Source organism: Moorena sp. SIO4A1, assembly GCF_010672065.1.
Classification (GTDB): Bacteria; Cyanobacteriota; Cyanobacteriia; order Cyanobacteriales; family Coleofasciculaceae; genus Moorena.
In genome coordinates this window covers 1-42,767 of sequence record NZ_JAAHHX010000056.1, presented here as the reverse complement: position 1 = coordinate 42,767, position 42,767 = coordinate 1, and the positions used below count along the sequence as shown (strand labels likewise).

At 43.6% G+C, this 42,767-nt stretch carries 30 protein-coding genes and 3 pseudogenes; 21 read left to right on the top strand and 12 right to left on the bottom strand.

Going from position 1 to position 42,767, the window contains the following annotated elements:
- Positions 1-945: 945 nt before the first annotated feature.
- Positions 946-1,089 (bottom strand): annotated as a pseudogene (locus F6K53_RS27380) (IS982 family transposase); the annotation flags it as partial.
- Between the two features lie 19 nt (positions 1,090-1,108).
- Positions 1,109-1,389, bottom strand: a pseudogene (locus F6K53_RS27375) (hypothetical protein); the annotation flags it as partial.
- Positions 1,390-2,188: 799 nt separating this feature from the next.
- On the opposite strand from F6K53_RS27375, the pseudogene F6K53_RS27370 reads away from it, so the two are divergent.
- Positions 2,189-2,949 (top strand): annotated as a pseudogene (locus F6K53_RS27370) (IS1 family transposase).
- A gap of 187 nt (positions 2,950-3,136) precedes the next feature.
- Here F6K53_RS27370 and F6K53_RS27365 read toward each other — a convergent pair.
- A complete protein-coding gene (locus tag F6K53_RS27365; RefSeq protein ID WP_293082827.1) occupies positions 3,137-3,337 on the bottom strand; it encodes a hypothetical protein in 201 nt (66 codons plus the stop codon).
- Between the two features lie 516 nt (positions 3,338-3,853).
- On the bottom strand, positions 3,854-5,173 hold the full coding sequence (locus F6K53_RS27360; protein WP_293082824.1) for a P-loop NTPase fold protein: 1,320 nt from the start codon (positions 5,171-5,173) through the stop codon (positions 3,854-3,856).
- A 253-nt stretch (positions 5,174-5,426) separates the two neighbouring features.
- On the opposite strand from F6K53_RS27360, the gene F6K53_RS27355 reads away from it, so the two are divergent.
- The 6 genes from F6K53_RS27355 (at position 5,427) to F6K53_RS27330 (ending at position 11,157) form a co-directional block, all read left to right on the top strand.
- Entirely contained in the window at positions 5,427-5,579 is a 153-nt protein-coding gene (locus F6K53_RS27355; protein WP_293082821.1) for a hypothetical protein, read from the top strand.
- Positions 5,580-5,607: 28 nt separating this feature from the next.
- Positions 5,608-6,450 (top strand): FtsQ-type POTRA domain-containing protein, encoded by an 843-nt coding sequence (locus F6K53_RS27350; RefSeq protein ID WP_293082816.1) that lies wholly within the window; start codon positions 5,608-5,610, stop codon positions 6,448-6,450.
- Positions 6,451-6,670: 220 nt separating this feature from the next.
- Positions 6,671-7,942: a cell division protein FtsZ gene (gene ftsZ, locus F6K53_RS27345; RefSeq protein ID WP_075900138.1), complete on the top strand. Its 1,272-nt coding sequence runs from the start codon at positions 6,671-6,673 to the stop codon at positions 7,940-7,942.
- A 183-nt stretch (positions 7,943-8,125) separates the two neighbouring features.
- Complete coding sequence (locus F6K53_RS27340; protein WP_293082813.1) at positions 8,126-8,260, top strand: hypothetical protein; 135 nt, start codon at positions 8,126-8,128, stop codon at positions 8,258-8,260.
- Between the two features lie 19 nt (positions 8,261-8,279).
- Entirely contained in the window at positions 8,280-8,858 is a 579-nt protein-coding gene (locus F6K53_RS27335) for a hypothetical protein (RefSeq protein WP_293082810.1), read from the top strand.
- Positions 8,859-9,807: 949 nt separating this feature from the next.
- Positions 9,808-11,157, top strand: coding sequence for an NB-ARC domain-containing protein (locus F6K53_RS27330; protein ID WP_293025334.1), 1,350 nt, complete (start codon positions 9,808-9,810; stop codon positions 11,155-11,157).
- Positions 11,158-11,382: 225 nt separating this feature from the next.
- Here the strand turns inward: F6K53_RS27330 and F6K53_RS27325 are convergent, their stop codons facing one another.
- Both F6K53_RS27325 and F6K53_RS27320 read right to left on the bottom strand, forming a co-directional pair.
- Complete coding sequence (locus F6K53_RS27325) at positions 11,383-12,636, bottom strand: FtsX-like permease family protein (protein ID WP_293025333.1); 1,254 nt, start codon at positions 12,634-12,636, stop codon at positions 11,383-11,385.
- A 504-nt stretch (positions 12,637-13,140) separates the two neighbouring features.
- Positions 13,141-13,308: a hypothetical protein gene (locus F6K53_RS27320; protein WP_293025332.1), complete on the bottom strand. Its 168-nt coding sequence runs from the start codon at positions 13,306-13,308 to the stop codon at positions 13,141-13,143.
- Between F6K53_RS27320 and F6K53_RS27315 the strand changes: the two genes are divergently transcribed.
- From F6K53_RS27315 to F6K53_RS27270, 10 genes are all read left to right on the top strand, one after another.
- Complete coding sequence (locus F6K53_RS27315; protein WP_293025331.1) at positions 13,308-14,516, top strand: response regulator; 1,209 nt, start codon at positions 13,308-13,310, stop codon at positions 14,514-14,516. The two genes, F6K53_RS27320 and F6K53_RS27315, sit on opposite strands and share 1 nt — an antisense overlap.
- Positions 14,517-14,614: 98 nt before the next feature.
- Positions 14,615-14,980: a response regulator gene (locus F6K53_RS27310; RefSeq protein WP_293025330.1), complete on the top strand. Its 366-nt coding sequence runs from the start codon at positions 14,615-14,617 to the stop codon at positions 14,978-14,980.
- A 29-nt stretch (positions 14,981-15,009) separates the two neighbouring features.
- Complete coding sequence (locus tag F6K53_RS27305) at positions 15,010-15,555, top strand: chemotaxis protein CheW (RefSeq protein WP_293025328.1); 546 nt, start codon at positions 15,010-15,012, stop codon at positions 15,553-15,555.
- A 133-nt stretch (positions 15,556-15,688) separates the two neighbouring features.
- Positions 15,689-15,964, top strand: coding sequence for a hypothetical protein (locus F6K53_RS27300; protein WP_293025326.1), 276 nt, complete (start codon positions 15,689-15,691; stop codon positions 15,962-15,964).
- 8 nt (positions 15,965-15,972) lie between these two features.
- The gene (locus F6K53_RS27295) at positions 15,973-18,744 is read left to right on the top strand and encodes a methyl-accepting chemotaxis protein (RefSeq protein ID WP_293070635.1); all 2,772 of its coding nucleotides are present in this window, start codon (positions 15,973-15,975) and stop codon (positions 18,742-18,744) included.
- Positions 18,745-18,977: 233 nt separating this feature from the next.
- Positions 18,978-22,019, top strand: coding sequence for a methyl-accepting chemotaxis protein (locus tag F6K53_RS27290; protein WP_293070637.1), 3,042 nt, complete (start codon positions 18,978-18,980; stop codon positions 22,017-22,019).
- Positions 22,020-22,107: 88 nt separating this feature from the next.
- Entirely contained in the window at positions 22,108-25,899 is a 3,792-nt protein-coding gene (locus F6K53_RS27285; RefSeq protein ID WP_293070639.1) for a response regulator, read from the top strand.
- A gap of 303 nt (positions 25,900-26,202) precedes the next feature.
- Complete coding sequence (locus F6K53_RS27280) at positions 26,203-26,727, top strand: chemotaxis protein CheW (RefSeq protein WP_293026312.1); 525 nt, start codon at positions 26,203-26,205, stop codon at positions 26,725-26,727.
- A 723-nt stretch (positions 26,728-27,450) separates the two neighbouring features.
- Positions 27,451-28,200 (top strand): ABC transporter ATP-binding protein, encoded by a 750-nt coding sequence (locus F6K53_RS27275; RefSeq protein ID WP_364303754.1) that lies wholly within the window; start codon positions 27,451-27,453, stop codon positions 28,198-28,200.
- 213 nt (positions 28,201-28,413) lie between these two features.
- A complete protein-coding gene (locus tag F6K53_RS27270) occupies positions 28,414-29,628 on the top strand; it encodes a bifunctional sterol desaturase/short chain dehydrogenase (RefSeq protein ID WP_293026342.1) in 1,215 nt (404 codons plus the stop codon).
- A 39-nt stretch (positions 29,629-29,667) separates the two neighbouring features.
- Here the strand turns inward: F6K53_RS27270 and F6K53_RS27265 are convergent, their stop codons facing one another.
- A complete protein-coding gene (locus tag F6K53_RS27265) occupies positions 29,668-30,066 on the bottom strand; it encodes a DM13 domain-containing protein (protein ID WP_293026314.1) in 399 nt (132 codons plus the stop codon).
- 613 nt (positions 30,067-30,679) lie between these two features.
- On the opposite strand from F6K53_RS27265, the gene F6K53_RS27260 reads away from it, so the two are divergent.
- On the top strand, positions 30,680-32,860 hold the full coding sequence (locus F6K53_RS27260) for a glycosyltransferase (RefSeq protein WP_293082805.1): 2,181 nt from the start codon (positions 30,680-30,682) through the stop codon (positions 32,858-32,860).
- Between the two features lie 14 nt (positions 32,861-32,874).
- Here the strand turns inward: F6K53_RS27260 and F6K53_RS27255 are convergent, their stop codons facing one another.
- The 4 genes from F6K53_RS27255 to F6K53_RS27240 form a co-directional block, all read right to left on the bottom strand.
- Positions 32,875-34,524 carry an urea transporter gene (locus F6K53_RS27255; RefSeq protein ID WP_293026316.1) on the bottom strand — a complete coding sequence of 550 codons (1,650 nt, stop codon included), beginning with the start codon at positions 34,522-34,524 and terminating at the stop codon, positions 32,875-32,877.
- A 103-nt stretch (positions 34,525-34,627) separates the two neighbouring features.
- Positions 34,628-35,275, bottom strand: a complete 648-nt coding sequence (locus F6K53_RS27250; protein ID WP_293082802.1) for a nucleoside hydrolase — start codon at positions 35,273-35,275, stop codon at positions 34,628-34,630.
- Entirely contained in the window at positions 35,206-35,442 is a 237-nt protein-coding gene (locus F6K53_RS27245) for a hypothetical protein (protein WP_293082800.1), read from the bottom strand. The genes F6K53_RS27250 and F6K53_RS27245 overlap by 70 nt, the downstream gene beginning before the upstream one ends.
- Positions 35,443-35,626: 184 nt before the next feature.
- Positions 35,627-37,312 (bottom strand): EF-hand domain-containing protein, encoded by a 1,686-nt coding sequence (locus F6K53_RS27240; protein ID WP_293070644.1) that lies wholly within the window; start codon positions 37,310-37,312, stop codon positions 35,627-35,629.
- Positions 37,313-37,936: 624 nt separating this feature from the next.
- On the opposite strand from F6K53_RS27240, the gene F6K53_RS27235 reads away from it, so the two are divergent.
- From F6K53_RS27235 to F6K53_RS27225, 3 genes are all read left to right on the top strand, one after another.
- Complete coding sequence (locus tag F6K53_RS27235; protein WP_293026338.1) at positions 37,937-38,977, top strand: amino acid ABC transporter substrate-binding protein; 1,041 nt, start codon at positions 37,937-37,939, stop codon at positions 38,975-38,977.
- Positions 38,978-39,951: 974 nt separating this feature from the next.
- Positions 39,952-41,121: an ABC transporter permease subunit gene (locus tag F6K53_RS27230; protein ID WP_293082796.1), complete on the top strand. Its 1,170-nt coding sequence runs from the start codon at positions 39,952-39,954 to the stop codon at positions 41,119-41,121.
- A gap of 55 nt (positions 41,122-41,176) precedes the next feature.
- Entirely contained in the window at positions 41,177-42,394 is a 1,218-nt protein-coding gene (locus F6K53_RS27225; RefSeq protein WP_293070648.1) for an amino acid ABC transporter permease, read from the top strand.
- Between the two features lie 50 nt (positions 42,395-42,444).
- On the opposite strand, the gene F6K53_RS27220 is transcribed toward F6K53_RS27225, so the two are convergent.
- Entirely contained in the window at positions 42,445-42,618 is a 174-nt protein-coding gene (locus F6K53_RS27220) for a hypothetical protein (RefSeq protein ID WP_293070650.1), read from the bottom strand.
- Between the last annotated feature and the right edge of the window lie 149 nt (positions 42,619-42,767).

The following is a 42,767-nucleotide window of genomic DNA, read 5'->3' as shown; positions in this document are numbered from 1 at the left end:
CTCCTTGGGAGAACATTATTGCCCGGGATAGGGTTAATAGAGAGCGAGCACTGTATGGGGCTAGTGTTTCTGGGGGATTTTGCTGCTTCATGTCACTAACCTTTTGACCCCTACTGGTAGAAATTACCTATTACTAGGGTGATTTTCCCTCTAGATAGTAAGATTACTATCAGAACTTATCGGTAAGTATGGGTTTTTACTGATAAAAAACAACAAGCATAATCAGGCATTACTCAAGAAAAACGTCTATCATAAGTACCTTGATAAAGAATTCAGTAATTACTACTACTTATTTAATAAATATATTTAATGAAAATCCTGAATAACAATGATAAATTCACTTATTGAGCCTGAAGTCCATAGCGTGGATATCAGTGATTTCCCGGAATTTTTGATTTTTTATAGTGGGGTGGAACTATAAGTTCCTAGACGAAAACATGTAAAACAGTTGAACTATCAGGACTTCCGCAAAACTGGGCACCAAACTCTACCTGTAGGCGCACAGGGCTTACTCCCCTACAGGTAGAGTTACTGGGGAAGTCCTGACTAGATCGGTTTGGGTGCATCTCAGTTTTGCAATTAGGCAAAAATTCCCGCGAAAATTCCCACACTTCCCACACTTCCCGCGCCCCCGCCCCACACTCCCCGCGCCCCCGCCCCACACTTCCCACACTTCCCACACTTCACATCTTTTTTACAAATATGAGATGCACCCATCGGTTTTCAAATCAATTAGGGACAAAATTTGTCCCTTGAAAGCAATTAGTAGGTGGTAGGTGGTAGGTTATACATGAGGGGATGTACCTTACCTCAGGGGGTGAACCTGAAGGCTAAACTAATTTCATACCAAGCTTTGAGAGAAAGTTCTCCCTCAAAAAGAAAAGGGTGATTAACAGCTAAGGTAACCTCAGTTCGGACCCGGGCAGATTGAGGTAAAAGCCAGTCCAGATTAAGGCTCGGTTTCTTGGGTTGATGACAATATGCAATCAATCCGCACAGAACATTGACGCAAAAATTAACCGGTGAGCGATGACGATAATGTTCGATTTGATAAATATTTTTGAGTTGGTAATTAATGGTTTCAATCAGAAATGTTGAATCTACCTAATTATTTACATAAAATTAGACACACTATACCTATAACACACCAGATAACTTCACGAAAAAACCATCTGATCAAACCAATATTATTTTCACACATAAAAGCTGGTAAATATCGGAGTTTATCTAAAATTTTATTGCCGAAATCGGGATAACCACTAATTGTAATAAGACATAAGCTATGAGACAGGTATAAATTTGGTACTCAATTCCCTTGACATTCTTTGTTATTAATCTGTCCAGTTTTAGATGCATCTTCAAAAACTTCCAGAACAACTCTATTTACCAGCCAAGGAGACGAAACCTTAGAGAGGGTCGCCTTATTCATATAACTTAAACCTTTTACCCATAACCTGCCGACATTAAAGGCGACCCTCTCTTACGGTTCAAATAAACGATAAAAATTCCCAACTTCTTCATTACTTATACCTTATTCTTATGCTTCTGGTAGGTTAGTCACTAGTCTAAATTCCGTCTGAGTTTCGAGGTCACAAAAGTTGACAACTCTCCCTTGTACTTACTCTTTTTCTGTTCCGATTAGATTCTGCCTGAAGGGGCGACCCGTGGCGAATTTAATAATTAGATGGGTCAAGGGCACCTAAAACATTTCTAGCTTGACATTGTTTTTAATTCTTAAGACAAAATAACGATTATGTTTGGTCTTTAGGGTTTCGATTATCAGCAAACTCGCCAATCCTCTATCCATTACACTGACTCCATTTTTTGGAGACGAAACCTTAGAGAGGGTCGCCTTATTTCATATAACTTAAAAGTATGGTAGTGATAAATAAGTAGTGATACCAAATCCGGTTATTATAGGCTGATTACAAAAAATACCCAAATCTGCTCTGGGCAAGGACTTTGTGTTTTTTTGAATATAGCCTTGGTAAAGCGGATTTGGTATGATACAACATTGTATTCCCCTTAAATAAGATATTTATTAAGTAAAAATCTACCAATTTAACTATAATTAATTATAAAACATTATCTAAATTATAATAAATACTGATTAAATAAAACTTACAAAACTGCTAAAGTTTTATTAGTCAAAAAAAACTTCTCAAGGGAAAAATACACTATCTTAACCATGAATACAGTATCAAATTTAATCACCCGACCCAATTGCCCTTACTGCAATTGTGAGCAAACAGTAAAAAATGGAAGCACTCATCATAAAAAACAAAAATATCTCTGTAAAAACTGTAAAAGACAGTTTTTTTAAAATCCCACAAAAAAGCCAATACCATTGTCGAAAAAAAACTAATATATCACTTATTACTTGAGAAAATATCTTTGGCGGGTATTGCTCGATCAGTTGGAGTTTCAAAAACATTGCAACAGAGAAGTATGTTAATAAAAAATATGCCGAAACTCCCCAAAAAATAAAGGGTTCAGAAAAACCAAAAGGTAAAATTTCCATAGAATGTGATGAAATGTGGTCTTTTGTTAATAAAAAAGATAATCAGCAATGGATTTGGTTGGCCATTGATGGCCGTTGGCCACGCTACGCGAACAAGAAACTAGAGAAATAGTTGGAGTTTATATTGGAGATCGCACTCGCGAATCGGCAAATAAATTATGGAAGTCTTTTCCTCCAGTGGTTCGACAATGTGCTGTGTGTTATACAGATTTTTGGGAAGCTTATCAAAAAGTTATACCTAAAAAACGTCACAAACCTGTAGAAAAAAAACCTGGAAAACTCATCATATTGAAAGACAAAATAATACCTTAAGACAAAGGATTAGTCGTCTGGTTAGGAAAACTTTGTCATTTTCAAAAAAATTAGAAAATCATCTAGGAGCTATTTGGAATTTTGTTCATCACTATAATAAATGTTTATCCGGTTGATTAGGCCATCACTACTTGTGTACCACTACCGGTTTATATGGCCAAAATTGGGTAAATTTTAAGGATGTTTGTCTAGAATTAGTAACCGAGTTAATGAAACGCGCATCCTAATAAGCGATGCAGCGCGGTCTTGGGGGTTTCCCCCATGAGCGACTGCATCAAGACACGAAAGTATTATCAACGAGGTCTAAGGGCTAGGTCGCTTATAGAGTCTGCGTTTTAACTTATTTCGTCGCCCCCCCAGCACAATATCTACAAGTTTATGCTTCGGTTCCCGTTTGAATCTTGGGTCATCCAATGGCTCAAACTGATTAATCACGCTATGTTTGAGCTGTTTCATTGTCTTTGAAAGGGGGGATGGGGTTGGAGCACCAAAACCAAATGACATCACGGCCGTTGAGAATGTGAACAGACTGATTTAATATCTATGCAGTTTCCTTGATTCTGGAGAAATTGTCTAGTCCGAATTATTACTGGGCAAATGTCGGTTTTGTCAAGTACAATTTATACCAAATATCTGCGATTACCCTGCTTTTACCCTAAGCCGACTAACCATAAAGGCTACCCTTCTCTTGGTCAACTTCTAACCAAGGTTTCATCTGAGGCCTTATTACAAAAGAAAAAACCCTTTTATTCATAACCGAGCACCCATTTTGGCCTCCGCCGAATCCAAGAGAAGGGTAGCCTTCTTACAAGAGAAAAAACCCTTTTACCCTAAGCCGACTAACCATAAAGGCTACCCTTCTCTTGGTCAACTTCTAACCCCTGTTATATGGGAACTTCAAACTCCCCTTTGGCCGACTGCATCGCTACCAAGGTTTAAAGCTCCTGATGTTTCCCGACACCCCACACCCGGTCACCCCATACCCAGTAAGGCACCGAATGCTGCTTGTCACCCCGTCAGTCACAGAACTAGAGTCCGAAACTTTTCTGTTTCTGCTAAGGCTGGGTTGATCCCAAACCAGCGCCCTTGTTCATCTTGGTATTCATAGACAAACATACTGCGCAACAGGGTTTGATATTCTTGTTCCCCCTTGACGGACTGCTGTTGCACGACTTGAGATAGCAACTTCCACTCTTCCTCTTCAACAGCCAGAGTCAAGTCATCTCGGTATCCCTTAATCACACTCTCTAAACAACTCCTGGAAAAGGGTGGGTCTTCATGTTGCAAACAGTTATAGAGCAACCCTAACAAGTTACGGACATGACCCCCACTAATGCGACACATCCGGTCGAGGGTTTCTGGGCTATCAAATACTAGTGGAATCAGGTTTAGCCGCTGTTGAGGATCAACCATTGGAAAAGCTCGGGCTAGCAATAGCTGTCGCAGCAGTGCCATACCTTCTGGATAGTCACTACCATCCCGTAACTGTATGGGCACCATGGGCAAAATTTTGGGAGCCACACCACCACCGACTCGATTTTTGAGAGTTTCGTACTCGTTGGAGAACATTAAGGACAAGGGTAGAGTGTAAACCACATGGCAGTTCAAACGCCTTAACTGAGTACCACGGTCGATAAACAGATACTCTGGCTGGGAGCGACCTGAAGCCATGGAGCGATTATCAACTCGGTCAAGATTATCAATAATCACCACCAAACCCTTTTTGCCAAGCAATTTCAGCTGCTGAATCGCTGATTGTAAAATTTCTTCGTTGATGGCATTCAAAATGCTTTGGGTGCGGGGTTCTAGATGCTGTCGTAGCAGTTGGCGTTGCTGAGGACTGTCTTTACTTCTGGCTGTAATCTTGGCAATGCCTACCGAAAATTCGGCTTCTGTTGAAAACTCAATAGGAGTTTGCAAAAAGTCTTTGATTTCATTAAATAATTTACTAAAGTAACTGGGTTTGAGCTGTATGCTGATCGCTTCTAGGCTTTCACAGACTGACCTAGCGATGCTGAGTAAAATGTCACTGACATCAACATCCACCATGTCTAGGTCTTGAGAGGACTCAAAATAAACAACATGAAATTGCTGCTTTTCCAACTCGGCTTTAAGTCTTAACAACTCAGTAGACTTACCACAGCCAATGTGACCAGTAAACAATTGACAGGTAGGTTCATCTGGTGACAGACGGGTAATGGTTCGTCCTAAAGCTTCGATAATCTTTCCTCCCCTGACAGCGGAAAAATCGATATAGTATGGATGGTCTTCTGGATTCCCCATATCTAAGGTTTTAGCTGGGTTACACGCTTTGAAAAATCTTGGTAGATGCAGTTCCATAAATGAACCTCCCACTCCCTGTGGTGATGGTTATGGTTTACAGAAGGCGGTTATAAAGCCCACTCCTTTAACAGGGTGATATAGAAAGCGTCGCCAGTGATTAGTCTTTTGTAAAAGACTAATCATTAATCACTGACCCATCCCACGTACCTTAGTCGTGGGATGAGTTAACTATAGAGGACTGATTAGGCACCAATGCCTTTTCCCATCAGACTGATGCAACCTGTTAAGTATAAAACGTGGGAACCTAGTAGTGGTTAAATTAAAACAAGTATTTGGTGCTCAGTCAGGAATTGCAAAGTTTAAACCTTGTCGTTACCCAGATTTTTGGGTAGATTGGCGTGAAGCGATCGCGCCGCAGCGCAAATGCCCACGCGCCAATTGTCAGGCTTACTTCAAGTCATAAATGTACTCTGTCGATTGATCGGTAGTAGATGACCAACATCGCATCAGTCTCTCAATCACAATTGTCTAATCGACGCAAACAACTGCGACGGACACGCCGGATTAAATTTTATCAAAAGATTTGGCGTACACTTTTGGTGGGCGGTATTGCTGGAAGTTTACTCTGGGCAATAACTTTACCAGATTGGATGATTCGTCACCCAGAACAAATCGAGATTCAAGGGAATTATTGGCTTTCTGCTGAAGCGATTCGCTCCCTGCTGCCTGTATCCTATCCCCAGTCTTTACTGCAAGTACAACCCCAAGTCCTTGCCGAGTTTCTGGAGTCTGAAGCTCCTATTGCTTCGGCTAATGTTAGCCGTCAACTTATACCACCAGGATTGACAATACAAATTAGAGAGCGTCAACCAGTGGCTATTGCTGAGCAGAGTAAGCCCGAAACCAGAAAAACTAAAAACTCTACCCCAACGTTGGGTTTAGTCGATGAGCAAGGGATCTGGAGCCCCAAGAGCAGTTACGAACCACTCTCGGCCAACCTGAAGTTACCGAAGTTGAAAGTGATTGGTCAAAATTCCGTTTATCGTCCTTACTGGTTCGATTTTTATCAAGCTGTGAGTCATTCGGCTGTCAAAGTTTTGGAGATCGATTGGCGAAATCCAGGCAACTTAATTCTGAAAACCGAGTTAGGAAATGTACATTTAGGTCCTTACAGTGAAAGCTTCCCCACGCAACTGAGAGTTCTAGACCAGATGCGAGAATTGCCGAAGCGCACACAAAAAAGCCAAATAGCTTACATTGACCTGCAAAACCCAGACTTACCATCGATTCAAATGATCACAGACCATGACAGTGTGGAATCCAGAGTTAAATAACGATAAGCGTTGAAGGTCAGACAGCTCTACATCCCTACTCTGACAGCTAAACCGAGGTGATATTTCCAGCAACCTATGTTTTGTTTCAGGTCAGTTATCGGGTATAGAGCCAGCCGTTGCCAGGGTCTTTGGTTTTTCAATCAACTTACTCTATAGTTAACTCAGACTGCTACATATAACTTATAAAGATAAAGATAAACACTTACCCTCACCTCTTGCAATGACGCTTAATAGTCAACTAGGGCTTGCTGCTCAAAGTTCTAAAATCATCGCAGAAGCAGATCTTTCATTAGGATCCGACAATACACATCCTTTTAGTAACTCTGTATTACAATTCGGTCAAACTTATGATTCTAATCGCATACCCAGGGAAGAAACTAGGAGTGACAATATCGTGCCAGGTAGCGTTGCAAAAATCAAGGTCATTGGTGTTGGCGGGGGTGGTGGTAACGCAGTTAACCGCATGATTGCCAGTGATGTCAGTGGAGTAGAGTTCTGGTCAATTAACACAGATGCTCAAGCACTAGCCCAATCAGCAGCACCCCAGCGCTTACAAATGGGGCAGAAGTTGACTCGAGGCTTGGGAGCAGGAGGGAACCCAGCCATTGGTCAAAAAGCCGCTGAAGAATCCCGGGAGGAAATTGCCCAGGCTCTAGAAGACACTGACCTAGTTTTCATTACTGCTGGGATGGGGGGTGGCACTGGCACAGGAGCTGCCCCGATTGTAGCAGAAGTTGCTAAAGAGATGGGTGCTTTAACCGTGGGAGTGGTCACTCGTCCATTTACCTTTGAAGGACGCCGTCGTACTTCCCAAGCCGAGGAAGGAATTGCCGCTCTGGGGAGTCGAGTCGATACCCTAATTGTTATTCCCAATAATAAACTTTTGTCAGTGATTTCAGAACAGACTCCTGTTCAAGAAGCATTTAAAGTAGCTGATGATATCCTGCGTCAGGGGGTGCAAGGGATCTCTGATATTATTACTATTCCTGGCTTGGTGAATGTGGATTTTGCCGATGTGCGAGCGGTGATGGCAGATGCTGGTTCGGCTCTGATGGGCATCGGGATGGGTTCTGGAAAATCCCGAGCTAGAGAGGCAGCAGTAGCCGCCATTTCTTCTCCTCTGCTGGAGTCTTCTATTGAAGGGGCTAGAGGGGTAGTTTTAAATATTACTGGTGGCAGTGATCTGACCCTCCATGAAGTGAATTCAGCAGCAGAAACTGTTTATGAAGTGGTTGACCCCAATGCCAATATCATCTTTGGAGCAGTAATTGATGATAAGCTCCAGGGTGAAATTAGAATTACTGTGATTGCTACGGGATTTACCGGAGAAGCCCAGTCTGCACCTAAATCCGTGGAAACTCCCTTGAATCGGCGACCGATTGCTCCTACACCGATGCCCCCTACTCCCAAGGTTGAGCCTAAGAGTAGACCAGGATTAGATATTCCAGAATTCCTGCAACGGCGTCGTTTTCCCAGAGGACCAAAGGAGTAGAAAAAAACTGGCACTAATCCAGATGGCATGGAAGTAAAGCTTTCGCAACCTATAGCCAAGGCAAGACTGTTGTCGGTACCCTTGGTAATTGCTGGTTTTACTACTAGGCGTGAAAAATTTCCTAGACATTGCTCCATTGTCTGAACCCATGGGAAACTTTTTTCGGTTATCACTATCAATAGGGTGAATCAACCAGACTATGCAGCGGGAGTTTTTGTTGACTATCTCCCTAGCTTTGAGCCAACAAGGGCTGCCCACCGATTAAAATTTCAACTATTCTTGCCTTGGATGAAGTTTAGCTATACTTATGACTTCTAATCACCGAACCAACCCCCCTATGCCCAAATCCAGTAGCGATCGTTACCCTAGTTCAACATCGGCAAACAAATCGAATACATACTGTCCGTCAGTACCAATTTCTGTATACCGGGAACTAGCAGCTGAGTTGCAAGCAACACAGGCGATGTTGGACTCTCTCCATTCTCAAAACCAGCATTTAGTTAAACAACACCAGCAGTTGCGACAGGAAGTTAAAAAAGTTATTAATTCAGCTCTGCATCTACAGCAGGTGATCAATTCCTTAGAACCAGTGAGTCCAGCTGAAGTCAATCGACCTCAGGCAGTAAAGCCACCGGAACCCCGTCAAGCTCCACCAATTCCATCCCAGCGCACCGCTACAACTATCCCAGGGGGTGAATTTTCCCCACCTCAGAGGAAACCTCAAACCCCTCCCTCTTCCTATCGAGAAACTTTAGTGATTGAACAACAAGACAATCGATCCCTGCGAAGTTCCCAACCAGAGGGAGTGTCATATGTCAATGGCTGGGTGTTGGTTATAGCCATCTTGGGAATTGTCTTGAGCGCATTTGGTGCTGGCTTTTTAGTGGTGAAACCGATACTAGATAGTAATCGTTGAACCATTGTGCTGCTTGATTAATCGATTAATGGCGGGTTCTTCGAGATTCATCCGCCTAATCTAAGCTTTTACTAAACCTCGGCTGTATTTACCGCTATTTTCGCTTCCGCATTGCACCATTAACTATAAAATTACCATAATTACTACCAAGGGAAATCGGTTTTTAGCAGTTAATGGCCAGGTCTATAAGGTTTGCCAGAATCAATTGTGCCCAGAACATTGGCTGCTCACAGGTCTGTTTACTTAGATCAAATTCACAGTCATTAGTCAGTGGTGAAGGGCAACAACAAACCTGCTCAACCTGAGTTCTATATAAGCGATCGCTCCACGAACGAGTAAGGGATAGAAGATTTGGGCAACTAGGGTATATTAAGGCTTTCAGCGTTACGTTGAACTCAGGTTAAAATTCATAACAATGAATTTTAGCAGAGTGAGTATTTAACGGGAAGTAGAACTGGTAGTACACAGCAAGCCATTCTAGGTCGGTTGTGAGTCCCCTCTTCACGTGAGTTCGAGATCAGGGTACACTCCACGAAACAATCACGGTGCGCGCCTCCTAGGGCGCGAGGGATTGCTCGCGCCCTAGGGTCGCACCGCAGGGATACAGGCTTTCAGAGACTAGGATAGATTAAGGCTTTCAGCGTTAGGTCGAACTCAGGTTCTTCCTATGATGACTGAAGTTACCCCTCCTCGTTGATATCCCTAGCCATAGTTTTTGAGGAGCGTCTGACCAACAGACTTACATCTGTGATGGATTTAAGAAACACAAACCGGCAGCAAATGCCTCAACCATAGGGGTTTGACAAAGTCTTTCAGCCAGAGATGGGTTTGAATTGATCGGGACACAACTGGCAGGTAAAACTCATATTAATGACCAAAATGGCAAGCAGTTCTCAGAAAGAGGATTTACAATGAACTATCAGGTTTCTATGAGTATGAGCGTGCAATTGTGATTCCCTATGACTTTCTAAAAGCGATCGCAAATGAACACGGTGTATCTAAAGCCGAGCTGGAGGTTGTGGCTTTGGCGATGGAGGGTCAATCGACAAACGCGATCGCAAAAACCCTCGACATTAGTGAACATGCAGTGCGCAAAAGACTCAGCGAGGTCTACAAAAAGTTTCCTATATCAGGGACAGGGCCTGTAAAGCTAACCAAACTGCAACAGCTGCTGGTCAATCGCTATCAGACTCATATAGAAACCCAGGATATCTCCTCTAACTGCAGAAGCTATACCCCTATCTCTACTGTCCAATCCTCAAACCCCAAGCACATGGATTGGGGTGAGGCACCAGATGTTTCTGTTTTCTATGGTCGCACTGAAGAACTACGCCAGTTAGAAACATGGATTGTTAAGGATCGTTGCCGATTGGTGGCACTACAGGGTATGGCAGGGATTGGTAAAACCACCTTGTCAGTGAAGCTGGCTAAACAAATTCAGGATCAGTTCAAGTATGTGGTATGGCGTTCCTTAAGTCAGGCACCCCGGTTAGAGGATATCCTAGCAGCACTGCTCCAATCTTTATCTGGGCCCCTAGAAACTGTAGGATATGAAACCGCCGAGGGGTCAAACCCACTCCCTAGTTGTCAAACTGCCAAGGAGCGTATCTCCCAACTAATTGAGTACTGCCGCCAACACCGCTGTTTGATAGTCCTCAACGGTGCCGAATCTATTCTACAGATTGGTACACTTGCGGGCATCTACCGAGAAGGCTATGAAGGCTATGGTGAATTCATCAGACGCTGGGGAGAAGAACCCCATCAAAGCTGTTTGTTGATTACCACTCAGGAGAAACTCAGCGAAATTTCGTTACAAGAAGGAGAGACTTCACCTGTGCGTTCCTTAAAACTTGAAGGTTTAGGGGAAGCCGCTCAGTATATTTTGCAGGAAAAAGGATTGTCTGGGCAGAAAAACTGGGACTATTTAATTAAGGCGTATCGTGGGAATCCCTTGATGTTAAAACTTGTTGCCATAACCATCAAAGAAGTTTTTGATGGCAGTGTGACCGATTTTTTGGCAACTACCCTATTTACCCATGACGTTAGTGACTTTATCGAAGAAATCTTAGATCGGTTATCAGATTTGGAACATAAAATTATATATACAATGGCTAGTCACAAAGAACCTGTAATTCTAACTCAATTACAGGATGAATTACTGGAGATATCGCCTCAGGAATTACTCAGGGCTCTAGCCTCCCTGAGACAGCGATCTCTAGTGGAAAAATCTCAAGGCGGGTTCACCTTGCCTCCTGCAGTCATGGAAGTGACTAACCAATTAATTGCTGAGCGAGAATAGTCATAATATCCCAGTTGACTAATTTTTTGAAACTATTAAAAGTTCAATTTTATAATTGGGTGATATCGATTCCAGTTAATCAATTCCTATTCAGGTAAGTCGTTAATTTTAAAGTGTTGATGGTCAACGGTCAATTAACACTTTAAAATAAAAAAAAATTAACAAGTTACCAACAACCAAGAATGATAAGTATTAAATTGGATATGATATGACTCAACAGGGTTTCTAGGCTTTAAATACAATAGCTGGATCAATACGAGTCACCTTTTGGATAGCGAACAAACCGGAAGTGACACACATTACCACAGTTATGCCAAAAACACCTGTGGCAGACACTGGTGTGATCAAAAGGATAATTCCTTTTGATTTAACCCACACACTCAACCCCCAGCAAAGGAGCATACCAGGCACATAACCAAGAACAGCCATCCACAATGCTTGTTCGACTATAACACTATAAATAAACCGATCCGGTGCGCCCATTGCTTTTAGGGTACCAAACTCTTTGATATGGTCAGAAACTGAGGCGTAGAGAATCTGAGTGACAACTACCATGCCAACAATCACTCCCACAGCAGCACCTAGACCCAATACAAAACCAAGACCTGTTCGCACCTGCCAGTAATTTCGGGTCTTGCGTGCCATCTCAAGCTTCGTATAAGCACGAGTCCCGGGTAAAGCAGCTTCTAAATTCTGCTTGAGTTGCTCAAGATCCTGCCCTAGTTTAGCCTTTACCATGATATAGGTAATGGGGTCTGTTAGGCTCAAAGGTGTAGGTTCAGGAATCTCCGACTCATCAGACTTATTCAAAGACTTTGACTTTTCGTAAATAGTAGTACACTGCAAATTATCTGAAGATTCTACAGTGCAGTTAAGCTTAGAGGTATAGCTTGTGTTGATATAGGTATTGGCATTTTCTAAGGAAGCAAATAAGAATGGGCTAGCTACAAGGGATTGACTCTCCGTGGTTAAGCCGACCAATCGAGCAGGCAAGAAGTTAACCGTAGCGGTATCACCGATATCTCTGAGATTGAGCGTCGGTAATCTGCTTTGATCCACCATAACCGTGTAAGGCTCCTTAAGGGCTTTCAGTCTACCCCGAGTGATTGTTCCGGGTTGGAACAGTTTTCCCCCTAGGTCAAATCCAATCAACGTAACAGGACTGGTATCTCCCTTAAGAGGACGCCATCGACCTGACCCCATCAGTAGTGCTTCTGCTCGCTCCACACCTTTGACTCCTTGAGCTTGATCCAGCTGATTCTTTAAAAGTGGCTCGGTTAGCTCAAACTGAACCATTCGGTCAGAACTTACCCATATATCGGCCTCGGATCCCTCAATCAGAAGAACTGTAGAGCGAGTGAACCCGTTGAGCAGACCAGTTTGGATTGTGACTAGGCTAACGGCAAACATAATTCCTGCTTGAGCGACCAGAAAGCGAGGAATGTCTGCCCAGAGGTTTTTGCGAGCAATAGAGACCATAGGAGATTATGCCGAGATAACTTTTAAGTAATATCACGTCCGAGAGCTTATAAATTGTAAGGTGTGGGTTTTTGGTAATTGTTATTTCTCCCAACCTTGCCTTCGAAGAAGACCTGATCCCAAGCGCCAGTCACGAAAACTAGTCCATGGGCTTACTCTCTTGATTTAAAAAGCTTCCAGAACTTAATAGGGCAAGGGTTTCATGGGTGTAGCGCGTTCTTCTGAATACTTACAGTCAAAGTCATAAAGCCAGTGTAACTCATAGACTTTTAATTAACTAACATTAACTAACCAGTAAATTTTTGTAAATCCCTGCCAAGATGGCAACACGGCTCAGTGGCAAGATTGATACATTTCAGTAGTTTTCTGGCATAGAAGGTCATAAATAATCAAAAACTTCCGTCAATGCGTAAATACCCCATAGTGTCTCTCTTGTAATTTGTGTAAACTCACGGATACATCAACCTCATAAAATTCTGTAGCATTGAGCTAGCAGTTACCTGATCAATCATATTTTACTTGTGCATCTCGGTGAAAGTCTTTAACTGTTCCCGGTGTTTTTTCTTGCCTATGGTTAAGAAAGCCTCTTCCCAATCGGCAAATTATTCCGGTAATGGCAGCACTAGGACAATCAGTTTTGCTGACAACGGCAATCAGGTAAACCAAAGGCAATGATGGCGATAAAACAAAATTATCCTCTAATTCCAATCAAAGAGTTTACTTCCGTCAAACAAGCTGGGTTGTTTGAAATTTTGAAGCAGCCTCGGTTTAGCGGTCAACTCATTCTAAGTGATCCAAATAAACAAGAATGGATATTTCACATTTATATGGGTCGCCTCATGTATGCTACCGGAGGGACTCATCCAGTGAGACGGTGGCGTAGAAACCTACTCATTCACTGTCCTCAGACATCTGCTCAGCTTTCATCACTGCAAGACGATCTAGCTAATACCAATTGGGAAGATGTCAATGTCTGTTGGGACTATCATTTGCTATGCCTATGGGTAGGTCTGCATAAAGTTACCCGTGATCAAGCCGTCAAAATGATTCAGTCTGTCATGGTAGAAATACTTTTTGATGTTACCCAAGGCATGCAGATCACCTATAAAATCAAACCAGATTCCTCATCATCATTATCATCATTGTTTAAACCACTGGTCTTGATTGACGCAGAGCAAGTCATCCATGAAGCTGATCAACTTTGGGAAGCTTGGCAAAGTGCTCGTGTAGCAGACCGCTGCCCTAATCGGGCACCAATGATCAGGCAGCCCAAGCAACTGAGAATTAAAACATCCCCTCAGGCTTACCAAACTATGACCAAGCTGTTGAATGGACAATATACCCTACGAGACTTGGCCATACTAATGAAACGGGATACTAGGGCAGTTACCCTCTCGATTCTACCTCACCTGCAATCAGGATTAGTGGAACTGATAGAGATTCCGGATTTACCTGCTCCAGTTTCACTACCTCCGAACGAAACATCGGTAAAAACTGTTCCTGAGCAGAAACCTTTGATTGCCTGCGTGGATGATAGTCCCCTGATCTGCCAAAGCATGGAAAAAATTCTTACCTCAGAAGGCTATCGCTTTGTGGCTATTAATGATGCACTTAGGGCGATCGCTACTTTGTTAGCTAGTAAGCCAGAGTTGATATTTTTAGATCTGGTCATGCCAAATGCTAATGGCTATGAAATTTGCGGTCAATTGCGTAGGCTCTCCTTTTTCCGCAATACTCCGATCGTGATTTTGACCGGTAACGACGGCATCATCGACCGTGTGAGAGCTAAGATGGTTGGCTCCTCAGATTTTCTGAGTAAACCCATCAATCCTGAAGAGGTATTGAGAGTTATCATTAAACATCTTAAACAAGTTAATTAGAATTGACTAGATAGCCGAAATTTAAGTGTTTACAAAAAAAACCGTTGAAACACTTGCTTACCTGATTATAATTTTAGAGTTATTTAAATCGGATAAAAATGGTTACCGCATTAATTGTTGAAGATTCATTAACTGATCTAGAAATTTTCAGAGGTTATCTCAAGGAAAATGGGTTTAATGTATTAACTGCCAATAATGGCTCAGAAGCCCTAGAAAAAATTAGCAGTAATCAGCTGGATTTGATTGTCCTTGATGTTGTCCTTCCGGATCGCAGTGGTTTTGAAATTTGTCGAACCCTTAAAAATGAAGCTAATACAAGCCAAATACCTGTGATAATCTGCTCCACCAAAGATACTGAAATGGATAAATTTTGGGCGTTGAAGCAGGGAGCAGATGCTTACCTGTATAAGCCTGTTGATAACGCAGAACTCCTAAAAATCATTAACCAACTGGTCAAGGGCTAAATCTGAGCTATAAAAAAACAGAGATCATCATGGTATCCAAGTTTATCCCAGCTTCAGCTTCCCCATCATCAGCGACAGAAACTGCTGCCAATGAAATTAGACAGCAGTTTCTGCGGTTTCATCTAGTACCTGATACTACTGCTTTAATGCCAATTAATCAGCTGACTGAAGTGCTGACTATTGCTGTTGGTCAAATTATTCCAATTGCCCATATGCAACCTTGGGTGATGGGTGTTTACAACTGGCGGGGTGAAGTTCTTTGGATGGTCGATCTCGGACACATTGTGGGACTAACTCCTTGGCATCAGCAACCGGTAAACACATCACACTACACCTCCTTAGTGTTGCATATCCAGTCTCATGATCCTAAGTGCGTTAAATACAACCAAATGCTAGGGTTGGTCGTCAACCGGGTAGAGGACATTGAATGGTGCAATCCCGATTTGATTCAACCTCTGCCGTCATCAAGCATGAATCCTGAATTGGCAAAGTTTTTACAGGGATATTGGCTGAAACATGGTGGTGAAATGCTAGTAGTTTTTGATGGAAAACTAATTTTTAATACCAAGTTTTAATTATACTATTCATCGAATGTAACTTGAACGTATTATTTCATTATTATAACTAATAATTATTTATTTTAAGTTTTAAAGCTTAAATTTATAAAAAAAATACGGTTTAAAAAATAATTTTATTAAGTATTTAATCATGAAAAAAGCAACGAATAATTTTAATGTCAATGGCAACACTACCAATAATAGTGAGATAGCTAAATCAAAAAAGGCGCTGGTGAAGACACTCTTACCTGAGTCAACTATTCCTAACGTTAAATTGCGGGTTGTTCAAGAGTTAAAAGAACCTGAGACCAAGGTAAACCATTTGCCAGACCAAGATATCAACGCAGAAGATCAGCTCCTGGAACTGGTCAAAACTGAAAAAAAAAAAATCAGAGGAATAAAAATACTCTCAGCCGCCAGTTGTTGACAACGATTATGCCAACGGTATTGATTCCTCTGACTCTGGCTAGCCTAGTAAGTTACAGAATTGTTCACGACCATGACAAAGAGCGAAATAAATTACAGCAGCAGGAGCAAGCTCTAATTGCTGGTGAAGCAGCTAGCCAACTGATTAAGGATACCTTTACTGTACCAACCTTATTAGGGAGTAATCCTTTAGTCATCAATGCAGCTCATGCTAGTAGCAAAACCGCACAACAGCAACAACTTCAGAAACTGGCTATTCACGAGATTGAATTACGTTTTCAAAACACAAAGCTCCTCCAACCCAATCCACAACTCAATCGTTACTTAAAGAGAATCGTTAAGGATGTAGGTCTAGGGGAATTATTTGTCACTGACCGCTATGGGTACAACATTGCTTATAGTAATCCCACCTCTGACTTTGTGCAAAGGGATGAAGACTGGTGGCAACAAGCAAAGCGTCAAGGGCGTTGGGTCAGTGAACTGGACTTTGATGATTCAGCTAATGTCTTTGGTTTTGATCTAGCTCAGGCAATCAAGGATCCTCAATCAGGAGAATTTCTTGGGGTGATTAAAGCTGTGCTACCCATGAATCAATTAGAGCAACTGTTCCCTTATCTAGAACATATCGGATTGATGGGTTCCCAACAAGTGCAGCTGATAGACACTAGCCAAGGCATGGTAATTAGTACCCTCACCCCTGAAGGTAGTCTGGATGAGGAAGATATCATTGGGGGTGAAGCAGTTTGGGAAATTGCTAAGTTTTTAGTCCAGGCACCGACCCAGCTAACTATTAATACTAAGCAAGACTTCAATCGTTTCAAAGCTAAGTATTCACTAAAGGAAGAAAGACTTTCGACCTATAAGAAGAAAACGGGAAAGCAGGTAAAAATTGTTGACTTCCTCTATAAAGATAAGTTCTATACCATTGTGACTAACCCACACACAGATTGGGTATCCGTTGCTTCTGTGGACAAATCAGAACAGCAAAGCGCTGGTAATGAGTTAATTGTAGCGTTTATCTTAATAGCCCTAGCCTTGGGAGCAGTAACTTTGGTAGTTGTTCTGCTTTTATCCCGCCGCCTATCTGCTCCTCTAAGTCAATTGTCTGATACAGCCAAGGAGGTGACTGCAGGTAATTTAGATGCGATTGCTCAACCAAGTGGTACCGCAGAAACCCAAACCCTAGCTCACACCTTTAATAACCTAGTCGCCCGGATTAAAGTTCTGGTACAAGACCAAAGCCTTGACGCTAAGCGTGCTAAGCAACTGAAAGACATTACGATTCAGCTAACTCAAGCCCTTGACCTGCAAGATATCCTGGATATGGTAGTGCGAGGGAGCCGACAAGGGCTGGATGCGGATCGAGTGGTTGTCTATCGCTTTGACCCCAATTGGAAAGGTACTGTCATTGCTGAATCCGTGGCTGCAGGTTGGCCCCAGGCTCTCGGTGCGGAAATTGCTGACCCTTGCTTTGCAAAGGATTACGTCTATAAGTACATCCAAGGTCGAGTTAAGGCAACACCGAATATTTATGAAGCTGGTCTGACCCCGTGTTACCTGAAGCAGTTAGAACCCTTTGCGGTCAAAGCCAATTTAGTTACCCCAATTCTGGTTGAAGGGGAACTTTTGGGCTTATTAATTGCTCACCAATGCAGTGAACCTCGAGCCTGGCAAGCTTCGGAAATCGATTTCTTAACCCAAGTAGCTAACCAAGTGGGACTAACTCTTGACCGGATCAACCTCTTGGAACGGCAAAGAATTGCTGAAACCGAGCAACGGACGGCTAAAGAGCAGCTTCAAAAACGCGCACTGGAATTGCTGATGGAAGTAGACCCAGTTAGTAAAGGAGACCTCTCGATCCGTGCCCGTGTGACCGCCGATGAATTGGGAACTGTTGCTGATTCCTACAACGCTACGATTGAAAGCTTGCGGAAACTTGTGGTGCAAGTGCAACAGGCAACGAAGCAAGTTACCAGCACCACTACTCAAGATGAAGCAGCGATTCGAGAATTATCCACAGAAGCCTTGCGACAGTCGGAGGAAATTACGGCAGCTTTACAACGAATTCAAGACATGACGACTTCAACTCAAGCTGTGGCTGCTAGAGCCTCTGAAGCTGAAGCTGCAGTCAAACAAGCGGCTCAGACAGTCGAAGCTGGGGATACTGCTATGAACCGCACTGTGGAAGGCTTTATGGCGATTCGGGAAACTGTAGGCAGCACTGCCAAGAAGGTCAAACGCCTTGGGGAATCGTCCCAAAAGATTTCTAAAGTAGTTAACCTGATTAGTAATTTTGCCGCTCAAACCAACTTGCTAGCGTTAAATGCTTCTATTGAGGCAGCTCGTGCTGGGGAAGAAGGTCGAGGCTTTGCGGTGGTTGCGGATGAAGTGCGAGCCTTAGCCCATCAATCAGCAGAAGCAACGGCAGAAATCGAAAAAATTGTGGCACAAATCCAGATGGAAATCAATGAGGTGGTAGCTGCCATGGAAGCTGGTACTGAACAAGTGGTAGGAGGAACGAAACTGGTGGATGACACCAGGCAGAGTTTGAATCAAATCACTGCAGTAATGGTCAAGATTAATGAGTTGGTCGAAGCGATCGCTACCGTAACTGTTGAGCAAACTCAAACAAGCGTTTCAGTGACTCAGACTATGACTAATGTGGCAGCGATCGCTAATCATACCTCCATAGAAGCGTTGCAGGTATCCCACTCGTTTAAACAACTGCTTACAGTTGCTGAGCAACTGCAAGATAGTGTAGGCAAGTTCAAGGTGAGTTAGTGTTCTTAGTCAATTGTTAATTTTTAATTCTTAATTCTTAATTCTTAATTCTTAATTCTTAATTGCCATTTTCAAAGCAACTGTGATCTCAACAAGATTGACTGGGAATTCTATGGCTGTAACTTCTGAAGTTTTTCAGTCACCCCGAGTTAGGCAATGGTGGCAGCGATGTCCAAACCCTGGGTGTCTTCACAACGAGAAACTACCTATTTTTAATTAATTGGGCGTATTCCATGACTCAAATTCCTCCTCAGAATAACTCCCTTAAGGATAACAATGGTCACAAGATTGATAATTATGATCTTAAATTTTCTGATAATTTAGCTTATAAATTATCAGAAAATGGTCATAATGGCAGCTACCAAGCTTTGGATCTGTCAAAATCTACCCTGAAAACTAAACTGGGGAAATCACTGCTACCACTACCTAAGTTAATCCAGTCAAAGCTTGCACCACCCCAAAGACTTCCATCTTTATTTTTGAAATGGTTTTATAACCTTCCTATACAAGGTAAACAGCTCTTAGCCCTGTTCACATCAGAAGTGATCTCCGTAGTTGGCTTAGCAGGTGTGGGGGCTTTTTTGATTGTTACAGGAGGTCGTGCTCAATTAATCAACCAAGCCAAATCAGAATTGGCGGTTATGGATATTATCTATAATATCAAAATTAATCAGATGGGGTTTGGTTTTCGGGGACAATCTGACAATAGCGCAATTATTCAAGCGGTTCAAACCTATGCTCAAGGTAAACCCTTAACCCCCGGGTTGCTTAAACAAGTGAAAGATATTCTTCAGCAAGAAATCCAGACTCGTCGGATTGAATATGCCACGTTGGTGGGAAAGGATCGGCGAATTCTTGTCAATGCTAATGCTGATCGAACTGCGGAGTTTTTCGATCCCAATGACTTAGTCAGTCAGGTTCTGGAAAATCCTCAGCAAATTAAAACCAGTGAACTGGTCAGCTGGTCTGAAGTTGCTCAAGAGTCTCCCTTCCTACCTGCTGGGATTGTCCAGCAAAACAATCTGTTGATTCGCTACACCGTCACACCGGTTAGAGCCACCGACACAGGGGCAGTTTTGGGAGTACTGGTTTCTGGGGATATTGTCAATGGCAAGCTGCCTATCGTCGAGGATACCCTAAAGTCTTTTGGGGGAGGTTATAGTGCGGTATATCTACGTCAACCGGATGGTCAATTTGTCTTGGCAACTGCCTTAGACCAGGGTAAAAGTACCAATTTAGCAGAAGCTCAACCGAAAGTCTTCTTGCCCGATACCCCTTTCCTGAATCAAGCGGTAACAGCTCAGGGTAATCCGATTACCAAACGCATCAAGATAGGGAGGGAAACCTATACAATCGCTGCCAGGACGCTAAATAATTTTAGTGGTAAGCCAGTTGCCCTTTTGGTAAGGGGAACCTCAGAAGCTCAACTCAACTTCCTCCTCAGCAACAAGCTACTCCTACAGTTGGTAGTAGTGATCTTGGCTGTGACTGCTGATATATTACTAGCTATTCTGCTAGGACGAGCCATTGCTAAACCTATCCAGCAGCTACAAAACTTAGCCGAGCAATTTGCTCAAGGGTCACGCCAAGTCCGAAGCAATCTGATCACTAACGATGAGATCGGTAAGCTAGCTAGGACCTTTAATGAAATGGCTGAGAGTGTTACCAGTCAGGAAAACGTGGTACGTCGAGAAGCAAATCGGACACAGGTCATTATTAACCTTGCTGCTACCCCCATCGACAAATCTCTCGACCTCAAAGCTCTCTTCCAAGAAGCGGTGGAAAAAGCCCTCAATCAATTGAATGCTGACCGGGTAGTTATCTACCGCCTGAATCCGGATGGTAGTGGCTACATTGAATTCGAGGCAATTCAACCGGGTTGGCCGAAAGCAGTTGAAAATATGGTTGAGGATAGGATTGAGAAGAAAATTGAAGATGCTTGTATTCCACAGCAACTGCTTGATGCCTACAAACATGGGCGTGTCATTGCCACCAATAATGTATTTGAAGCAGGTTTCCATCGTGACCACGAGAAGTTGATGGAACGATTGCAAATCAAAGCAAATTTAGTGACACCAATTGTCCACGCAGAAACACTCTACGGTTTACTTATTGCTCATCATTGTAGGGCCCCACACCAGTGGCAAGAGTCTGAAATCATTTTCCTGACGCAGTTATCTGTTCAGCTGGGCAATGTTATGCAGCGAGCCACATCCTTAGAACAAATGGAAGCAGCCCGCCAAGAAGCCGAAAATCTTGCTCAGGAACAGCGCCAGCTCAAAGAGGAGCTGCAAAAGCGTGCTCTAGAACTGTTGATGGAAGTAGAGCCAGTTAGTAAAGGAGACCTCACTATTCGAGCCCAAGTGACTGCCGATGAATTGGGAACTATTGCCGATTCCTACAATGCTACAATCGAAAGCTTGCGGAAACTTGTGGTGCAAGTGCAACAGGCAACTAAGCAAGTCACCACCACCACTACTCAAGATGAAGCAGCGATCCGAGAGCTATCCACAGAAGCTTTACGACAGGCGGAGGAAATTGCTAATGCTTTACAAAAAATTCATGACATGACAGTCTCAACTCGCTCTGTGGCTGCCAGTGCCTCTGAAGCCGAAGCTGCAGTTAAACAAGCAGCTCAAACGGTGGAAGCCGGAGATGCTGCTATGAACCGCACTGTAGAAGGTTTTATGGCGATTCGGGAAACTGTAGGTAGTACGGCTAAGAAGGTCAAACGCCTTGGGGAATCGTCCCAAAAGATTTCTAAGGTAGTCAACCTGATTAGTGGCTTTGCTGAGCAAACTAATATGTTAGCCCTCAATGCCGCTATTGAGGCGGCTCGTGCTGGGGAAGCCGGTCGAGGCTTTGCGGTAGTTGCTGATGAAGTACGAGCCTTGGCCCATCAATCGGCGGAGGCAACGGCGGAAATTGAAAAGCTGGTAGCAGACATTCAGGCGGAAACCAATGAGGTGGCAACCGCTATGGAAGAGGGAACTGAGCAAGTGGTAGTTGGGACTAAACTGGTGGATGATACCAGGCAGAGTTTGAATCAAATTACTGCCGTAACGGTCAAGATAAATGAGTTGGTCAAAGCAATTGCCATCACAGCTGTTGAGCAAACCCAAGCCAGCGAATCAGTGACTGACACTATGGCTGACGTAGCAGCGATCGCGAATAGAACCTCCACAGAAGTCAGCCAAGTATCTAACTCGTTCAAAGAACTGCTAACAGTGGCTGAGCAACTGCAAGATAGTGTGGGCAAGTTCAAGGTGAGTTAGTGTCATTGTAGTTATTAGTATTTTGTTAATGACCAATGACCAATGACCAATTTCCAATTTTCTCTTGACCAATGACCAATGAAGAACCATGGCAACTCACTCTGAGATCCAAGACCAAGCCTATCAGTTTTTTATCGAAGAGGCACCAGAGCTGTTGCAACTGATCGAGACAGGCTTACTGAATCTCCAGCAAGAACGAACCACGGCTAAGATCCACGATTTAATGCGAGCCGCTCACTCCATCAAGGGAGGTGCTGCCAGTGTTGGGCTAGAGGCAATTAAAACCTTGGCTCATCGTCTCGAAGATATCTTCAAGGCTTTCTACAGCGACGAGGTACAACTTGATACTGAGCTAGAAAGCTTGCTGCTCAAAGCTTATGACTGCCTCCGGAACCCCCTCATCCAGCAAATTGAGCAAGGCTATTTTGACCCAGAGCAAGCCCTAGCCAGGGCTCAATCCACTTATGCCCAGATTGAAGAACGACTCGGTGATGCCCTAACACAGGTTGATAACTACATTCCTAGTTCCGGTGACTTAGGTATTGATATTGTATCCTCTATTTTTGAGGTTGATGTGGCTCAGGGACTAGAACGTCTTGCTTCTGTCCTAGCCAATCCCCAAAATTATGAGGTGGTGGGGGAATTAAAGGCACAAGCAGACGTATTTGCTGGCTTTGCTGAGTTACTGAACTTGTCCGGATTTGGAGCGATTGCCCAAACGGCTGTAGCGGCAGTAGAGCAAAATCCCCACCAAGTCTTGAAAATTATTGAACTGGCCCTAGCTGATTTTACAACAGGACGAGCTGCTGTACTAGCAGGCGATCGCACTCAAGGGGGAAATCCCTCGACTGCTCTAGTTGCTTTAACAGAAGCCCCTGCTCCTCCGGCTAATGACATCACAAATAGTCTAAATACCACCTCTGAATTTGAAGATATCTTTAGTGACTTTAACCTAGGCGAAGCAACCAATGCCTTTGAAGACTTTACCTTATCCGAGCAAACCGCTACCCAACCATCCCAACTGAATCCACTAGTCGAAGAGACTTTCGAGACCTCACCCACTGTTGCCCATCAGGAAACTGACCTAGATCAAGCAACTGTTGAGCCACCATCTTGGAAGGTTACCGACTCAGTTGATGTTACTGATATTTTTAACAACTTTAACCAAGATCAACAGACCTTACTCTTTGAAGACATTGCTCTAGCCCAGGAAACTGAAACTACTGCCCAGCAACCCCAAGTGAACCTGCCAGCTCAGGAAGTTCCTCTGAGCCCACCGATTGTTGCTGATCTCAGAACTAGTGACTTGGGGCAAGTCAGTCAAGACATACCATCTGATCAATCTACCCCTTCAGAGGATCAAGTTAACCCAGTCCAAGAGGCAGAAGCATCTTTCCCAGAGGAAACCATTTCCCCGACAGCAGAAACTGTTCCACACTCGGAGCAAGACCAGCAAGACCTGAGTAAAGCTAAGGCTGACCCTAGCCCAGGATCTAAACCAGTAGCGAACTCGCCCAATCCATCAAGCACTGCTTCTGCTCCCCTCAAGAACTCATCCCTAGAGGTACCAAAAACCCTGGAAGCTGCAGTAGAAAAGATTGAACAAATCTTTGAAAGCCTGCCACCGCTCCAGGATATGCCTGCTTCAGATGTTCCATCACCACCAACCCTACCAGCAGCGGCATTCTTAGCCAATGAATTAGCTATCAACCCACCCACTCAATCGGCGAAATCCCAGCAGCATCAACCTACTCGATCTAATCAATCTACTCCTAAGCCGTCACAGCATCCCAGCCAAAGTCCAACCTCTATCTCCCCCGAGAGTTCAGTCCGGGTTAACTTAAAGCGACTAGAACGGATGAACAATCTGGTAGGGGAACTGGTGATCAACCGCAATAGTATTGGCCTGCAAAATGAACAATTACAAGCAGCAGTGCGGGAACTAACCCAAAGATTTGAACTTTGTCAAACCATTGTTAGTCAAATACAAGAGTTATCTGATCAGAGTCTAGCGAGTGCCTCAAGTGCTGGATCAATGGTGTCAAATCCTAGCTTTGCCTCCCTTAGTCAGAATGAGTTGAACCAGCAAGGGACGAATTCTGTCGGTGAGAGAAACTCACCCCAGCAATCGGTAACGTGGTCAGGCCAAAAGAGCCTAGAGAGTGAGTCAGACCCATTTAACAAACCCCTGTTTGATTCTTTGGAAATGGATAGCTATAGCAACGTCCATGCTTTGATCCAAGGACTACAGGAAGAAATGATGCTGCTTAAAGAAGCCGTGGGGGATATAACCCTATTTGCTCAGCAGTCTGATCAGACCTTGGAACAACAGCGGCAAATGCTTTCTCAGCTACGAGACGAGCTGATGTGGGCGCGGATGTTGCCTCTGGGTCAAGTACTCAACCGCTTTCCCCGGGCTTTACGGGATCTTTCTACCCAACACCACAAGCCAGCAAAACTCAAGCTTAGTGGTACAGGGGTTTTGGTAGATAGAGCAGTGCTGGAAAAACTTTATGACCCCTTACTACATTTACTCCGGAATGCTTTTGATCATGGCATTGAATCCCCTCAAATTCGGCGCAAACGAGGTAAATCAGAGGAAGGACAAATTGAAATTCGGGCTTACCATAAAGGCAATCAAACCATTATTCAAGTTAAGGATGACGGTGAAGGTCTTAATATTGAACGCATTCGTAAAAAAGTATTGGCCAAGGGATTGTTGTCAGCCAAACAAATTGCTAAAGCTCCCCCATCCCGACTGTTAAAGATGATTTTTGAGCCAGGATTTTCCACCGCAGCTAAAGTCAGTGAACTGTCTGGTAGGGGAGTAGGTTTAGATGTAGTACGCTCTCAAATTCGAGCTCTCAAAGGGAAAATATCTGTCACCTCATCTCCAGGTAAGGGTACAACCTTTACCCTACGCCTGCCGTTAACTCTCACCATTGCTAAATTACTAATTGCTACAGTCGGTCCAATTGTTATCGCTTTACCATCAGACAGTATTGAGGAAATTGTAGTTCCCAAGGGGGATCAGATGCAAAAATCTGGGACAAAACGGTTTTTGCTATGGCGCGGACAAATGGTTCCCACTTATACCATGTCTGATCTTTTGGAATATAACTGTCCAGTCAGGGAAACTACTCCTAGCAAAGCTTTAGTCTATGTCCCCACTCCTGAAGATTGGGCATTACCTCTGGTAGTAATGCGTCGAGAGCAGCAGGCTTTTGGGTTAGAAATCGATCGCGTGATCACAGAGCAAGAGCTAGTGATTAAACCCTTTGGCAAAGTGCTTGCGGCTCCCAGTTATACCTATGGTTGTACCATCTTGGGGGATGGTAGTTTAATTCCGGTGATGGATGGTAACGCCCTGCTAGAGCAATTTTTAGCTCAAAGCCAAGAAGAGACTAAACCGAGAAGCTTGTCTCATATACTCGAAGCTACCACTAAGAAAAAGTCATCGGTTAACCGGACTCAAACTCCTGCTAAAACTGCTCCACTTCCCACAATTTTAATTGTGGATGATTCGACAGGTTTACGACGAACCTTGGCTATGAGCTTGCAAAAAGCGGGTTACCGAGTTTTACAGGCTCGGGATGGACACGAAGCCTTGGAACAATTGCGGCAAAGTTCGAAAGTGCAGATGATAATTTGTGATATTGAAATGCCGAATATGAACGGTTTTGAGTTTCTTGGTCAACGTCGCCAAGACCCTCAGTTATCAAAAATTACTATAGCAATGCTTACCTCTCGTAGCAGTGAAAAACATCAGCGTTTAGCAATGCATTTGGGGGCTAACGCTTACTTTACTAAACCTTATATTGAACAAGATTTTATTGGAAAAATAAAAAACATTATTGAACAAAGTAAATCTGAAGTTTAAGTATTAATTGATCAGCTAATGCGCTACAGATGGTGCTACTTGATGTGCTATCAGCCATTCCTAATCAGCGTTTAGCTCAAAGCAATAAGCAATTAGCTTCTTGAGGGGTCTCCACTACTAATCATTTACTTGCACCCATAGCCTTGAATTATAGTGCATCATTATACTTTTAATCCTAACTTTACCAACTTAGTCTGGTGAGTTAATCTATTTAATTACCATTGCTTACAAATCCTGATTATAATAATTGTAATTTTTAATCATTCATACTTATTTGAACAAGATGAAGATGAATTCGATATTATGAAAAATAACTTAATTGACTCCCAGCTGAGTGATAGTAATCGATTGCAAAATCAGAATACTACATCATTCTTAAAATTAGTGGTCTTTAGAATAGACAGCATCAATTTCGCATTTCCGATTGAGTGTGTAAAAAAAGTAATTAATTATACAACTGTTTATAGCAGTGGACTCAATGATATTGGCATTGCCCATATCGATGATCAGGAAATTCCTATTATCGACTTGCATCGCCGGTTATTTAAATCTAGCAAAATCAGCACTTCTAACCCAGGACGCTTCCTGCTGATTGCTCAAAATACAATGGGTGAACGATTTGGTATCCCTGTACTCAAAACACCGAATTTGATAGAGGTTTCCGTGAGTGATATTCGTACCCTACCAGAGTCTTTTCGTCAAGCTGATACCCTAGGAATTGCTAGTCATGTTGCGGTGATTCCCCAAGAAAATACATCTTTGACAGTCTTTTTGCTAGATGTTAATCAATTGCTGCCTTGGGTTTCTCAAAGTGCGAAAAGGGGTTAAGCATTGAGCAATCAGCAATCAGCTATCTTTGCCCCTAGCTTGATGGGATGGGGATAGTCCCAGTGGATGAGATTTATGTTATACTTTAGATTATAAAATAGCTATCTGCCAGAATTAAAGGTTAGGGGAGAAGTCCCGCGCTCTATCCGTGCTTGATGAGCGTCGTATGGGAGAGCCTTTTTCTGGGAATTGTGCCAAAAAGTTGCTAGCATCAAAAACGCGCTTTGACGATAACCAAGTTAAAAAACCTTGTTGCCAAAAAACCAACCAAGCAGAATCATCGGTCTTAGAAATTAGGACTGCTGGTGAGGGCAGGAATATAAGACCTGGGTTTGGGGAACTAAATTTAGGCAATTCCTTGTGAAGTCCGAATCCATTGCTGTAGCGTAAGCTCAGGCTATTGTAGTTCACAGGTGTAGCTTCCACCTACGCTTTTATCTACGATCCTTAGCACTATAAGGGATAAGGGTCAAGTAGAAGCAATCGGAACAAGTATCCGACAATACCCATCTAGAGATTAAGATGTAGCATAATAAGTCTTATCTCTAGCAGTAGAACTTATGGCCAGTCCCTCTGATGTGAAACAAAACGTTTTTATTCAGTGTAGGTCGCCGGTTCGCCGATCAACCTGCCAGAATCCCCTAGCTTTAGCGATGGGGAGTCGTCAATTTCCAGCAGTACGACCTAAGAGTCTAGTCAACGGGTGCTGCTAAAGTTTAATATATGGTGTTTCCCAAAAAACTGATTAAGGGCGGCTCTAAAGTATCTAAAGTTATAGATTTACCTAAGTATGGTATACGCTCCATTCTTGCTAAAGGGGTGCAGATGGACTTCGAGTCAGGACAAAACCGTGTTCAAGTCCTCAAAGGAATAGACTGGGAAGTCAAACGTGGTGATATCCAACTTTTAATGGGACCGTCTGGCTCTGGCAAGACTACCCTTTTGTCAATATTGGCGGGATTACTGACCCCGACATTAGGAAAAGTCTATTTACTGGGTCAAGAAATTACCGGTATGTCTAGAACTAAGCTGGCAGAGTTTCGACGAGAACACATTGGCTTTATTTTCCAACACTTCAACCTATTTCCAGCTCTGACAGCAGCAGAGAATGTGGAAGTTGTGCTAAACATTAAGGGCATTCGGGGGGTCAACGCTCGACAGCAGGCAAAAACCTTATTAGAGCAGGTTGGTTTAGAGGGGAAAGGACATCTTAGACCGAGTGACTTGTCAGGGGGGCAGAAGCAACGGGTAGCGATCGCGCGGGCTTTAGCTAAAGAGCCACCCCTAATTATGGCAGATGAGCCAACGGCAGCCTTGGACTCTCACAGTGGTCATACAGTCATTGAGCTTCTGCGTCGTCTGGCTAAGGATAAAGGCTGCACAGTGCTGATGGTAACCCACGATCCTCGTATTATCGATGTAGCTGACCAAGTGTCTTATATGGAAGATGGTATGTTGAAGGTTGATGGTTGAAGGTTGATGGTTGAAGGTTGATGGTTGAAGGTTGATGGTTGAAGGTTGAAGGTTGAAAGTTGATGGTTGAAAGTTGATGCTTCACAGGTGAGTGTTAACGGTCAACCGTGAGCATGTTAGTTTCACTTCTACCTACCTACCTAATTATGATGTGAATGGGCAATTTGCCAACACGACAAATTACTGTTCACTCTAGGCATCATAATCATGTTTATGGTAAATTTCTGGCTAGCTATAGGGGTTTTGGGACTGGGTTCTATTCTGTGGGTAGAACTGGTGCGAGACTTCTATCACCTCCTGTCCCATCACTGGAAACCTCTGTATCGCTTGCATGTGTGGCATCATCGGGTCTTCCGTCAGGATTTAACTGCTGTCAGTGATACCATATATCGACAGGCGCACTGGCGTAATGATGTGCCAGAAGCCTTGGTCATGCTAATGTTAGGGTTGGTGCTATGGTGGTTGGCTTATACCTGGACACCAGATATGCATTGGGCAGCTTTGGCTGGTTCTGTGTACTCTATGGTATTTCTATTTGGTGCGATCGCTCGTGGCTATGGCATCAAGGGAGCTGATAAGTTGACTGATGGAACCCACCTTCCGGGTCCATTCCTCTGTCCTCCTTCCGGTTGGATGGTAAATCGCAGCTACCATTGGCGACATCACTTTGATAACCAAAAGGCTTACTATGGCGGCACATTGACTTTAGTAGACAAACTGATGGGGACAGCACTATCGCTCCAAGGGAAAACTATTGCAGTGACGGGAGCATCGGGAACTTTGGGACAGTCACTGTTGTACCATCTCCAGCAACGGGGAGCAAAAGTGATTGCTCTGACCTCCCAAGAACAAACTGTTACGTTAAGTGTCAATGGTGAAAGCTTGCCAGTAAAAACCTTCACTTGGCAAGTGAGTAAAGAGTCCGAACTAGCCCCACATTTGGAAAATTTGGATATTCTAATTCTCAATCACGGCATCAATGTTCATCAAGAACGGACAGCCGATGCGATCGCAAAATCCTACGAGGTCAACACATTATCAAGTTGGCGGTTGCTGGAGATGTTTTTATCCACTGTTCGGACGAACCAAGATATTGCTCGCAAGGAAGTTTGGGTTAATACTTCGGAAGCGGAAGTTAGTCCAGCGTTTAGTCCTTTGTATGAACTGAGCAAACGTACCCTAGGAGACCTAGTTACCCTCCGTCGTCTAGATGCTCCTTGTGTAGTACGTAAACTAATCCTCGGACCATTTAAAAGTAATCTCAATCCGATTGGGGTCATGTCAGCGGATTGGGTAGCCCAACAAATCCTTAATCTAGCCACTCGTGATGTGCGTAACATCATTGTGACGATTAATCCGATAACCTATTTAGCGTTTCCAGTCAAGGAATTTTTTGTCAGCCTGTACTATAGGCTGTTTAGTCATTAGTCCTTAGGAACTTGGGTTAATTATTAGTAATTAGTGGTACTACTTACTAAGGGTGGCGTAGCCATTCGCGTAGCGTGGCCGAAAGGCCAAGGTGACGTTGAATTTACGGCACCATATGACTACAGAGTTAAAGTCTTCTGGATTAACATCAGCAGGGATAAGGTACCCTTGAGTCCCACTGACCTGCTGAAGAGGACCAAGACTTTCATAATTTTCCTTACTGTAGGATTTGGGGACAGTTTGGCGGTGCAACAGCACCATTAAATCGGGTCCGTTATCGGTCTTAAAGGTTTCGTCAAACTTCAGGTAACGTTGTCCATTGTCTGTGAATAAACTTACCATGCCTTGAGTAGAATGGGCTGCTGTTACAAAATTTCCTGATCTACTTGTTGCCTGTGCCACTGTTCTAGCTGGTTCAGCAGCTGGAACAGTGGACACATCAATCTTGGTTGTCGTAGACCTAGAGGTAGAGGGTTTTGCCTGAACAGTACTCTTGATTCCCAGGTACTCCTGCTACACAACCTACGCTTAAAAAGGCAGTAGCACCAAAGATCGCTAAATAGTTAAGCTTCATCAGATTATCTATCTCGTGGAAACATTACTCTTTTTGCTATTATGTCTAGTCTTCGGTGGCATTAACCTGAGTTTTGGTTAAGAAATTTAGTGAATACTTCTCAACTCTAGCTCATTAAAAAATTTATCCATTAATATATCCCAAACTTGGTAAGTTAAGTAAATTTTAATATTTAGCTCAGGTTATATTAATATATTATCAATATTATCTAGATTAGTCACATACTATTTTATTAGTTTGGTTGAGTTTAAAATAACAAGTTATGATACAGCAATGGGTGTAATGGTGTTTCCAAATTCAAGGGGCAAATAATTGCTATAACCTTTATAATACCACACTTTTTAATGTCCTATTCCCTATTCCCTGCCCACAGCGCTATACCTGTTTTTAGACATGACAGTTCCCAAAGTGAGCTACCCAAACTCTAGGTGTTCTTCTAACAAACAAGTTTTTAGGTTACGAGCCGCAACGGTCGTGATGCTGATTCTATTTACTAGTTTTAGTGCGATCGCTTTAGCTTGGTTGACTGGTCAGGGGCAGATTACACAGCTATTTGCTCAGCTGCATGTCTGGCAAATAAACCCACCGATGTGGCTGGAAGCACCAATGGTGACTCAGCACCACTACTTATTACTGCCAACAATTATCTTAATGGTAGTTGTGCTGGGGGTCACGAAACTCTCTCCCCGTCCTCGCACTTGGTCTAGAAATTTAGTGGTGGGGATTTTGCTAGCACTATTGGGACGATATCTGCTCTGGCGAATCTTCTCTACCCTCAATTTAGTGGATCCCCTTAATGGTGTCTTTAGCCTAGGATTATTTTTACTGGAAATGTTGTTGCTAACCAGCAGTATTATCCAGCTATTTTTAATGTTAAGGGTCAAAAACCGTAGCGCTCAGGCTTCCCAGTTATCAATAGATGTGATTTCAGGAAGGTTTAATCCTTCTGTGGATATCTTCATCCCAACCTATAATGAACCCTGTTTTATTTTAAAGCGAACAATTATGGGTTGTCAAGGGATAGATTATGACAACAAAAACGTTTATTTACTAGATGATACCAAACGTCAAAATGTCAAAGATCTAGCTGCTGAATTGGGGTGTAACTATATCACTCGTCCAGATAATTCCTATGCCAAAGCGGGAAACTTAAACCATGCTATTCCAAAAACATCAGGGGATTTGATTGTATTCTTTGATGCTGATTTTGTCCCGAATAAAAATTTTCTGACTCGCACCGTAGGTTTTTTTAAAAATAGTAATGTCGGATTAGTCCAAACTCCTCAAAGCTTTTATAACCCTGACCCGATTGCCTACAATTTAGGTTTAGAAGATGTGCTACTGCCAGAAGAAGAGATATTTTATCGGCAAGTTCAGCCCATCAGGGATGGTGCTGGCGGTGTGGTTTGTTCCGGAACTTCCTTTGTTGTTAAACGTGATATTATAGAAGCGGCTGGTGGTTTTGTAACCGATTCTTTGTCTGAAGATTACTTTACTGGTATTCGGATAGCAGCAATGGGTTACCAAGTTATTTATTTAGATGAAAAACTTAGTGCTGGTTTAGCCGCAGAAAATATTGCTGCCCATGTAGCTCAACGATTGCGGTGGGCTCAAGGAACATTGCAGGCATTTTTTATTGATGCCAACCCTCTAACTATTCCGGGGTTAAAACCAATCCAAAGGCTAGCCCATTTAGATGGATTACTAAATTGGTTTACCGGTTTATCTCGCTTCGGATTCCTGTTAATGCCCCTAGCTTATTCATTTCTAGGGGTGATTCCCTTAAAAGCAACGGCTGCTGAATTGTTGTATTTCTTGCTACCTTATTATCTGATACAGCTCACAGTTTTTTCCTGGTTAAACCTTCGTTCCCGGTCAGGATTGTTGTCGGATATTTACTCATTGCCTTGGTGTGTTCCTCTGAGCTTGACAGTGATACAAGTCATGCTGAATCCCTTTGGCAAAGGATTTAAGGTCACACCCAAAGGCGTAAAACGCGATCGCTTTGTGTTTAACTCCAAGTTGGGATTGCCTTTGATTATCCTATTTATCGCTACAGCAGTTAGCCTATGGATGAATTTGAGTACTTCTGTGATGTATTGGGGAAGTGGGATATCAGCTACTGACGCTCAGATGATTCAAGGTCTGAGTCTAGGTTGGATTTGGAGTATCTATAACCTGATCATGTTGGGTATTGCTTTATTGATTGTAGTGGATGTCCCCAATCGGGACCTTTACCAGTGGTTCAAGTTGCGCCGAGTGGTGCGGCTTGAGATCTCAAATCAGACTGTCTGGGGTATGACCACCAAGATTTCAGAAGTTGGTGCTCAAGTGGCTTTGACCGAGGTGGCTGATTTACGATTAGATAGCCCAAACACTGCCACTGAACCGTTGCCAGTGGAACTAGAGATGATCGAGGAAAAGCTAGAGTTGTCAGGAGTAGTTACTGAAATTGACAACAGTGGTGAAGAAGCTAGTCTACGAATTATGTTTGACCCATTAACTCTCCAAGAGCATCGCACTTTGGTAGAGATACTCTTTTGCCGTCCGGGTCGATGGCAGCGACGGGAAACTCCATCAGAAATGCGATCGCTTTTACTGTTGTTTAAGATTTTGCTGAAACCGCGATTACTATTTGATCGCCAGGGTAGGAGTTGAGAAACTCTATTGATCTAAATCACTAGCAACAATTCGATAAATCCTTCCCAGTTAAGCTCTTTGCCTCCAATTCGCTGTTGCAAAAAGGTCACTTCATCTTCTGAAAGAGGAGGCTGATCCACACTGGCTAACACTACATTCATTTCATCTAGCTCAACCACTCCATTCTTATTCTTATCAATGGGAATAAAGTATGTGGCAAACTCATTAAGTCTCGACATCAGACGACGGTGGCGCAGCAACAATTCCCCAAATTCCTCGAAGTCTATTTCTCCGCTGTTATCGACATCCATGCTGGAAAAGACAAAGTTCAGTTCATCATCACTGATGCTATGCCCCGCTTGCTGGAAGTGATAGCTAAGTTCTGTCAAAGACAAGCTGCCGCTTTGATCCCGGTCGATAGCATCAAAGATATAACGCAGGTCACCTTTGAGTTCTTGGGGTGCTTTGTCAAATAATACCTTGTGATGCTGCCCAACCATGGCTCCTTGCAACTGCCGACGGAAGGCCGAAATCACTTCCTTGGCTGTGAGGTAGCGGAATCGATGCTCTTCGGGACTAGCAATGGAGTAGGGTGCAACAGGCACCAAGGAAGAAAGCGATCGCTGTAAGATTACGAAGCAGGCATAAGTACCCAGATGAAAGGACATCGCCAAAATCGGTAGTTTCAAGGGTGTCATTACCAGAGTCAGCAGCCAGCCAATCAGAGCTGCCCCAAAGGCTCCACCACTTGCAAACAAAAGGCTTCGTCGATTAGGGGTATAGAAAATGCCTCCAATAGCAATTGCGGTTAATGCTGAGTTGTATCCCCACAGTCCAGCGTACAGCACATTCAGATTTACCCCCAGTACAATGCCAGTGACCAAACCAATCACCGACCCTAGAACCGCAACCAGGGCTCCCATTGGGCTACACAAGGCTAAAGCAATTATAATTAACAAGGCAGATACTAAGCTGCCTGAAAAAAAGATTTGACCAATTCCGGTGATTAGGCCGGATAAAACGCTTACCCCATCTAGGGATTCAGCTGGGTTAGGGAAGGGCGGTGGTGCCCCTAATTCAAAGAAGGGTTGCGGAACGTAGAGGGCTATTACCAGAAAGCTGTAGGTAACAATGTGAAATGGCACTCCCATAGAGGGCAGCCCTAAATACACGGCCATCCATAGCCCGATATACTGCATCAATACTGTGCTCAGGGCTGCACAAATGATAACCGCCAGTACCCAAAGCAAGTTTCCAGTACCATTGCCCCAAGTGCCAAACGTTCCTAAAGCTAGCCCCACTAAGGCTCCGTTCAAACCAAAAATGCCATTGCGAATACTGGGGCGATCGAGACCCATCAAATAGGCGGTCCATGTAGCCACAACAACTCCGACAACTAGCATCAAGGCTACCCAGGGCGACTGAATAAAAACCGCAAGAGTAATGAGTAGTCCAGTGATAGGATTATTGGCAAACCCTACTTGACCGATACCCCGTAAACTAGCATTGATAAAATCTAACAGCGGACGCCGCTCCCAGGCTTGGTTGAGGTCTTGCAGAGTTCCCATGATGGGCAAGGGATGCCGATGAGACGTTTTCTCTGATTTCAATAAACGAGATAACAGCTCATGGAGCGGCAAAGGTTGAGGTTTATCTTGAGAAATTTCAGATGTTTGAGACATGGTAAATTGATGCTTTTGTTGGGTGAGATCGACTCCTGTGCGGCTATTTCTTGAACAGGGCTCAAACCTTAAGGATGTGGTTTTTACTCAGGACTGAATTGCTCTAAATCAGTTCATAAAACAGTTTGAGGAAACGATCGGTATCCACATCTAAACAGGCTTCTACATTGGGAGGATAGGCGGCTTCATCCCGACGATCACGCAGATCGGCCAGGGACATATCAGAGGTAAATTTTCCTTCAGTTTCTACCACCATATACACCGATTCTGTAGAAACCAGGTTCGGATCAATGGCAACACCGACAGCTAATGGGTCATGCAGGTAGCAGCCGTGGAAACCTTCGTTTTCTCTATAGAATGCCATATAAATGCCTGTGCAATCGGCAATGAACTGAGCCACTGCTGACGGATGTTTCTGAGCGTAATTCTCTACATCTTTCCGGGGAAGGGGTGCCTTCATGGCCACATCCAAAGCTACTAGGGTCAGGGGAATGCCTGATTCCATAACCATTTGAGCCGCATCAGGATCCACAAAGAAGTTAAACTCGGCAGCAGCTGAAATGTTGCCCGGAACCTTCACGGCTCCACCCATGATCACGATGCGGCCTACCTTTTGCAGGGTGGTGCGATCGCGCTGCAGAGCCGTTGCAATATTGGTCAATGGTCCTAGAGGCACAATGGTCAAGTCGCTGCCATATTCCTGGGCGGCTTTGAGCAATACATCAACAGCATCTTCTGAAGAAGGCTCCATGGTAAGTTGGGGATACTTGGGCTGCCATCAGCATTTTTAAACTGATGCAGTTCTCCCAGTCCATCGGAGCCATGAATACCTGCAGCATTGAAGGGAGGACGAACCAGAGGTTTTTCACAGCCTTTTGCCACTAGGGGAGGCTGGTTTGGTTGAACAATGTCAATCACCCGCAACACATTATTAGCAGCTTGATGAAATCAATATTGCCAGCTAACACGGTGACTGATTTGAGCTCAATTTGTTCACAATTCAGAGCCATGATAATCGCGAGAGCATCATCAACACCCCCATCAGTACCCCCATCAGTATCGATAAATGGGACGGGCTTGGGAATTAAGCATTGTGTTCTCCTTACATTGCTAACGATGCCAGCTCATCCATCGATACCATACCATCTTTATCGACATCCAAAACCTCAAACATCAGGCTGATTAATCCTTTCTGGGTGCGGCCTGTCCGTTCTGCCAATGCTGCCCGTAGTTCTGGCGGGGAAATATAGCCATCCTGATTTTGATCGAGAAAGGCAAAGGCATTTTTGACACCCTGTTTCAGCTCTTCTCTGGTGATTTGCCCATCGCCATCGGCGTCCCATTCCTCATAATTAATTAGGACTCTCCAGGCATCTTTCATACAGCTTTCTACGATCAAGTTTTGGCCTGGAAGACATTGCTCCAAAGGTGGAACACCTCCATTTGCGTTGACATAATCTACCAACGGTTTGATTTGATCGAGCCCCCTCAGCAAGAATTGGACAATACTGAGGGTGTAAATCTTTTGGGGGTCAAATGGGGCGTGGTTAATGCTGACAATTTTCAGACTGGGGTAGTCTTCAACTACTACATCAAGATCGGCATGGAGAAAATTGGAGGCTTCCCGCTCGGGCGTGCCGCGAGTTTCGGCGATCGCCTCTTGTAAGATGTAGCCAGGCACCTGAATCAAGGCCATTTCGGTATCCAATGGCATCTCTTCCAACAAATCCCTATATGTGAACGATTCTCCCTTCTCATAGTCTCGCTTACCCCGAAAGGATCCTCCCTGGATCATAACTATATCGACATTTTTAAAGCTTTTCTTGATATAAGAACATAGGGTTGAGGCCACTTTTTCGGGTTGGAATCGCATCCGTTTAGAGGACATGGGTTCTTTCACCTCAAAAATTTCCACATCCATCAGGGAACCTAGAAAATTTTGGGTACTTTCTACAAACTTTTGGACCTTGGGATCGGCATCAAAATGGCTGGCTGGCAACAGATGAACAGCACTATGCCACTGCTCGGAAGCATCCCACCAGACATCAACAACAACCACATTAGTAGCATCAGCACCAGCCTTAACAATCAGGCTCCGCTCAATTTTATCAATATAAATCTCATGCTCGTGCCCCCCAACAATTACAGGAACCTTACCACTAAGTTGGTCATCTTTCTGGATCCCCGTGGCTAGTTCCCGATCTTCGGCAATGGTCTGATGGGTCATCGGAATCAGCATGGTTGCGTCATTGGAACACTTAGACCAGGTTTCTTTTAACGCATCAAAGATGGGTTGAATGGTTAGGTTCGCCCCGGGTCGGAAAGTATTGATCTTACTAGTGCAAAATCCAGCAAAAGCAACTCTACGAGAACCTACTTCAACAATGTCATATTTCGGAAGCAGCTGACCACTGGCATCCACAATTGGCAAGTCCAAGATGTTGCTATTTAAGCATTTCCCTTCGTAGGTTTTAAAACGCTCACCTAGGACATCCACGCTGACATCGAATTCATGGTTGCCCAAGCAAATATAATCAATGTTGACTACCTTGAGCACGTCCAGCATGGCTTTACCGCCATCAAGGGAGGTAATTAAACAAGGAGAGAGAAAGTCCCCGCTGAGGCAGGCAATCACGATGGCATCTTCCGATGTTTCCTTCAGGGATTTAATCACTGTTTCCACGTAGGGATAATTCTTGATGTCGTAAACATCATTGATCGAAATGATTCTGAGATAGTTGCCCACCGCCTCTCGGGGTTTGGGCAGATACAATCGAGGAGTTGTCATTACAGGAAGTAATTTTTAGGAATATTTCAGTAATTTGATATAGAAAGAGGATAAACAAAGAGATAACCAAAAAATATAATTAAAATAGTTTCTTAAGAATTACACTGATGCCAGTGACGGCGTTACTGAATACACAGATGCATCCGGAGCAGGCACCGTAACATCCCAAGACTTGAGGTTTGGTCGTGATTTGGGACTACCTGTAGTCTAGAAATACTTATTTTTTTTACGTGCCTGTCCGGCTTATTCCCACCTGAGTTTTTTAAAAAAACTTAAAAATAATTACAATTAAAATTTGGTAACTACAATAACTAAATTTCCCTGGTCTGAAGTTCCCGACAACTGCAGCGAAGTCTACTGTAATTACCCATTAGCAGCCGACGGATAGGATAGCCATCCGTGTCGAAATTATGATAATTTTTGATTTGATCGGAAGTTCCCTACTCCCTACTCCCTACTCCCTACTCCCTACTCCCTGTTCCCTTTGCTAGATAACTAATCTAGCTGCATAAGTAATCTAACCAACTTGATCTAAAATGCAAGCAAGCTTAAGCAGCGGAAGCTCATGTCAGCTGATCGCGTGAGGCCGTTGTCTATCTAAAAAACAAGACCAAGAAAAAACTTATGCCTAAATGGAGTTCTCTGGTACTAGCCACTCTAGTATTAGTTGCACCCTTAACAGCCTGTGAAGGAGGTGGGACAAGCGCTACACAAAGCCGCTTAAATATAGTCAAGAGCCGTGGCAAGCTGATTTGTGGTGTTGACGGTGGCATTCCCGGATTTAGCTTTGTGGATGGGAGCGGAAACTACTCCGGGCTAGATGTGGATGTGTGTAAAGCAGTTGCTGCTGCTTTGTTTGATGACCCAGCAGCAGTAGAGTACCGTAACCTTGACTCCACGGAGCGATTTACCGCCGTCAAGACTGGTGAAGTGGATATGCTCTCGCGCAATACCACTTGGACTCTTAGCCGAGATAGCTCTACCAATAACTTAGAATTTGCCCCTACTACCTTTTATGATGGTCAGGGCATGATGGTGCGCAAAAACAGTGGGATTAAAACACTGAAAGATTTTCAAGGCAAATCCGTCTGTGTGGAAACTGGAACTACTACTGAGTTGAATTTAACCGACAAGATGCGGGAAGCAGGTGTTGAATTTGAGCCAGTGGTGTTTCAGAAAGCAGACCTTGCCTATACTGCCTATGACGAAGGACGTTGTGACGGCATGACTTCTGATAAATCCCAACTACTTGCCAAACGCAGCACTCTGCCTAAGCCTGAGGATCATATACTTCTAGATGTTACCATGTCCAAGGAACCCTTGGGACCAGTAACTGTTAATAATGACTCCGCTTGGTTTGATGTCGTTAAGTGGGTGACTTTCGCCTTGATTGAAGCAGAAGAGTTAGGCATTACTAAGGCGAATGTGGCACAAATGAGCAACAGTCCTAACCCGACTGTCAAACGCTTCCTGGGTGTTGAAGGTGACTTAGGCAAAGATCTCGGTTTAGAAAACGATTTTGCAGCGCGAGTGATTAAGCACGTGGGTAACTACGGCGAAGTCTATGACCGGAACTTGGGTAAAAGTTCTCAGTTCAAACTCAATCGGGGTCTGAATGACCTCTGGACTCGTGGGGGTATTTTGTATTCTCCACCCTTCCGTTAAGGGATTGTTAACTGTTTCAGGTTGAAGGTTGAAGGTTGGGGGTTGAAGGTTGAAGGTTGAAGGTTGAAGGTTGGAGGTTGAAGGTTCAAGGTTGGAGGTTGGTTGGTTGTTCGCCTTTGGCGTTCGAGAAGGGTAGGTTGAAGGTTGACTGTTGACTGTTAACGGTAAACCTAAAACGTGACATACTCCCGACGTTGCCCTAACGGGACAACGCGGGCTTCTTACCAACTCCACCCACTGGTTCGGATACTCGGTAAGCTTTATTAACGACACGGGATGCCCCTCCGCGCCGGAACAATACAATGAGTTCTGTCTCCAAAGTACTGCTGGAATTTTACCCACCCACAGACAGCTTAAATTGCTTTTTCTGAGTGGAACCCCATATTCCAGGTTGTTAAGGTTCGATAACGTAGGTGGCGGTTAGCTCTTAATTTGACTTGACCTACTATGTTAATTATAGACGCTGGTCAAAAATTAAAGTTCCAAATTGACAATTGAGCAGAGCGACCTTGTCGGGCTATCATCCCGACGCTAAAGAGCGAGATTATAGCGCGGGGCTTCTCGCGAGCCAGCTAAGATGATGTTTGAGAAGTACCAAATGTTTGCCATGAGCCACGATTATCCCCCAAATCTGGGATACTTTGAGCCAAATTACCCCCAAATTTGGGGGGCTAGGGAGCGGTTTCGAGTAGCATCCAACACTTTGAAAACTGCCTCTAAAACCTAAAATCTGTAACCTAAAACCTTTAACCTTTAACCAACCTACAACCTCCAACATTCAACCAACCAACCTTCAACCTTCAACCAACCAACCTTCAACCTTCAACCAACCAACCTTCAACATTCAACCAACCAACCTTCAACATTCAACCAACCAACCTTCAACCTTCAACCAACCAACCTTCAACCTTCAACCAACCAACCTTAAACCTTCAACCAACCAACCTGTAACCTGCAACCAAAACAACTAACTAATGACAAGCAATATAGGTCAAAAGCCTCCTTTGTGGCGAGATGACCGATTTTGGCGCATTGCCATACAAGTCCTATTTGTGCTAGTGGTGATTGCGGTCGTGGCATGGCTAGGCAGCAACTTAAGCCGAAATATTCAGCAACAAGCGATTAAATTGGGGTTTGATTTTCTGCAAGATGAAGCCAAATTTGGCATTGGCGATACCCCCATTCCCTACAAAGCCACTGACCCCTATAGCTATGCTTTATTGATCGGACTGGCTAATTCATTGCGGGTGATGGTGTTTGGGATTATCCTGACAACTATTGTTGGTATTACCGCCGGGATAGCTAGTTTTTCTGACAATTGGCTAGTGAGTAAGCTGAGTCTGCTTTATGTGGAAGTGGTGCGCAATACACCACTGCTGCTGCAATTGCTATTTTGGTACTTTGGGGTTTTCTTTCAACTCCCAAAACTGTCGGAAAAAATTCAGTTACCTGGGTCGATATTTTTGAGCAAGCGGGGAATTTATATTCCTTGGCCTCCCTTCACCACCCAGCTGTTTCTGTGGTTGGTGGTTTTGCTAGTCAGTGCGATCGCAGCAGTTTTAATCTGGCAGTGGCGCACTAAACTGATGGTAGAACAAGCACAATCCGGTCAGCCGCAGTTAATTGCTTTAATTGCGATCGCAATTGCTGCTGTCTTAATTATCATCATCGGTTTTGGTTGGCAAAGACCCCAAGTTCTCGACACAGGTAATATTGAAGGCGGACTCCGGCTAACTATTGAGTTCTTTGCCTTACTAGCTGGTCTAGTCTTTTACACAGGTGCATTTATCGCCGAAATTGTCCGAGCTGGAATACAGTCAGTACAGAAAGGACAGTGGGAAGCAGCAAGATCCTTGGGACTTAAGTCAGGCTTAGCTATGCGGTTAGTTATTTTTCCCCAAGCCTTGCGGGTGATTATCCCTTCCCTAAACAGCCAGTATATGAACCTCGCCAAAAACTCCAGTTTAGCATCTGCGATTGGCTACCCAGATATCTACTCCATTGCTCAAACCACCTTCAACCAAGCCGGTCATGAAATAGAAATAATCGTGGTGATCATACCCCTGACCTATCTAACCATTAACCTGATCATTTCTTTCGTGATGAATCTGTTGAATCGGACAGTTCAATTGCAGGAAAGATAATTGGTTAACTTAATTGGTTAACTTAATTGGTTAACTGTTGACTTATAACTAGATAATGACTACTGTTAATTCTCAACCTCCTGAACTAGCACCACCCCCTGAACTACAGGTTAATCCAATTACCTGGATAAAGAAAAATTTATTTAGTAATTGGTATAATAGCCTATTAACGGTTAGTGTTTTATGGTTTCTATTCGTAACCGTTAAAGGCTTGATAACATGGGCAACCACTGAAGCCCAGTGGGATGTTATTAAAGATAACTTTCGTCTGTTTTTTGTAGGAACCTATCCCGCCACCGAAAACTGGCGTCCATGGTTGATTCTGGGGATTATTGTATTCCTATCCGGGATAACGTGGGGAGTTTTAGCAAGAAATGTTATCACTCTATTTAGTCGCAATGTGTTAATAGCTCTAGTGATCAGTGGTGCTATCTTAGTGCTATTTCCAGTAGCAATTCCCTATCGCTTATTGCTTTTAGGAATAGTAGTCTTACTGGTAGCTAGTGCTTGGGGAGGGCAACAGGTTGCTAAAACTCAACCGAAATTGGGTAATTGGTTACCTTTAGCTTGGTTTATTGCTTTATTAATCTTCCTGTGGCTTCTCGGAGGAGGACTCGGACTAAAACAGGTATCCACTAATCAATGGGGTGGGTTACTGCTGAATGTCTTAGCCGCAGTTGTCAGTATTTTAATCTGTTTTCCCCTAGGTGTATTACTAGCCCTAGGACGACAAAGTACCTTACCAGTTGTGCGCGGCTTCTCTATCCTTTACATTGAACTAATCCGAGGATTACCGCTGATTGCGATTTTGTTCATAGGACAAGTAATTATTCCACTATTTCTACCATCAGGAATGCGACCAGACCGGGTGTTACGGGCAATAATCGGTCTGACTTTATTTAGTGCTGCTTACCTAGCTGAAAATGTGCGAGGAGGACTGCAATCCATACCTACGGGTCAAATCGAAGCTGCCAAAGCATTGGGTTTAAATACTCCCCTATCCGTAGGGCTGATTGTATTACCTCAAGCACTCAAAGCTGTTATTCCTGCCATTGTCGGTCAGTTTATTAGTCTGTTTCAAGACACCACTCTCCTATTTGTTGTAGGTCTAGTGGAGTTGCTTGGTATCGGTGATTCTATCTTCGCCCAAGCCAAATTTGAAACCCCCTATCAAGAAGTTTATCTATTCGACGGAGTCCTATTCTGGTTATTTTGTTACGCCATGTCCACAGCCAGCCGACGTCTGGAAAAACAATTGAATGTAGACCATTGAATGTAGATTATAGCAATTATCATAGCTATGAGGTACACAATTTCTGGATTTTAGGGAACAGGGAATAGGGAATAGGGAATAGGGAATAGGGAATAGCCCTGCGCTGCATGAAGACAGGGAATCAACGTCAAAGAATAAAATACCTCATAACTGCGATAAACGCTATATAACCTTAAACCTGTAACCTTAGAGGTTGTCTGAGAAGTATCATTTGCTACATCCAAGCCCCCTAAATCCCCCAATTTTGATACGGCTGGCGAAATTAATATTTGTTTACAAAAGGATGAGCAGATGTGGAAAAGATCCTTTGTTCGTAGTTGGTTTGGGAGTTACAGTTGAAACAATTGTATCAGTTATCAAACTGAGGAGTTGC

Coding starts and splice junctions, on each gene's coding strand:
- F6K53_RS27295 (WP_293070635.1), top strand. CDS start 15,973: ATGCCAACGGTATTGATTCCTCTGACTCTGGCTAGCCTAGTAAGTTAC.
- F6K53_RS27230 (WP_293082796.1), top strand. CDS start 39,952: ATGACAAGCAATATAGGTCAAAAGCCTCCTTTGTGGCGAGATGACCGA.
- F6K53_RS27290 (WP_293070637.1), top strand. CDS start 18,978: ATGACTCAAATTCCTCCTCAGAATAACTCCCTTAAGGATAACAATGGT.
- F6K53_RS27310 (WP_293025330.1), top strand. CDS start 14,615: ATGGTTACCGCATTAATTGTTGAAGATTCATTAACTGATCTAGAAATT.
- F6K53_RS27300 (WP_293025326.1), top strand. CDS start 15,689: ATGAAAAAAGCAACGAATAATTTTAATGTCAATGGCAACACTACCAAT.
- F6K53_RS27285 (WP_293070639.1), top strand. CDS start 22,108: ATGGCAACTCACTCTGAGATCCAAGACCAAGCCTATCAGTTTTTTATC.
- F6K53_RS27250 (WP_293082802.1), bottom strand. CDS start 35,275: ATGGAGCCTTCTTCAGAAGATGCTGTTGATGTATTGCTCAAAGCCGCC.
- F6K53_RS27335 (WP_293082810.1), top strand. CDS start 8,280: ATGCCCAAATCCAGTAGCGATCGTTACCCTAGTTCAACATCGGCAAAC.
- F6K53_RS27305 (WP_293025328.1), top strand. CDS start 15,010: ATGGTATCCAAGTTTATCCCAGCTTCAGCTTCCCCATCATCAGCGACA.
- F6K53_RS27235 (WP_293026338.1), top strand. CDS start 37,937: ATGCCTAAATGGAGTTCTCTGGTACTAGCCACTCTAGTATTAGTTGCA.
- F6K53_RS27360 (WP_293082824.1), bottom strand. CDS start 5,173: ATGGAACTGCATCTACCAAGATTTTTCAAAGCGTGTAACCCAGCTAAA.
- F6K53_RS27225 (WP_293070648.1), top strand. CDS start 41,177: ATGACTACTGTTAATTCTCAACCTCCTGAACTAGCACCACCCCCTGAA.
- ftsZ (WP_075900138.1), top strand. CDS start 6,671: ATGACGCTTAATAGTCAACTAGGGCTTGCTGCTCAAAGTTCTAAAATC.
- F6K53_RS27260 (WP_293082805.1), top strand. CDS start 30,680: ATGCTGATTCTATTTACTAGTTTTAGTGCGATCGCTTTAGCTTGGTTG.
- F6K53_RS27270 (WP_293026342.1), top strand. CDS start 28,414: ATGGTAAATTTCTGGCTAGCTATAGGGGTTTTGGGACTGGGTTCTATT.
- F6K53_RS27275 (WP_364303754.1), top strand. CDS start 27,451: ATGGTGTTTCCCAAAAAACTGATTAAGGGCGGCTCTAAAGTATCTAAA.
- F6K53_RS27350 (WP_293082816.1), top strand. CDS start 5,608: ATGACCAACATCGCATCAGTCTCTCAATCACAATTGTCTAATCGACGC.
- F6K53_RS27240 (WP_293070644.1), bottom strand. CDS start 37,312: ATGACAACTCCTCGATTGTATCTGCCCAAACCCCGAGAGGCGGTGGGC.
- F6K53_RS27255 (WP_293026316.1), bottom strand. CDS start 34,524: ATGTCTCAAACATCTGAAATTTCTCAAGATAAACCTCAACCTTTGCCG.
- F6K53_RS27280 (WP_293026312.1), top strand. CDS start 26,203: ATGAAAAATAACTTAATTGACTCCCAGCTGAGTGATAGTAATCGATTG.
- F6K53_RS27365 (WP_293082827.1), bottom strand. CDS start 3,337: ATGTCATTTGGTTTTGGTGCTCCAACCCCATCCCCCCTTTCAAAGACA.
- F6K53_RS27315 (WP_293025331.1), top strand. CDS start 13,308: ATGATGGCGATAAAACAAAATTATCCTCTAATTCCAATCAAAGAGTTT.
- F6K53_RS27325 (WP_293025333.1), bottom strand. CDS start 12,636: ATGGTCTCTATTGCTCGCAAAAACCTCTGGGCAGACATTCCTCGCTTT.